The following is a 55021-nucleotide window of genomic DNA, read 5'->3' as shown; positions in this document are numbered from 1 at the left end:
TCCTGGTGGCTGCGCCGCCATGCTGGGACGGAAGAGCGGCGTTATCACCATGGCTGCAGTTGCGGACGGGGACAACCGGACGGTCTGCGGAGTCCGGACCTGCGGCATCCGTCGCACGGACTGGATGCATACCTTCGCACGACGTCGGCAACGGGCCGCTGCATGGTCATCACGGAGTACGGCGACACCCGGCTCATCGAGGTCGGCCGAGTGGCGAGCGTCCTCGCCCCGGTCGATCGGCAGGGTATGTACGTGCCCTGCACTCCCGCGAGCCTGTCCACGCCCATGGCCAAGTCCCACCGCTGGAGGCCCAACGAGTGCCTGCTGCGCCGTGCGCGTGGTGGACCTGGCTGGTCGAGTGAACGACCCGCCGTGACGCACCCGACCACAGCGGAAAAGGGTAGGCGTCCAGGAACGGACTCCCGCGAGAAAGGATCGTGCCGTGCGCCGAGCACTGATCGTCGTCGATGTACAGAAGGACTTCTGTGAGGGCGGCAGCATCCCGGTGAAGGGCGGCGCCGACCGGGCGCGCGCCATCGCCGACCTGGTCCGCGGCTCGGCCGACGATGGCTACGCGCACATCGTCGCCACCCGGGACCACCACATCGATCCGGGCAGCCACTTCTCCGACCACCCGGACTTCCAGAGCTCCTTCCCCGTGCACTGCGTCGTCGGCAGCGAGGGCGGGGACTTCCACCCCAACTTCGCGCCGACCGCCGGCTCCGGGGCTGTCGACGAGGTCTTCTACAAGGGTGCGCACTCAGCCTCGAAGAGCGGCTTCGAGGGCTCGGCCGAGGACGGCACGTCCCTGGCCGACTGGCTTCGCACGCGCGACGTCAGCGACCTCGACGTCGTCGGCATCGCCACCGACCACTGCGTGAAGGCCACCGCGCTGGACGGCGCGAAGGCCGGCTTCGCCGTGCGCGTCCTGCTCGACTACACCGCCGGCGTCGCCGCCGACACCACCGCCGACGCCATCGACGAACTGCGGCAGGCGGGCGTCGTGTTGACCGGCGAACCCGTCGTCCTCGCCTGATCCCCTTCAAGGCCGTGGCCAAGCAAGGCTTCCGCACCCTCCGCGTAGGCGGCCTCCAACGGGAACCCGGGCAGGAAACGGCTCGCAGGGCACCGCACGGAAGGCGGCCTCGACCAACCCGAACTACACCAAGACGGACAGCTGCGGCACCCAGATCAGCGCCGCCTCCCACCCCACGATCGTCGCGTTGATGCTCGAACAGCCCGCCCCGCAGCCCGCCAGACTATCTTCGAGGCCGGGGCGGGTACCGGCGTCAACGCCGCCTCCATGGGCCACCTCGTCGGCCCGGAAGGGCGCGTGGTGACCATGGACGCGGACGAGGACCTCGTCGACGGCGCCGCAAGCACCTCGCCGACGCAGGCGTCACCGACGTCGAGGTCATCGTCGGCTACGGCGCCCTCGGCCACCCCGACAGCGCGCCGTACGACCGAGTGATCTCCACGGTGAGCAGCAGCGAGATGCCCACCGGCCGGCTCCAGCAGATCAAGCCGATGGGAAGGATCGTCCTGCCGCTTCGCCTGCGCGGGACGGCGAGCCGGGTCATCGCCTTCGAGCGCGGCGACGCCGGCTGGGTGGCGGTCGACGACCAGGCCCGCCGTCTTCATACCGCTGCGCGGCAGCATGGACGACGCCCGCCGCACCGTCCACCTCACCCGCGAGGGCGACGTCAGCCTCCAGGTCCGCAAGGACTTGCACGACGCGGTCGACGCCGAGCTGCCGGCCGGCGTCCTCGACAGCGGACACCACGAAACCTGGACCGGCGTGACCATCCCGGTCGGCACCACCTACGAGTACCAGGGCCTCTGGCTGGCCCTCATCCTCCGGAACTCCCTTCTGCGGTGAGCGTCGCTGGCAACGCCAGCGAGCGCGGCGCGAACCCGGTGTTCGGCTGGGGCGCTCCATAGCCACCGTGGACGCCGGCTCACTCGCCTACCTCGTCGCCGAGCAGATCCGTGTCCGGAATACCGGCTTCCGCGACCGGACCCTGCGCATCGAACTCCCCGACGCCCCCGCCACTGCGGATTCGGCTGCCGGCCGCTTCGCCCTGGACTGCCCCAACCACCCGATCACCGTCGCCTGGGAGTAATCCGCGTGCACCCGACCGATCCCGGTCGCGTCAGCGACAGTCGCCCCTGGAGGGGCGTGACCCGAGAGCGCTTTCAGCTGTTCGATCTCGCGGCCAACCGCTGCAGGGCGTGCGAGAACGTGACGGCTTCGACGCGGCGATCGCGTGTGCGGCGTGCGGCTACCGGATCGATGTCTACATTGAAGTAGACGAATTAGGGGCCCCTTAGTAAGGTGCACCTTGCTTCTCGCCGGCCGAGGTCTACAGGTCGGCCTCGCCGCTGTCGTACGCTCTCGGAGTCTCCATGCCTGTCAGACCTCGTTCCACTTCCGCTGCGATCGTCACTCTGGCGGTCGTTGGCATTGCCCTGACTGGCTGTTCGAAGAAGTCGGACTCCCCCACAGGTCCGGGTGCCGTGGGAATCAACGCCACCGACACCGCCTGCGAGGTCTCGAAGACCAGCTTCCCGGCCGGCCACGTCGTCCTCGACATCACCAACAAGGGCTCGAAGACCACCGAGGTCTACGTCTACGCCGCGGGCGACAAGATCGTCACCGAGCGCGAGAACATCGGCCCCGGCACCAAGGCGACCATCAACGCCGAGATCAAGGCCGGCTCCTACGAGATCGCCTGCAAGCCGGGCATGGTCGGCGACGGCATCCGCCAGAAGATCACCGTGACCGGCGACGCCTCCGCCGCGGCCGCCCCGGCCGACCCGCGCCTGACCGCCGCCGTCGACGCCTACCGCAAGTACGCGCAGGAGCAGGCCGACCTGACCATCCCGGCCGTCGAGGCGTTCGCCGCCGCGATCAAGGCCGGCGACGTCGAGAAGGCCAAGTCGCTCTACGCCCCGTCCCGCACCGGCTGGGAGCGCACCGAGCCGGTCGCCGAGAGCTTCGGCGACATCGACCCCAAGACCGACACCCGCGAGGACGGCCTGGAGGCCGGCCAGGAGTGGACCGGCTGGCACAAGCTGGAGAAGTCGCTCTTCGCCGACGCCAAGATCGGTGACGACGAGAAGAAGCTGGCCGACCAGCTGGTCACCGACCTCAAGGACTGGCAGAAGAAGATCCCCGAGGCCGAGATCACCGCGACCAGCATGGCCAACGGCGCCAAGGAGCTGCTGGACGAGGTCGCCACCGGCAAGATCACCGGTGAGGAGGACCGCTACAGCCACACCGACCTCGCCGACTTCGCCGCCAACGTCGAGGGTGCGAGGAAGGCGTACGAGCTGCTGAAGCCGGTCGCCTCCGAGAAGGACGCCGAGCTGGCCAAGACGCTGGACTCGGAGTTCGCCGCCACCGAGGCGCTGCTCGCCAAGTACAAGCAGGCCGACGGTACCTACACCTCCTACGACAAGGTCGCCGACGCCGAGCGCAAGACCTTCTCCGACGCGGTGAACGCGCTGGGCGAGCCGCTGTCCAAGCTGGCCGCCGCCGTCGGCGCCTGACCGGCATCCGCACGTCTGCGGCGGCTTCGCACCCCAGCCGCCGCAGACCCTGGCCCGGCCGTCCAGGCGTACGGCTGGTGTGCAGGAGCGAGTCCCTGCTTCGGCGGTGGGCCGGGTCGCCCGGCAGGTGGCCCGGCGCCTGGTGATGCTCGTCGTCCTGCTTGCCGGCGTCTTCGCCGCCATCGAGCTCCTGCCGGGCGACGCGGCCGGTGCCACCTCGGACCGGGGCGTCACCTCCGCCGACCTCGCCGCCCGCCGCACCGCCCTCGGACTCGACCGCCCGGTCACCGAGCGATTCCTGGACTGGATGACCGGCCTGCCCACCGGCGACCTCGGCACCACCGCACGCGGTCAGCATGTCACCGACGTCCTCGCCGGCCCCTTCCCCAACACCCTCCTGCTCGGCACCCTCGCACTCGCCCTCAGCACCGTCGGCGCGCTCGCCCTCGGGAGCTGGGCCACCCTGCGCCCAGGCGGGCGCACCGACCGGGCCATCGACGCCCTGTCCACCGCCGCGTTCGCCCCGCCGGAGTTCGTCGTCTCCGTCGCCCTCCTACTGCTGCTGTCCCAGTGGACCGGTTGGCTGCCCGCCGTCACCCTCACCGGCCCCGACGGCAGACCCGAGTCGTGGACGATGATCGTCCTGCCACTGTTGTCCCTGGCGATCCCCCAGATCGGCTGGAACACCCGCATCGTGCGCGGCGCACTCGCCGACCAGGCCGCCCTGCCACACGTCCAGGCCGCGATCCTCGACGGCCTGCCGCGCCGACGCATCCTCAGCCACCACATGCTCCCCGGCGCCCTGCCAGCGATCGCGGTCGGCATCGCGACCTCCGCCGGCATGCTCCTGGGCGGCGCCGTCGTCGTCGAGACCCTCTTCAACTACCCCGGCATCGGCGCCATCCTGGCCGGAGCCATCACCGACCGCGACACCCCCCTCGTCGCCGGAGTCGTGGCAGCGGCCGGCGCCGCCATCAGCCTGCTCCTGCTGATCGCCGACCTCGTCCGCACCACCACCCTCGGAGAAGAACGCCGATGACCGCTGACGCCCCAACAGCAGCGGAACCCGCACCCGCCACCCGCCGCAAGGGACGCGTACTCCTCCGAGCCGCTCCCGCACTCGCGCTCGTCGTCCTCGCGATGGCCGGTCCCCTCCTCGCTCCCCACCCCATCGACGCGCCCGTCACCTTCCCCTACGCCGAACCCGGCGACGGCGCGGCACTCGGCGGCGACCAGCTCGGCCGCGACGTCCTCAGCCGCCTGCTGACGGGCGGTGCACCCCTGATCGCCACGGCTCTGGCCATCGCCGTCGTCGTCACCGCGGCTGCCACCGCGATCGGCATACTCGCCGCACTGCGCCCCGCAATCGGGCGGTGGATCGAACGAACCGCCGACCTGACGATCCTCCTGCCCTCCGTCCTCGCCATCATGCTCATCGCCCTGGCCTGGCCTGCCGGCGGACGCCTCGCCGTCGCGACTGCGGCCACCCTCCTCGGCATCCCCTACGCCGTACGGATCGTTACCGCGGCAGCCGCCCCCATCGCCACCACCGGCTACATCGAAGCCGCAGCCGCGGGCGGCGAACGGCTGTGGCACCTGATGGTTCACGAGGTCCTGCCCAACCTGCGCTCCACGATCCTCACCCTGTTCGGCCTGCGCTTCGTCGAAGGCGTCTACATCGTCTCCGTCGCCGCCTTCCTCCAGCTCGGCCCCCAACCCCCCGAAGCCGACTGGGCGTTGATGATCCGCGAGAACGCCGCCGGCATCACCCTCAACCCGTGGGCCGTCGGCGCGCCGTGCCTGGCCATCGGCCTGCTCGCGATCAGCGTCAACCTTGCCGCCGAAGCCCTCGCCCCCGCACGGCCCACCCCGGAGACCCCGCTGTGAGCACCACCGTCCCCGCCGCCCGCGCCGCCGCACTGTCCATCACCCTCCGGGACGCCCCGCTGCTCACCGGAGCCAGCCTCACCCTCGTACCAGGTCGCGTCACCGCCATCACGGGACCGTCCGGCGCCGGCAAGACCACACTTCTGCGCGCCCTCGCCGGCGCCCTGCCCCCAGGCGCCCGCGTCTCCTCGGGGAGCATCGAGGTCCTCGGCCGCGACATCCTGGCCCTCCCGCCCGAGGAGCTCCGCCGCCTTCGCCGTCACAGGCTCGCCTTCGTCGGCCAGGACCCCGGCTCCGGTCTGAACCCCCGCATGCGCGTCGAACGGCTCATCGCCGAGACCGCCGCCGACCGCCGCAAGACCTCGGTTGCAGACCTCCTCCGCGCGGTCCGCCTGTCCGTCGGCGAAGGCCTCGAACGTCGCCGCCCCGCAGGTCTGTCCGGCGGCCAGCAGCGGCGCGTCGCCCTCGCCCGCGCTCTCGCCCGCCGCCCCGAGATCCTCCTCCTCGACGAACCCACCGCCGGTCTCGACCCCGCCCTGCGCGACGACATCGCCGACCTCCTGCGCGACATCGCCGAGGTCGACGGCGTCGCCATCGCCCTCACCAGCCACGACCCTGACTTCGTCGCCCGCTGCGCCGACGACGCCGTCGCCCTGTGGCCCGACCAACCGGCCACAGACCCGGCAGCCACCGCTCCCGGTCCGCCCGTGCCGGCTGCGCGCGTTCACATCCGCGCCACCACGTCGTCGCCCGTCGTCGAGGTGAAGGCACTCAATGCCGGCATCGGCGCAGGCCGCGCCCGCCACCGTGTCCTCGCCGACCTCGACCTCGACCTGACGCCCGGCACACTCACCGGGATCACCGGCCCGTCCGGATGCGGCAAGACCACCCTCCTGCGCACCCTGGCCGGCCTCCACCGGCCCGAGTCCGGGAGCATCACCCTCCATGGCGAACCCCTCGCCCCCTCCTACCGGCGTCGGACCCGCGACCAGCGCCGTCGCATCCAACTCGTCCCCCAGAACCCGCTCGGCGCCCTCAACCCCGCCCACACCGTCGCCGCCACCCTCACCCGGCCGCTGAAGGTGCACTTCGCCCTTCCCGCCGCACAGTGCGAGAGGCGCGTCGCCGAGCTGCTCACGGCTGTCGGCCTGCCCCCGCACTACGCGACCCGCCGTCCCCACGAACTCTCCGGCGGCCAGCGCCAGCGCGTCTCCCTCGCCCGCGCCCTGGCCGCCGAACCCGACGTCCTGCTCTGCGACGAGGTCACCTCCGCCCTCGACACCGACACCGCCGCCGCGCTCATGTGCCTCCTCGAAGACCTGCGCAGCAGCCGCAGCCTGGCAGTCGTCCTCGTCAGCCACGATCTTCCCCTCGTCAGCGGCCACGCCGACCACGTCCTGCCCCTCGCCGGCCCCCATCCGGCACCGCTCGCAGCGCAGGACGTGGCGAACAGCGTCCGCTGACTCGACGCCAACGAGCCCCTCCCGACTACGCAACACCGCACACGACAGGGGGTGCCGCATCCGCTGCCGCCGGCGCTACCGGGCGTGGCGCCGTGCTCGTGGGAGCCGGGTGCGTCTCCGCCACGGGCCGGCCGGTCAGTCCTGGGCGAGCCAGACCAGCCGATTGCGGTGACGGGCGGCGGTTTCGCGGACGAGCTTGGCGCAGCGTTCACGGCTTCGCCGTTGCTGTGCGTGCTGCTCGCCAACCCGGTCCTCCACGTCGATGTCGAGGTCGCCGTACTCGGCGTAGAACAACAGCACGCGCGGATGCCGGTGACGAGGGCTTCGAGGAGGTCTCGCGCGGGACGCCGGGGTTCCAGCGGAGTTGAGGGGCAGGCCGACATCGGTGAGGCCGGGATCGGCGTGGTCACCCTGGGCACGGATCGCTACCTCCGGGCTATTGCGGTGCCGCATCCACCTTGACCCGAAGGGTCTGGGCGGCGTACTCGACGTGCTCGTGCAGCACGTAGGCCAGGGCCACGCCGAACAGGGCCGCGACCGCGACCGTAGCCAGCAGGGCTGCGGCAGCGCGCGCCCTGCGGCCCGTCGGGCGGGCGGGCTCGGGGGCCAGGAGCGCCTGGACGCGCTGGGGTACCGGGCCGGAGCTCACGGACAGCAGCGGGCTCGCGCCCGGGCGTGCGGACGGTGATCCGGCCAGTGCCGCCCGGGCGATGGCGGTCGCGGCGGTGCGCCGGTCGGCGACCGCGCCCGCGGCCTGCTCGTCGGCCCATCGTTCCAAGTGGTAGTCGAGGCCGGGCCGCAGCCGGCCCAATGCCGGGTGGACTGCGGCGGCGAGGTCGGCGGCGGCCGACAGCAGGTGGTGGCGCCCGCGTAGGTGGGCGCGCTCGTGGGCGAGGAGGACCGCGCGCTCCGCCGGGCTCAGCACGCTGAGCATGCCGGCCGAGACGACGACGCGGCCGGCGCGCCCGTGGTGTCCGGGCAAGGCGAAGGCCTCCGCGTCCCGGCCCGCGACCACCAGCAGATCGCCGTCGCTCGTCGCGTCGCCGGTCAGCGCCCAGGCTCGGGCCAGAAGCACGCGCTGCCTTCGCCACCGCAGCGCCAGCCGTACGGCCTGGACGGTCAGCAGTACCCCGGCGGCACTGGACACCGGCACCACGGCCGGCCACCGGGCGACGACGTGGGACAGCGGCAGGTGCTCCAGGCCCGCAAGGAAGGGGACGTGGAACAGACCCGCGAGTGCCGCGATCGTGCCGATCGCCAGGAGGACGGCCGAGCCCGCGAGCGTGAGCGAGGCCGCGCGCGGAGGAAGCAGCACGGCCAGGTGACGGGCGGCCGGAACGGCCGCCCAGGGAAGCAGCACGGCCAGGGCGCCGAGCACGAGGATCAGGCTCATGCGTCGTCCTCGGGCTCGGGTCCGTCGGAGTCCGCCGTGCGCGAAGCCTCGTCCGTCGCGGTCCGGGTGTCGAGGAGCAGACGGCGCAGGATGTCCTCGTCGTCCACGGAGAGGGAGGAGACGAACCGCTTGAGTACCAGGTCGCGCTGGGGCTCCTTCTCCAGCTCCCGGCGCATCCGCCCGGCTGCCAGGCCGGCGGCGTCCTCCACGGGGGCGTAGGCGAAGGAACGCCCCGGGCGGGTGCGGGTCAGCGTCCCCTTCTCGTGCAGGCGGGCGAGGATGGTCGCCACCGTGGTGCGCGCCAGCCCCTGGTCCAGCGCCGTCTTGACCTGCTGGGCGGTCAGCGGCTCCCCGGCCGCCCACAGGACGGCCAGAACGTCCGCGACCAGCTCGCCGTGCGGACGCCTGGCGTCCCGACCGTCCCTCACCATCGTTCTCCCTGTCCCGAAGCACCCGGCGGGCACGCTCCGGACGCCGGTCGTCGTCGGCGGCCACGACCCGCCCACGCCGGTATGACGAGGAGGAGGACAGCCTGTTCTGCTCAGGTGTGCCTCATCCAACTCTACGGTGCGGTAGTTCCGGGCTGCCGGGCGCCTGGTCATCGTCGGGCAGGGGGCGCGGAGCGGCCCACCGCAGGGTGCGGTCGAGAAGTAGTGCGCCGACGGCCAGCCAGGCCGTACCGAGGAGCCAGCCGCCGAGCACGTCGAGGGGCCAGTGGACGCCCAGGTAAACGCGACTGACGCCGATCGCGGCCGCGAACACGGCCGCGCACGCCACCACCCATCGCACCAGGCCCGGGCGAGCACGGGCCACCGCCAGCGCGATCAGCCCCGCGCACACCGCCGAGGTGAACGTGTGCCCGGAGGGGAAGGAGAACCCCGACGCGGAGACCGCCCGGTAGACACCCGACGGGCGAGGGCGGCCGAACCCGTGCATCAGGCCCTGGCGTACAAGCTGCCCGAGGCCCAGCCACACGAGCGGCGCCAGCACCACCACGACGGTGCGTCGCCGTTCCCACGGCCGGGGCACCGCACCGAGGAGCACCGCACCGGCCGCGAGCGCCAGGACGTACGGGGCGACGCCGGTGCCGAACCAGGTCACCACGACGGCCGTCTCCCGGGCCCACGGCGGGCGGTGGGCGGCACTGCGGGCGAGCGTCCGCGTCTCGAACCCGAACGGCGCCCACCCGCGGGTCGCCAGCACGACGGCGAGCACGACGAACAGGCCGGCCATCACCGCGGCCGTGGTGTGTGAGCGGCGCGGGCTCATGCGGTGGTCCACCACCGCAGCGGCCCCCGGCCGAGTCGTTCGACCACGGTGCCGGCGCGCGCGGCAAGCAGGCCGAGGGCCAGGCCCGTGGCGGAGCCGACCACGGCTCCGAGCACCACGTCATGGGGGTAGTGCACACCGGCCACCACGCGCGAGGCGCCCATGGCCACGGCCAGGACCGCGGCCATGGCGCCGATGCGCCGGTCCACCAGCCACAGCACGGCGGCGCCCGCGAAGACGATGACGGTGTGGTTGCTCGGCAGCGCCCAGTCCCCGGTGCCGGGGCAGGCCTCCGGCGTCGGTGCGGCGGGCAGGACCTGGCAGGGGCGGGGCTCCCGCAGCACCCCCTTGAGCAGCGTGTCGGCCGCGAACGCCACGACCACGCACAGCGGTGCGGCCAGGGCCCGTGCCATGGCGGTGCCGTCGCCGCGCCGGGCCCGCCACCACCCCGCGAGCATCAGGACGGCCAGCAGGCCGAGGCCGTAGGCGGAGAATGCCGCGATCGTCCCGCGGACCGGTGCGGGAAGGTGCTGGGCCCAGTGGTCGACGCTCAGGTAGAGGTCGCCGTCGACCTGACGGCCGTCGAGGGCGAGCACGCTGAGGCCGGCCGTCACCGGGTGCCCGTCTGTCGGCGCGAACGCAGCAGCTCCAGTACGAGCGGCAGCAGGGACACCACGACCACGACGGCGACGATCGGCAGCAGGTAGTGGTCGACGTTCGGCACGGAGGAGCCGAGCGCGTACCCGGCGAGGACCAGCCCGAAGGTCCACACCAGGCCGCCGATGACCTGCCAGAGCGTGAACGTGCGGGCGCTGACGCCGAGCGCGCCGGCCAGCGGGTTGAGGACGGTGCGCACCACGGGCACGAAGCGCGCCAGGACGACGGCCTTGGCATGCCCGTAGCGCTGCAGGATCTCCTCGGCCCTCGCCGCCCCTTCGTGGAGGCGCTTGCTGCGGGATCGGGTGAGCAGGGTCCGGCCGCCGCGGCGGCCGAGCAGGTAGCCGACCTGGGCACCGGCGAGGGCGCCGACGGCGGAGGCGGCGAGCACCTGGGCGAGGTCCAGGTGCGGGCCGCTGTGGGCACCGGTGGTGCACAGCAGGCCCGCCGTGAACAGCAGGGAGTCACCGGGCAGGAAGAATCCGACCAGCAGGCCGGTCTCCGCGAACAGGACCACAGCGATCCCCAGCGCGCCGAACGCGCCGAGCAGTGATCCCGCGTCCAGCGGGTTGACGGCCAGAAGGCTCGACGACAGGTTCAACATGTGCTGCGCCCTTCCTCGGGGAACGGGTTCGGTCGGATGGTCGCGGTCGCGTCGGTCAGTGCCCGGGGCTGCGCCGCTCGGTGGTCCCCAGCCACGCCACGGCCACGACGATGACGACGGCGAGTACGAGGCTGACCGGACCGGTGCCGAGGTCCAGGCCGCCGCGCTCACGGTTGACCCGTAGTCGGATGTGGTCTCGCCCATTCCGGTGGTGAGGATCTTGACGACCCAGAACACCGCCGTGACCTGCGGGACCTTGCTCCAGGCGGGCCCTGCGGACAGGTTCTGGCGTCGGTTGGTCCGCTGGGGGGTTGTCGTGGCGCCCAAGACGACGGCGCTCCCTTCCGTGATGCGCGGCCGTGGCCGGGCCGGCGAGACGAGTGGGTCAGCCGCCCAGGACGGTATTGCCGGTGATCGTGGCGTTGGCGCCGTCCACCGTCACCAGGTGCCGTACGCCGTCCGGACCGACGACCACGGCCTGCCAGGCGCGGTTGCCGCCCTGTTCGGTGGCCGGGGTCAGCGACTCCACCTTCCCGCCCGGTACCGCCGACGAGGCCTTGATCACCGCGTCGGCCGCGTCGGTCGACGGCAGCGGAGCCGGTACCCCGTACGAGTCCTGACCCTGCTCCGCGTGGCCGCCCCGGTGGTGCGCACCACGCTCGTGACCGCCCCGGCCGTCGGGCCGCTCCTGCTCACCCGCAAGCTTGCGGTGGCCGTGGTCCTCACCTTCGTGGTGGAGCGCCACCGCTGCCGCGCCACCGCCCAGCACGACCACCGCCGCACCGACTGCGACCCAGCGCCCGGTCCGCCCGCGCACCCATCGTCCGGCGCGCCCCAAACCCGTATGCGTTCTACCTGAAGCCTTCTGCGACTGCTCCCCGGCTTCCATGGGCTCGCTCACGGTACCCACCCCTGTCCTCAACGGGCCCGGGGCCTTCCCCGGGCGATACCGCCAGCATGTCCGAGCGTTGCTGAAGATCGGCTGAAGGTCTGAAGGCGCCTTCAGCTTTCCGTCGGCGGGACCTGCCACCCTGGTGGGTATGCGCGTACTGGTGGTGGAGGACGAACGGCGGCTGGCCTTCACAGTTCAGCTCGGACTGGCCGCGGAAGGCTTCTCCGTCGATCTGGCCCACGATGGGCTGACCGGCCTGGCCAAGGCCATGGACCACGACTACGACGTGATCGTGCTCGACATCATGCTTCCCGGCCTCAACGGCTATCGGGTGTGCTCCCGTCTGCGAGCAGCCGGCAGCGACGTCGGCATCCTCATGCTCACGGCCAAGGACGGCGAGTGGGACGAGGCCGAGGCGCTGGACACCGGCGCCGACGACTTCCTGTCGAAGCCGTTCTCCTTCGTCGTCCTCGTCGCACGCCTCAAGGCGCTCGCCCGTCGCATCGGCAGTCGCGCACCCCGGCGCACGGTCCTGGGTGACCTCGTCGTCGACTCCGCAGCCCGGACCTGTACCCGGGGTGGTACCGCCATCGCGCTCACTCCTCGCGAGTTCGCCGTGCTGGACCACCTCGCGCGCCGGGCCGGAGAAGCCGTTTCCAAGCGGGAGATCCTGGACGCGGTCTGGGACAGCGCCCTCGACAGCGACCCGAACACCGTCGAGGTCCACGTCAGCGCCCTCCGCCGCAAGATCGACGCGCCCTTCGGACGGGCAGCAGTGCAGACCGTCCGTGGAGCCGGCTACCGCCTGGCGGCCGACGGCGGCTGACGAAGCCGCCGGCCAGGCCACGGCCGGACAGGACCTCCGTGTGACGGCACTCCGAAGGAGACAGAGATCAAAGTCGGGCGCTTGGCAGGCGGGTGCGGAACGTGGTTCCGGCCGGTGTGTCCTGGACGGTGACCGTGCCCCCGTGGATGGTGGCGATGTCGCGGGCGATGGGCAGGCCCAGACCTGTGCCCCCGTCGTCACGACTGCGGGCTTCGTCGAGGCGGGTGAACCGTTCGAAGATCCGCTCCCGGTCGGCAGGATCGATCGGGGTGCCGTCGTTGGCCACGTCGAGGATCGCGTGCCCGGTAGTGACATCCCCGGACAGCCGGACGGCGACGCGGTGCCGCGCGTGGCGTTGGGCGTTGTCGAGGAGGTTGGTCAGTAGCCGTCCGAGCCACAGGGGGTTGCCGGTGACGGTGATCCCGTCCGAGGTGTGCAACACGACGGGGTGGGGCTGCGGACCGCGGCCGTCGACGGTGGTGCGGACGAGTTCGGCGAGGTCGACCGGCTCGTGCGGGCGGTCGCTGCCGGTGGCGTCGAGACGGGCGAGGAGCAGCAGGTCGGTGGCGAGGGACTGTAGGCGTTCGGTGTCCTCCAGTGCTCCCGCGACGAGGCCGGCGCGCACCTGGGGGTCGGGGTGGGTGAGGGCGATCTCCAGCTGGGCTCGCAGGCCGGTGAGGGGGCTGCGCAGTTCGTGGGAGGCGTCGGCGATGAAGCGGCGTTGGCGGGCGCCGGCGGTCTCCAGACGGTCGAGCATGGCGTTCATCGTGCCCGCGAGGCGGGCGATCTCGTCGTCGCTGCGCGGCTCCGGTACGCGCCGGTCGAGGTCGCGGTCCCCGATGGCGGCGACCTCGGCGCGGATCGCCTCCACCGGGCGCAGGGCGCGGCCCGTTGCGCGCCAGGTGAGCGTGGCGACGGTGACCAGCAGGACGGCGCTGAGGGCGGCCAGTGCGGCGGTGGTGAGGTCCTCTGCGGTGTCGGCCGTCCGAAGGGACGCGCCGACGTGGATGGTGACGGGACCGTTGGGGGTGTCGGCGGTGAGGGTGGTGACGCGTTGGTGATGCTCGTCGCCGAGGGCGCGGAGGTCGTAGGTGGTGTGGCCGTCCTCGATTCCCGCGGGGGCGAGGGCCGGGTGTCCGGTGAGGTTCTGGCTGGCGGCGACGACCTTGCCGGTCGAGTCGGTGACCTGGATGAAGTCGGTGCCGTGGTCGAGTGGCACGGGCGTCGTCAGGCGGCCGCCGGTGGCGAGCCGGGCGATGGCTTGGGCCTGCTCACGGGCGCCCGTCTCAACGGTGCGCTCCAGGTTGGCGTGCAGCAGCAGGAGGACGGCGGCGGACGCGGCGAGCAGGACGACGGCGACGCTGGCGCAGGCGGCGAGGGTGGTACGGGTACGGACGGAACGCGGCGCGAGGCGCTCGATCAGGGGGGCGATGCGCGGGTGCCGGGCGAGGCGGTTCAGTGCGGCACCGGTGCGACGGCGGAGTGCTCGCGGAGAGGCGGGGCGGGTCCGGTCAGCCACGGTCGGCCACCACATGGAAGCCGACGCCGCGGGCAGCCCGCACCGCTGCACGCGCGGACGGCGTGCCGATCCATCGGCACACCGCGCTGGCGTGGACTCCCACACCCGGCGAGGCGTCAGCGCGGACGTGTCCGAGGATCCCGCGTGTGGAGACGCCTCCACCGGCACGGCGGGCACGGGGATCGCACACGGAGGGCTCTTGCGGCGCGCGAGGGGTGGTGGTGCCGGCCCCGGCGCGGGCGCTCGGTAGCGTGAAGGCCGGCCTCTCTTCGCTCTCCACCAGTTCTCGCATACCCCCAGGGTGGCAGGTCCCCGGGCCAGGCAGCTAAAGGTGCCTGCAGGTCTTCAGCCTTCCTTCAGCAACGCCCGGGGCCGCCGCGCCGCACCAGGTCCACACCGATCACGGTGCCCGCCCCGCGGTGGGCCGCGATGCGAGTGCACATGTCCCCGATCGGGCCGAGGCCGAGCACCGCCACGCTGCCGCCGCGCGGTACCTCCGCGTACTCGACCGCCTGCCAGGTGGTGGGCAGCACGTCCGAGAGCAGCACGTACGGGTCGTCCGGCGGACTCGAAGACGTGCTCCACGTAGCGCCATGTGTCCGCGCTGTTCTTGAGCTTCCGCGTGTCCGTTCCGTCGAGCTCAAAGCCGTAGGGCAGCCTGCCGAGCCACTTCCCGCATTTCGTTGCGTGGCCTTGGTGGCGCTCAGGTTGAAGCTCAGACGCTGCGAGAACTCTCGCGCTTGCTCAGCCCGGTCGATGATCCACCGCCGGTCGCGCTCAATCGAGCTGTCCAGGCCTTCGTAGTCGAAGATGACCCTGGCCTTGCCGAGGATGGGCACGATCTCGTCCGCCCCCTTGCGAGTGAAGCGGTCCAGGAATGCGCACCACAGGATCGGCACGTCTCCGGCCAGCACGGCGGCCACAGCCTTGTCGAACTCGGGCAGCTTCACGTCCGACCAAGCCGACAGGTTGTCCACCCAGACTTCCCGGACCCGCTTCCCGTTCTTGGCCGCCCATGCCCGGCCCAGTTCCTCCTGGGTCTGCACGGACAGAAGATCGCGCGGGTCCTCCGTGCGGATCCTCTTGGACTTGCGCAGGTAGAGGTCAACCTCTTCCATGTCGGGCATCGGGACTGTGCGGTGCATCGGTCGAGTCTCCCATGTCGAACAAACCGGCAGGTCAAGAGGCATGCTCAGATGTCCACTCGACTGACCAGTACGACCTGGGCGTGGAGTACACGGGCTACGTCGAGCCCGGCGGCTACGAGCAGGTGGTGTTCCGCGGCGACCGGGCCACGCGGGAGTTCATCGCCTTCTGGCTCGCCGGCGGGCGGGTGCTGGCCGGGATGAACGTGAACGTCTGGGACGTCACCGACCCCATCCGCGAACTGGTCCGGTCCGGGCGGACGGTGGACCCGCAGGCCCTCGCCGACCCGGACGTTCCGCTCACCGACCTCTGACGGGTGGCCGCTCGCCCGACCGCCCGGCCGGTCAGTCCGTGACCAGGGCCAGGACGAAGCCGTCGTACCCCTTCTCCCCCACCGTCTGCACGGCGGTCGCGGTCAACCTCGGGTGCGCGCCGATCAGTTCGGTGAAGCGGCGGACGCCCTGCACCCGCGGGTCGGTGCTCCGTTCGTCGGTGACCGCGCCGTCGCGCACCACGTTGTCGCCGATGATCAGACTGCCGGGCCGGGTGAGCCGCAGCGCCCACTCCAGGTACGCGGGGTTGCCGGGCTTGTCGGCGTCGATGAAGACGAGGTCGAACGGCTCGGCGCCCTCGGCCTCCAGCTGCGGCAGGGTGTCCAGGGCCGGGCCGGTGCGCACCTCCACGACGTCGGCCAGCCCGGCGCGTTCGAGGTTGTCCGTGGCGACGGCGGCGCAGCGCTCGTCCGCCTCCAGGGTCACCAGGCGTCCGCCCTCGGGCAGCGCCCGGGCCAGCCAGATGGTGCTGTAGCCGCCGAGGGTGCCGATCTCCAGGATCCGGCGGGCGCCGTGCACCCGGGCGAGCAGGGACAGCAGCTTGCCCTGGTTGGGCGCGACCTGGTGCGGCGGCAGGCCGGCCGCCTCGCTGGTGGCGACGGCGGCCAGCAGGGCGGCGTCCTCCTCGACCAGCAGGCCGTTGAAGTAGCCGTCGACGGCGGTCCAGGTCTGCTGCGGGTCCGGGCGGCGGGTCTCTGCGGACACGATCGGGTTCCTTTCCGAGACTTACTGGGTTCCGATAGGGAACCTACCCGATGTCCCGCCGATCCCGCACACCGCCCCCGGGCCGGCCGCCGCTGCCCGGCCGGACGCCGGCCCGGCCAGGTCCGGCGCACGACGGCGAGGGCCCGCCCCGGGGTGGTGCGCCCGGGGCGGGCCCTCGCGGTGAGCTGCGGTCAGCTGTGGCGAGCTGTGGTGAGCTGCGCCGAGCCGGTGTCAGGAGAGCGGCGGGAAGGCCTCCGTGTCCGGCTTCAGCACCTGGCCGGGCGCGGGCACCGCCTGGTCGACCAGGTAGGAGGTGACCAGCTTGCCCAGCGCCGCGCTGCGGCCGACGGCGCAGTGCTCGACCACGTCGACGGTGACCAGCACGGCACTGCCGAGCTGGCGCTGCATCCGCTCGGCGAACTTGTACTGGGTGGCCGGGTCGTAGAGGTTGCCGATCACCATGACCGGGTTGGCGGTGCGGCGGTTCCACGGGCCGGAGTAGCGCTCGGCGTCACGCGCGGGGGCCGGCCAGCTGGCACAGGCCGGCGCGTCGAAGGCCTGGTAGCGGCCGAAGGTCGGCGACTCCTTCTCCCAGGCGCGGGCCAGGTTGGCGAACACCCGCGGGTTGGACGGGTACGGCTTGTCCTGGCAGTTGACGCCGTAGTAGGAGTCGTCGGCGCTGTACGGGGTCTCCGGCAGAGCCTCGCGCAGGGCGGACGGCACGGTCACGGCCAGCGCCTTGGCGTCGTCGCTGACGGCCTTCGGGGCGACCAGCGACGGGGCGCCCTGCTGCGCGATCGCGTCGTCCAGCGCCTGCAGCGACTTGGCCAGCGGGGCCTGCCGGCTCTGCGCGTAGAGGGCGTTGGCGACCTGACTGGTGAAGCTGGAGAGCGTCACCGTGGTGCCGTCCGCCAGGGTGACCGGGGAGGTGCGCAGGTGGTCGCGGAGCGCATCGAACCTGGCCCGGGTGTCACCCTCGCCGAAGGCGCAGCGCGGGGCGCCGGCCGCCTTGCAGCGCTTGAGGAACTCGTCCAGGGCGAGCTCGAAGCCGGCGGCGCGCTGCCGGTCGTACTCCAGGCCGTTGTGCAGCCGCAGGTTGGGGTCGACGTTGCCGTCGATGATCACCGCGCGGACCTTGTCCGGGTACATGCCGGCGTAGGTGGCGCCGATCAGGGTGCCGTAGGAGAAGCCGGCGTAGCTGAGCTGCTTGTCGCCGACGGCCCGTCGCATCCGGTCGAGGTCGCGGACGACGTTCTCGGTGGACATGTGCTCGATGAGCGGGCCGGCGTTGCGGGAGCAGGCGTCGGTGTAGTCCTCGGTGGCGTCGAGCGTGGCGTCGACCTCCGCCTTGGTGACGGGCACGCCGACCTGCCGGTCGAAGACGGCGGCGGCCTCCTCGTCGGTGGTGAAGCACTTGAGCGGGTTGCTGCGGGCGACACCGCGCGGGTCGAAGCCGACCAGGTCGAAGCGGTCCTGGACGTCCTTGCCGAAGCGGGTGGTGGTCGCCCAGAGGTAGCCGCTGCCGCCCGGGCCGCCGGGGTTGAGGAACAGCGAGCCGATCCGCTTGGCCGGGTCGGCGGCGCGGCGGCGCATCATCGCGATGCCGATCTTCTCGCCGGACGGGTGGTCGTAGTCCAGCGGCACCGGATAGACGGCGCAGTCGTAGATCCCCGGGTCCGGCTTGGTCGGGTCGGGGTTGCACGGCGTCCAGGCGACCGGCTCGACGCGGGCCTCGGCGGCCGAAGCGACCGCGCCGGGATCGGGCGCGGCGGACGCCGCGGCGGCGGTGCCGGCGACGAGGGCGAACGCGCTGGCGATCGCCAACGCCGCAGTGGACATGCGTGACACGCGGGACACGAAACCTCCTCCGGTTCTGCAAACCCGGCCAGCCTGGCAGTGCTCGTTCCGGAGGGGAAGAGCATCAGCAGCGGCGAATTCTGGCGCGTGGAGGCCGGTGTCCCGTCATTTTCGCTGCTCAACCTATGAATTGACGGTCTTTTTGCATTGGGTGACGATCCATCGCCATCTTGTCGGCGGCTCCGCCGTGGCGGACCCCCGCCACGGGCGGGGGTCTTCGAGGAGCGTCGGCGGATTTCAGGCCCGCGCCGCCGCTCCCGCCACCACTTCCGCGGTCGCTCCCACCGCCACCTCCGCCGCCGGCACCGCCTGTGCCGCGTCCGGCCGGTCGCGCTCCGCCCAACGCACCGCGGGCCCCATCGCACAGCCGGCCGCCAGGAAGATCCCGCCCAGCAGCAACCACCCGGGCGCACCCCACTCCAGCAGCAGGGTGGTGAGCAGCAACGGTCCGACGGTGCGCGCGACCGCCACGCCCGAGCCGAAGAACCCCTGGTACTGGCCGGTCTGGTGGGCGGGGGCCAGGTCGAAGCCGATCTGCCAGGAGCCGGCGGACTGCTTCATCTCACCCACCAGCTGCAGCGTCGCCGCGGCCACCATCAGCACGGCCGTCGCCCAGAGCGGAACGTCCGCCGCGGTCAGGGCGAACACCGCGCACGAGGCGAGCAGGAAGGCGCCGGCGTCGCGGACGGCGCGGGAGGCGGAACGCAGCCCGGTGACGCCGCGCGCCGTGCGGACCTGGAACGCCATCACGCCGGCGGTGTTGAGGACGAACAGGGCCGGTCCCAGCCAGCCGAGGCGCTCCGCCCGGGCCGCGATCCAGAGCGGGATCACCAGGCTGAGCAGCGGCATCCGCAGCAGCAGCACGGTGTTGACCAGGGTGACGACGGCGTAGCGCCGGTCCGAGAGCACGGCGAGCTTCCGCTCGGCCCGCGGTCCGCCGCCGGCCGGCCGCGGTTCGGCGGGCGCCGGGGCGGGGGCGGGGAGCCGGAGCAGCATCAGCCCGCTCACCACGAAGCCCACCGCCGTGACGGCGAAGGCGACCAGGTACCCCGCGCGGCTGCCGCTGCTCAGGACGACGCCGCCGAGCGCTGCACCGAGGGCGAGGCCCGCGTTGAGCGTCGACTGCAGCCGGGCCAGCAGCGCCGTCCGCTCCGCCCGCGGGACCAGGCCGGCGATCAGCGCCTGCCGGGCGGCGGTCAGGCCGGACTGCGCGGTGGCGTACAGGCTGACGGCGAGCAGGAACGGCCAGAAGGAGCGGATCGCCAGGAAGGAGGCGACCACCGTGCCGGTGGTCAGGGCGAGCAGGACGGCGGTGCCGCGCGGTCCGCGCCGGTCGGCCAGGTGGCCCAGCGGGACGCCGGCCACCGAGCCGATCGCCCAGGCGATAGCGAGGCCGACACCCAGCCGGGTGGGGGACATGCCGATCACGCGGGTGAAGTACAGCGCGGAGCAGGTGTAGTAGGCGCCGTCACCGATGGAGCCGATCAACTGGGCGACGGCCAGCGTGCGTTGCGGACCTGCGGGCGGGATGGGACGTACGGGCGACACTGGACTCCTCGATGCCGCGGCCCCCGGGGCCGACAGTTCCTCACGGGAACATTCCTCACTGGTTCCTGACTGGCAGGTTCGATCATAGGAGAGCAGTGGACCACCGGACAGGTCCAGCCAAAGCCCGAGATCATGGGCCACTTCGGCAAGTCCGACGGCCCGCGCGAGCGGGGTCCGGCGGCTGGCGCGAGCGGTGTCCGGCGGCCGGCGCGAGCGGGGTCCGGCGGCCCGCAGGAGCAGCGCCCGCAGGCCCTGCGCAAGCGTGCCCGACCGGCGCCCGCCGCACGGTCGGGCGCGGCCCGAACTGTCGTCCGCACGCGGACGGGCCGCCACCCGGACGGCGGTGGCGCAGGCACCCGGGCCCGCCCCGTGCCGTCCGTGTCCGCCCCATCCGGCCCGCCGGAGGTCCGGTCCGGCCCGAAGTGACGGTGTTGACCGGCCCCTTGCCCGCTCCTATGCTCATCCGCGTTCGCGATCCGGCACCGGGGCCGGGGCCGCCCCCCGGCCCGCCCGGCCGGAGCCGTCACCGGCTCGAAGGACTCCTCCCATCAGCACCCCCGTCGCACCCACCGACGCCCCCAGCCGCGCGGCCACGGCCGGCACGCCGCAGACCCCCTCCACTCCGGGCGCCCCCGCCTCCTCCGGCAGCGGATCCGCCGCACCGGAGTCACCGCGCCCCGGCCGGCGCCGCTTCCTGACGTACCTGCTGGCCGCGCCCACCCTCACCGTCGCCGCCCGGGCCGGCCTGGACGCCGCCGCGCCCGCCTCCGCCCGAGCCGCCGTCCCCGCCGCCACCGGCCGCACCGCCGCCGAACGGGCTTCCTCTCCACCGCAGTTGCTGGGACTGCCCGGCATCCCCGATGTCATCGACCTCGGCGACGCACTGATCCTGGCCGGCCTGCCGACCTCGCACCTGCTGGTGCTGGAGGTGACCTCCGACGGCCGCGCCGCACTGCACGTGCCGCGCCTGGAGGTCGGCCAGGGCCTCACCACCGCGATCGCCGTGCTGGTCGCCGACGAGCTCGACGCCCGGCTCGCCGACGTCGACGTCCCGCTCTCCGACGGCCGCCCGGACCTGCTCTTCAACCAGCTCACCGGCGCCTCCAACTCGGTCCGCTCGCTGTACGACCCGGTCCGGGCCGCGGCCGCCGCCGCCCGTGCCCGGCTGGTCACCGCCGCCGCCCGCCGCTGGTCGCTGCCCGCGGACAGCCTGCGCACCGCCGACTCCGCCGTCCTCGCCCCCGACGGCCGCCGGGCCAGCTACGGCGAACTCGCCGCGGACGCCGCCAAGGTGGCCGTCCCGGCCGTCCCCGCCACCCCCAAGTCCCCCGACCAGCAGCGTCTGGTGGGCCGGCCGACCGGCCGGATCGACGCCCGCGACATCGTCACCGGCAAGGCCAAGTACGCCGGCGACCTCACCGTCCCCGGCGCCGTGCCCTGCGTGGTCGCCCGCCCCACCACCCTCAACGGCACCCTCAAGTCGCTGGACGCGTCCGTCGCCCGCGCCATGCCCGGCGTCCTCGGTGTGGTCCGGATCCCCACCGGCGTCGCCGTGCTCGCCGAGACCTTCGACCAGGCGCTCAAGGCCCGCGACGCCCTGCTCACCACCTGGAACCCGGGCCCGGTCGCCGCCCTGTCCACCGCCGACATCAAGGCGAGGCTGCGCGCCGCGCACGCGCCGTTCCTCATCCCGCCGCTGCTCACCCAGTACGTGGACGCGGAGTTCGACTTCGCCTTCGTCAACCACGCGCCGATGGAGGTGCTGACGGCCGTCGCCGACGTGCGCCCCGGCCGCGCCGAACTCTGGTTCGCCGCGCAGACCCCGATCGTCGCCCAGCAGACCATCGCCGCCGAACTCGGCCTGCCGCAGGACGCCGTCACCGTCCACGTGGTGCGCGGCGGCGGCTCGTTCGGCCGCCGGCTCTTCTTCGACGCCGCCCTGGAGGCCGCCCAGGTCTCCCGGGCGGCCGGCCGCCCGGTCAAGCTGATGTGGACCCGCAACGACGACATGCGCCACGGCCGGATGCGCCCCGCCAGCCACCACCGGATCCGCGCCACCCACGCCCTCGGCCAGGTGCTCACCTACGAGCACCGGGCCGCGACGGTGGCCACCGACTTCCGGCACGGCCTCGGCGAGGCGCTCACCGCCGCCGGCTTCAACCTCTCGGTCGCCGGGCTCAGCCTCGCCCAGGCCTTCTTCCTCCTCAGCGAGAAGAACCCCTACGACGTCGGCATCCCGACCCAGCTGCTGGCCGAGGTGCCGCTGGAGGTGCCCACCGGCAGCTGGCGCTCGGTCTACTCCGGCACCGTCCGGGTCGCCGACGAGATCATGATGGACGAACTCGCCCGCCGCCTCGGCCAGGACCCGGTCGCCTTCCGCCGGGCCCGCCTGCGCGGCGCCGCCGCCCGGGCCGTGCTCGACAAGGCCGCCGAGGCGGGCCGTTGGGGCCGCCCGATGCCCCCCGGCCAGGCCCAGGGCATCGGCTACCACGACGAGCACGGCAGCCGGGTCGCCTACCTGGTCGAGCTGGACGCCACCGACCCGAAGCAGCCGCGAGTCACCCGCGCGGTGGTCGCCGCCGACGTCGGCCGGGTGGTCAACCCCCGGGGCCTGGAAGCCCAGTTGACCGGCGCACTGATCGACGGCATCTCGGTCGTGCTGCAGGCCGGCATCCACATCGACCACGGCGCCGTCCGTGAGGGCAGCTACGCCGACTTCCGCTACGCCCGGCAGCGGCAGAGCCCGCCGTCGGTCGAGATCCACCTGCTGCCGCCGACCGGATCACCGGGAGGTGCAGGGGAGTTGGGCGTCCCGGCCGCCTCCGCCGCGGTCGCCAACGCCTACGCCCGCGCGACCGGCACCAGCCCGCGCTCCTTCCCGATCGACTTCTGAAGGGCCCCGACCTCCCCATGCCCAGCCACACCTTCGTCCTCAACGGGCAGCCGGTCACCGTCGAGGCCCCGGACGACATGCCCCTGCTCTGGGTCCTGCGCGACAAGCTCGGCGTCACCGGCCCCAAGTACGGCTGCGGGGTGGGCGTCTGCCGCGCCTGCACCAGCCACCTGGACGGCGCGGAGTTCCAGCCCTGCACGGTGGCGGTCAAGGACTGCGCCGGCCGGCAGGTCACCACCATCGAGGGCCTCGCCGACGGCGACACCCTGCACCCCGTCCAGGAGGCCTGGCTCGCCTGTGACGTCGCCCAGTGCGGCTTCTGCCAGCCGGGCCAGATCATGACCGCGGTCGCCCTGCTCCGCCGCAACCCGGCCCCGACCGACGCCGATATCGACCAGATCCAGAACATCTGCCGCTGTGGCACCTACCCCCGGATCCGCGAGGCCATCAAGCAGGCGGCCACCCGGACGGCGTAGGACGCACCGTCCGGGGCGCCGGGCGGGGCCGCCCCGGGCCTCCGGGTGGCGCGCCCCGCTCCGGCCGTCGGGCGGCCGGAGCGGGGCGGGCCGTCGAGTCCGACTCCCGCCAGGACCGCGACCGGTGGACCGGCTCCGCGTGCGGGCCGGGCCCGGTCGGGTGTCGGCCGCGGGCCGGGCCCGGTCGGGTGTCGGCCGCGGGCCGGTGAGCGGGTGTCAGCCGGCCGCCTTGCGGAGCTTCTCCAACTGGCGCGCGACCACCTCCTGCGGCACCTTCACCGCCGGGCCGCCCTTGCCACCGCCCGACAGACTGCCCGGGGCGAACACGGCGACCACCGCCCCCTGGCGGACGACCGTCACCTCCTGCGTGTTGCCGCCGTAGGCCAGGGTGTAGGAGACCGCCTCGTCCCCGAGGGCGGGCACCGGCAGCGCCGCGACCGTGGCCGGCCTGGGGACGCCGCCCTCGTAGTGGGTACAGCTCTTCAACGCGGTCTTCAGCGCCGACAGCACCTGCTTCGCACCGTCGCCGTCGAAGCCGTTGAGGAGGATGCCGACGCCGGCGCCGGGGCTGCCCGCGTCGGCCGACATCACGCTGCCGGCGGCCTTGGCCGAGGCCGCCGGCCTGATCTTCCCGGTACGGATGTTCTCCACCGGCTGGCAGTCCTGCGGGGTGGTGGGGAGCGGCTCGCTCTTGCCGGTCTCGGCGGGCCACTCCATCGCGGTGTAGCCGGGCAGGTCGCCGGTGGCGAGGACGGCGGCCTTGAGCTGCGCCGCGTCGAGCACCCTCGCGGGCGCGGGCGGTTGCGCGCCGGCGGGCGGTTGCGCGCCGGCGGGCGCGGCCGACGCAGATCCGGGAGCAGCGGCCGCAGCCGTCGCCGGCGGGCTGCCTGCGGCCGCCTTGCCGTCGGCCGTCCCCGAGCTCCCGCACGCCGTGGCCATCAGGGCCGCCGACAAGCCGAGCGCCAGCCGGACCACGCGGTTGCCTCGCATCAGTTCTCTCCGTCCAGGTCACATAGTGCCGCCGACCACCAGGGGGCCGGTCGGCGACATCCGGGCGAGGACATGCTGGCAAAGGGGCGGACGACATTCAGCCAATCAGTCTGATTGGCCAATGAACTGATGCATTGTCACAAGAATGTCCGATTTCGGCGCCGCTGATGGCAAGCCCGTTCGATCTCGGCGCCCCGCGCCGACGCGCCCGGTCGGGCGCCGAGCGGGCGCCGCGTGAGCCCCGGGGCGAGCCCCGACGAAGGACCTCCTACCACTTGCCCTGCGGGTCCCGACCGAAGAACGCGGCCAGCCGGTCGTAGAGCGGAGCGTCCTCGGCGACGGCCACCTCCGGACCGAAGGCGTGGTTCTCCTCCTCGCTCCCCCGGAACTCCGGGCGCAGCGCGGCCCGGGCCCAGGCCAGCGAGGCCCGGGCCGCCTCGTGGTCCAGGCCCTCGGTGGACTGGCCGGTGGCGTGCGCGAGGTCCCAGCCGTGGACGGCGAACTCGGCGATCTGCTGGTCCAGTGGGAAGCGGGCCGGCACCTCGGCACCGCCCGGCAGCTCGATCACCCCGTCCAGGTCACCCGCGCCGCGCCAGGCGGCGACCAGCTCCTCGGCACCGGCCTCGAAGACGTGCAGCCAGTCGTCCTCGATCCGCTCGAAGGACAGCGACCAGTCCGGGTTGCCGCCGTTCGCCCGGACGGTGAACTGGCGCAGATCGAAGACGAGGTGGCTGATGAGGTCGCCGACGTCCCAGGACCGGCACGGCGTGGGGTGGCCGGCCAGCTCGGTGCCGACGCCGTCGATCAGACCGGCGGTCTGCGCGAGGGCCCGGGCGAGCAGCTCGATCGGGTCGGAGCTCGGGTTCCCGCTTCCGGTCATGGGAGGCGCCTCTCGGTGGTTCGGTCAGGTGAGCGGACCGGCCGATCGTAAACGGGCGCACCGACAACCGGCCCGGCGCAACACCGCGCCGGGCCGGTCGAGTCATCCGCCCTTCGGCCGGGTGACGCACGCGTCGTTCGACCGGTCGCGCGCCGGCCGGTCGCGTCTCCCCACTCGGGGCGCGTGCCGGCCGGTCGCGCACCCCGCGCGGGTCGCGCGCCGGCCCGGGTGCCCGGGCCGGCGCGGTGGTGCGCCCGCGGCAGCCGGGTCAGGCCACGACGCCGCCGTCCACGGCGATCTCGGCACCCGTGATGTACCGGCCGTCCTCACCCGCGAGGTGGGCGACGGTCGCGGCGACGTCCGCGGCGGAGCCGAACTCCCCGAGGGCGGTCAGCCCGCGCTGGAAGTCGGCTCCGGGGCCGTCCGCCGGGTTCATGTCGGTGTCGATCGGCCCCGGGTGGATCACGTTGACGGTGATGCCGCGCGGGCCGAGCTCGCGGGCCAGCCCCTTGGTGAGCCCGACCGTCGCGGCCTTGCTCGCCGCGTACAGCGTGGCGCCGGCGAAGGCGACGCGGTTCGCGAGGCAGCTGCCGATGGTGATGATGCGGCCGCCCTCGCCGAGGTGGGCCACGGCGGCCTGGGCGAAGAGGTACGGGGCCCGGACGTTGACCTCCAGCACCCGGTCCACGTCCTCCAGCGCCACGTCCTCGATCGGGCCGACCGCACCGACGCCGGCGTTGTTCACCAGGATGTCGAGCCGACCGAAGCGCTCGGCCACGGCCGCCACCACGTTGCGGACCTCCTGCGGGTCGGCGCTGTCCGCGCGGACCGCCCAGCCGCGCCGGCCCATCGCCGTGATCTTCTGCGCGATCTCCTCGGCCCGCTCGGCGCTGCCCAGGTAGGTCACCACGACATCGGCGCCGTCCTCGGCGAGCCGCAGCGCCGTCGCCGCGCCCATCCCCCGGCTGCCGCCGGTCACCAGGGCCACCTTGCCGTCGAGCTTCGCGAGCTTGGTCATCGTCATATCGTTCGAACTCCTCGTCTCGTTCTCGGACATGACTCGATCCTCGGCCTTGGCGCCCCGCGGATCCGGCGGTATTCGGACATCGAGTTCAACGTTCAACAATCCGGTGAGCACCCTCCTCCCCACCGGTCACCGGACGGCAGTACGAGCCCATCGCCGGCCGTCCGAGACGACGTCAGCACCGGGCGCGCGGCGCTCGACCCGTCCGGCCACCGCGCCGAAGCCGGATCGACGCGGGCGGCGAAGCGGCCCTCCGCGGGCGAGCCCGCGACGCGCAGGGCACGCGACACGCAGAGCCCGCCGGGTGCGCAGAGCCCGCCGGGTGCGCCGGAGCGGCCACCCCCTCCGGGAGGGGCGGCCGCTCGGTGCGGGCGGGCGAGCCGTCAGAGGCTCAGGGCCTGGCCCGGGAAGATGAGGTCGGGGTCGGCGCCGATCGTCCTGGTGTTCTTGGCGTACAGGGTGGCGGTGTCCGTGCCGAACTTGGCCGCGATGTCGCTCAGGGTGTCACCGCTCTTGACGGTGTAGCTGCCGGCCGACGGGGCGTTGGTGCCCGGGCCGGCGGGCTTCGCCTTGGCCGCGTCCTGCGGCTTGGCCGGCCGGGAGTCGAACTTCTGCGGCGCCGGCTTCTGGGCGGGCTTGGCCGGCTGCGGCGCGGCCTTCTGCGGCACCGACTTCTGGGCGGGCTTGGCCGGCTGCGGCGCGGCCTTCTGCGGGGCCGGCTGCTGGGCGGGCTTGGCCGCCGGGGCCGAGGTGTCGACGGCGGCCGGGGCGCCGCCCTTGCTCAGGCCGGCCTTCTTCGAGCAGACGGGCCAGGCGCCCGGGCCCTGCGAGGCCAGGACCTTCTCGGCGACCGAGATCTGCTGCGCCCTGGTCGCCTGGTTGGCCTGCGGCGCGTACGCGGTGCCGCCGTACGCGGCCCAGGTGGACGGGGTGAACTGCAGTCCGCCGTAGAAGCCGTTGCCGGTGCTGATGCTCCAGTTGCCCCCGCTCTCGCACTGGGCGACGGCGTCCCAGGCCGAGGTGGGCGCGGCGGAGGCCGAGGTGGCCGTGACGAGGCCGGCCACCGGAAGGGCCGCGACGGCCCCTCCGACCAGCGCGAGTCGGGCACGGCTGCGGCGCTTCCCGGCGGTGGTGTCGGTGGTGTTGGTGGTGGTGGCAGCGGCGTTCTCGTGACGGAGATCCACGAAAGTCCTCTCGGCAAACCCCGGGCAGGCAGGCGGAACCAGACCCTCGGCAGGGCCTGTCGCGCTCACCTCGCTCGATGGGCGGCCACGCACGTGTCCGACGTGCCGTGCCGCCCCGGCCACCCCCGCTCGCCGACGGCCTGTTGGAGCCGGCCACGTCGGTAGGCACCGCCCTCGCGCCGGGGGTCAGTCGGCGGGCTGTGCATCGGGGGTGAACCCGGGTGGTGCTCGTTGCACCGCCAATGAAGCTAAGGGCCCTCCCGGCACGGCTTCAAGCAGTTCTTAGAGGTCCCAGGTCAGTTGACCGTTACCGGCGGTACGGATCATGAAACCCCATCCGAAATGGATGGGTTTGACCGTACTTTCAAGATCAAATGGTCAATTTCCGTGCCCTCGCTCACATCTGTCCATTCGTCGGATCCACCAATCCGTCAACCCAGAGCGAGCGAGATGTGACGACCCGTCACCAATTTCATCGGAGTTCCCGGTTCCGCGCGACCGCGAAGTGACCTGCGCCACATCGGTGACTCACCGTGTCCATGCCGTGCGCACTGCGTAGTACACCACCAGTCCGTATCCGACGCAGTAGGTGACCCGGCGCACCCGCGGCGAGAGCCGCGCCCCGAGCGAAACGCCCACCGCCGCGAGCAGTTGTTGCCACGTCAGCGAGGCGGCCAGGACGCCCGCCACGAAGGCGGCCCCGGTCGCGGCGCCGTACGAGCCACCGGACAGGGCGCCGCCGCCGCCGCCCGTGACCAGGGCGGCGAAGTAGAGCGCGGTGGTCGGGTTCACGGCCGTCAGGGCCGCGAACCGCAGGAAGACCCGGCCGGGCCCGGCGGGGGCCACGACGGCCGCCCCGGCGTCCCTCGGACCCGCCGGCGGGTCCGCCGCCGGCTCGCGGCGCAGCCCCAGCAGTCCCCGGACCGCCACCAGCACCAGCACCACCGCCGCAGCGGCCCGAGCCCACCCCTCCCACCCCGAGAGAATCGATGCGAGCCGCGAACCGAGCGCGGTGGCGAGCGCCGCGTAGGCCATGTCGACGAAAGCCACCGCACACGCCGCACTCACCGCCGCCGCGCGCCCGCGCCGCCCCTCCTCCAGCAGCAGCACCCCGACCGCCCCCAGCGGCACCGCCACGCCCAACCCCGCTCCGACGCCCGCCAGCGCCGCCGTGCCCATCCCGTTCACCATGGGCGCCACGGTCGCGCACCGGCCACGGGAAGCACGGCCTGATTCCGGCCCACACCGCGATAATCGCGGTATGGACGACCTCGACAGAGAAATCCTCGGCGAACTGCGCGCGGATGCGCGGATCTCCTACCGCGACCTCGGGGCCCGGGTGGGCCTGAGCGCCAACGCGGCCGCCGACCGCGTCCGCCGGCTGCTCCGCACCGGCGTGATCCGCGGCTTCACTACGCTGGTCGACCCGCGCGCCGACGCCACCCGACCGGGCCTGACCGTCTTCATCGACGTCCGGCTGCGCCCGGACGTGGACAGCGATGACTTCGAGGCGCTCGCCCTGCGGCTGCCCGGCGTCACCGAGACCGCCCACGTCACGGGCGAGTACGACTACGTGCTGCGGGCCCGGGTCACCGACGCCGCCGGGCTCGACCAACTGCTGCGCCGGCTCAAGCACGAGGCGGGCGTCGCCCACTCCAACACCCGCATCGCCCTGCGGATCGCCTCGCGCTGAGCCGTCGGCGAGGACCGAAGGCCGGAGCCGGGGCCGGAGCTACGGCCGGAGCCGGGCCGGAGCCGGGGCCCCTCACACCCCGCCGCCCAGCCCGGCGTCCCGCGCCAGCAGCGCCGCCTGCACCCGGTTCTCACAGCCGAGCTTGGCCAGGATCCGGCTCACGTACGTCTTCACCGTCGCCTCACTCATGTGGATCCGGGCTCCGGCGTCCGCGTTGGACAGCCCCTCGCCCAGCAGCGCCAGGACCTCCAGCTCCCGCTCGGTCAGCACCTCCAGCCGCCGCCGGGCCGCCGCACCGCGCGCCACGGCCGGGCCGCTGCGGCCGCCGGCCAGCGAGTCCACGATGTGCCGGGTGGCGGCGGGCGAGAGGAAGGCGTTCCCGGTGGCCGCCGCCCGGACGGCCTGGATCAGCTCCGCCGGCGCGGTGTCCTTGAGCAGGAAGCCGGCGCCGCCCTCGGTCACGGCGCGCAGGACGTTGTCGCGCTCCCCGAAGGTGGTGAGGATCAGGGCCCGCGCGCCGGGGACCGCCCGGCGCAGTTCGCCGAGCGCGGTGAGGCCGTCCATCACCGGCATCTGGATGTCCAGCAGGACGACGTCCACCCGGTGCGCCAGTGCGAGGTCCACGGCCTGCCGGCCGTCGGCGGCCTCGGCGACCACGTCGATGTCGTCGGCGGAGGACAGGATCATCCTGATCCCGGCCCGGATGAGTGGCTCGTCGTCGGCGACGAGGACTCGGATCACGGCTGGTCATCCCCCTCGGTGGTGCGGATCGCACTGCTCGGCACCATCCTCACATCTCCCGGATCGCCGCCTCGCCCGCCCTCCCCGCACCACCCCGCACCACCCCGGCGACGCTCCGGCGTCCATGAACCAGAGCCCCGAAACCGCCTTGAGGCCGCATCGACCGGTGATCGACAATCAGCCACCGCAGTACTCGGAAGTCCGACCTCGAAGGAGTCCTCCCATGATGCTCGACCGTGACCCCGTGTACGGCGAAGTGGACCTCAGGGCGTCGGCAGAAGAGCTGAGCCGGCTGGCCGACGCCGTCGCTCAGGGCGCCGGGCTGCTCGCGGCCACGGGCGCGCCGAACGGCGACGCCCTCGCGGGGGTGGAGGTCAGGACGACCTCAGGCCCCGGAGTGCTCCTCCAGTACGACTCCGAGCGGCATCTGCTCGTGATCAGCGGTGACGCCGCCGCGCGAGCGGTGCTCGCGGAGAACCTGCGCGGCATGGCCTGCGCCGAGGACGGAGGCCATCTCCACGTCGAGTACTTCCCGGATCACTTCTACCTCGCCGAGGGCTCGCTGCCGCTGGTGGTCAACAGCCCCCATGGCGGCATGCCGAGGCGCTGAGTGCGGAGCCACCGCGGTCGGCGTTCGAGGCGCGACGACCGCAGCCGGCCCCCGTCCGGTGACGCCCTGGGTCACTCGGTCGGGAAGTGCTGCTTCTCCACCAGGACGCCGTCCTTGAAGCAGAACCGGATCACGCTGTCGTCACCCCAGTTCCCGTTCGATTCGGCGGCGATGAAGTGGCGGCAGTGGGAACCGGCGGGCGGGGTCGGGCCGAGGCGCTCGTAGTCCTTGGTGAAGAAGCCGTTCCCCGAGGGCAGCCGGTGCAGGACGTCGGCCTCTGCGCTCCCGACCTCGATGGAGTCGTAGAGCGAGCCCTTCACACTCGACTCGTCGAAGGCCTGGATGAAGGCGATCGCCCCCCAGACCAGCAGGCCCAGCACGGTGAGCACGACGAGCACCCCGCCCACCGCGCAGCCGATCGCGGGACTGCGCCGACGCTGCTCCCCCGAGCCACCGCCCACGGGCGGCAGCCCGTCCACTATCCAGTCCTCGACGCCGACCGCCCCACCCGCGGCTGCCGGGCCGGCGCCCGACCCGTCGCCGGCGCCGCCCGACCCGTCGTACGGCAGCAGGGCGGCGAGCCGGAAGCCCGCCTCCGCGGTCGGCCCGGCGTGCACCATGCCGCCGACCAGCCGGGCCCGCTCGCGCAGGCCGGTCAGCCCCTGGCCGCCGCTGACCACCGCCGTGCCGCCGCCCACCCGCGCGCCGACCGGCTCGGGCGCGGGCGGGTTGGCGACCTCCACCACCAGGGCGTCCGGCTCGTAGCGCAGGGCGACGGTGATCGGGGCGCCGGGCGCGTGCTTGTGCGCATTGGTGAGCGCCTCCTGGACGATCCGGTACGCGGCCTGGCCGACGCTGGCGGTCAGCTCACGCCGCTCACCGTCCTGGCCGAGGGCCACGTCCGTGCCGGCCGCGCGGGAGGACTCGACCAGCTCCGCGATCCCCTCCACGCCACCGCGGCCCGCACAGCCGAGCCCCGGGCCGGGGCCCTGCGCGGTCGGCACGGCGGTGGACTCGTCGTGCAGCACGCCGACCACGTCGCGCAGCTCCCGCATCGCGGCGACGGCCGCCAGCCGCAGCACGCCGACCGCCTCCCGCTGCCGGTCGGTGAGAGTGCGGTCGACTTCGAGCGCGCCGGAGTGGACGGAGATCAGGGCGAGCTGGTGGCCGAGGCTGTCGTGCATGTCCTGGGCGATCCGGTGCCGCTCGCGCAGCCGGGCCTGGTGGGCCACCATGGCGCGCTCGCGCAGCAGTTGCTCGTTGCGCTCGCGCAGCGCGTCCGTCAGCGCCCGGCGCTGCGCCCGGTAGCGGCCCCAGAGTCCGGGCAGCACCGCGAGCAGCAGGTAGGCGCCCAGCGAGAGCCCGGCCAGCGCCTTGAGCGGCACCGAGCCGGCGTCCTTGACGATGCCGGTGCCGGCGATCAGCAGGAATCCGGCGGTGAACGAGCCGATCAGCACGCCGACCCGCTTGATCCGGGCACCGGCCGACCAGCCGGCGCAGACCAGCAGCGGCAGCGGTCCGGCGCCCGCACCGGCCACCGCCGCGGTCAGCACCAGGACGGTCGAGGGCAGGCCGCGCCGGAGCAGGAAGAGCAGCGCGACGACGGGCCCGAAGGCCAGGTAGTACTCGGTCCTGCCGGCGTAGTCCAGGAGCGTCGCGAGGGCGCCCAGCACCAACGCGCAGCCGACCTCGCGCACCACCAGCCCGATCCGCCAGGGACCGGGGAGTGCCGTCCGTACCGCCTTCGACCAGGCCCTTACCAGTGCATCCACCCGTCGAGGCTAGCGAAGCGGTCAGCCCGGGCGCCTCCACCCTTCGTCGCGACCGACCCCCGACGAAAGTCGCGTGCAGGATCGCCCGGGCCCGGTCCGGCGGCGTCGTCCCTCTCCCGCCTCCCGCCGCGCCCGCGCGGACGCGTGATCCGGTCGATCCGGCCGACACCGTGCCGCGGTCTGACCACTTCCTGTCGACCGGCCCCGGAGGAGAATCCTCCGCTCGTTGGTGGACGCAGGATTGAACCCGTCGGGCCCGACACCGAGCACATCCCTGGAACAACTTCCTTTGACAACAAGGAGAATCAACCCATGCGCAAGCCCTGGGCCCTTCGCGCCGCCACCCTCACCGCCGGTGCAGGCGCCGCCCTCGCCCTGACCGTCGGCTCCGCCGGTGCCGCCACCGCGCCGACCACCGTCAAGCTCGGCGACACCGGCCCGGCCGTCACCTGCATCCAGCAGGCGCTGAACTACTCGATCAGTTCCGGCCTCGCGGTCAGCGGCAGCTACGACCAGGCCACCGCCGACGCCGTCGCCAAGTTCCAGCCGCTGAACCACGTGTTCATCAAGAACAGCCAGCTGCCGGCGACCGGCATCGTCGACGCCGCCACCGGGGACAAGCTCTACCAGACCGTGTGGTACGACTTCATGCTCGTCAACCCCGGGGACAACACCGGCCGGAGGGCCTGGATCAGCGGCAGCTGCCCCACCCTGATCCCCCGCCTCCCCCGCTGACCGGCGGATCGCCCGTAGGTCCGCAAGCCATCCCCGCATCCCGCGGGGAGGGCTCGATGCGTCCGCCCCCGGCGAGGAGTCGCGTCCCCCACACGTTCACAAGTTGTCAACTTGCGGTCAAGCAGCCCCGGAAGAGAACCCTCCGCTCGTTGGTGGACGCAGGATTGAACCCGTCGGGCCCGACACCGAGCACAACCTTGAGACGACTCACGAGGAGAATCTACTTATGCGCAAGCCCTGGGCCCTTCGCGCCGCCACCCTCACCGCCGGTGCAGGCGCCGCCCTCGCCCTGACCGTCGGCTCCGCCGGCGCCGCCACCGCGCCGACCACCGTCAAGCTCGGCGACACCGGCCCGGCCGTCACCTGCATCCAGCAGGCGCTGAACTACTCGTTCAATTCGGGCCTGGCGGTCAGCGGCAGCTACGACCAGGCCACCGCCGACGCCGTCGCCAAGTTCCAGCCGCTCCGCTACGACGACCTCAACCAGCTGCCGGCGACCGGCATCGTCGACGCCGCCACCGGGAACAAGCTCTACTGGACCGTGTGGTACGACTTCATGCTCCTCAACCGAGGGGACAACACCGCTCGGAGGGACTGGCTCGTCAGCAGCTGCCCCACCCTGATCCCCCGCCTCCCCCGCTGACCGGCGGATCGCCCGTAGGTCCGTGAGCCCTCCCCGCACCCCGCGGGGAGGGCTCGATGCGTCCGCCCCGTGCAAGGACCGTTCCGCATGTCTTCACAAGTCGTCAACTTGTGGTCAGTCGGCCCCGGAAGAGACCCCTCCGCCTGTTTGTGGACGCAGGATTGAACCCGTCGGGCCCGACACCGAGCACATCCCTGGAACAACTTCCTTTGACAACAAGGAGAATCAACCCATGCGCAAGCCCTGGGCTCTTCGCGCCGCCACCCTCACCGCCGGTGCAGGCGCCGCCCTCGCCCTGACCGTCGGCTCCGCCGGCGCCGCGACCGTGCCGACCACCGTCAAGCTGGGCGACACCGGCCCGGCCGTCACCTGCATCCAGCAGGGTCTCAACCTCGAGATCAGTGCCGGCCTCACGGTCAGCGGCACCTACGACCAGGCCACCGCCAACGCCGTCGCCAAGTTCCAGTCGCTCCGGCTCTTCGGCCAGAACCCGCTGCCGCAGACCGGCGTGTTCGACTCCGCCACCGGCGGCAGGCTCTACCAGGTCACGTTCTTCGACGCCGGCGTGGTGAACCCCGGGGACTACGACGGCAGGGTCAAGTGGCTCTTCACCGACAAGTGCCCCGAGAAGATCCCTCACTGACCCTCGGCCCGGTCCGGAACGCCGGATGAGGCCGTGACGGCGTGACGCCGTCACGGCACCGCAGCACGGGGGCCGGGTTCGCGGTGTGCGCACACCGCGAACCCGGCCCGCCTCAGGACCGCCGGTCCCCCGGGATCCGCCCGTACGCCGTGAGCATCAGCGCGACGTCGTCCACCCGCTCCGTGGAACCCACCTCGCGCAGCAGCCGCTCCGCCATCCGGTCCAGCTCCCCGTCCGCCGGATCGCCCTCCGCCGCGCGCGCCACGAGCTCCCCGAGCGCGAGCCGCAGCCGGTCCACGCCCTGGTCGATCGCGATCGACGGGTCCTCGACCAGCCCGTCCGTGTAGAGGGCGAGCAACGATCCGCGGGCCAGCTTCAGGTCGCTGACCGGGTACTCGGCCAGGTGGTCGATGCCGAGCAGCGGCCCGCCCTCCACGTACAACGCCTCGGTGGTGCCGTCGGGGTGGCGCACCACCGGCGGCAGGTGACCGGCGCGGGCGACCAGGGCGCTGCCGTCGCCCGGGGTGAGCCGGATCAGGCAGCAGCTGGCGAGCAGGCCCGGGTCGAGGTCGAGCAGCAGCAGGTTGGTGCGCACCAGGACCTCGTCCGGCGCGTGCCCGCTGGTGGCGAAGGCGCGGACGGCGCTGCGCAGCTGGCCCATGGTGGCGGCGGCGCCGACGCTGTGGCCCTCGACGTCGCCGATGACCAGGGTGAGGTCGCGACCGGTGACGATGGCGTCGTACCAGTCGCCGCCGATCTCCATGCCCTGGGTGCCGGGCAGGTAGCGGGCGGCGATCCGGACGTCCTCCAGGACGGGCAGCCGGTGCGGCAGCAGGGCCTGCTGCAGGCCGCGGGCGAGGGTGAACTCGGCGTCGTAGAGCCGGGCGCGCTCCAGCGCCTGGGCGATGAACCCGCCGAGGCCGGTGAGCAGGCCGCGCTCCTCCACGGTGAACGCGCGGGGCTCGTCGAAGCCGATGATGCAGCTGCCGACCGGGTGCCCGGAGGCGATCAGCGGCAGGAAGGCCCAGGCGCCCATCTCGTCGAGGGCGATCCCGGGGTAGGCGGCGGCGAGGGCGCGGACGTCCTCGAAGAAGATCGGCGCTCCGGTACTGAGCGTCTCGGCGCCGGGCACCCGGGCACCGGTCGGGGTGCCCTCGAAGCGGTCCAGGAACCCGTCGGGGTAGCCGCTCTGCGAGATCAGGTGCAGCCGCTTGTCGCGGACGGCGTAGATGGCGAGCTCCTGGCCGCCGAAGGCCGGCAGGATCTGGTCCTCGACGGCGCGGCAGACCTCGCGGACGGTGACGGCCTCGCTGAGCGCGCTGGCGAGCTGCAGCAGGTGGTACATGCCGCCCACGTCGGGGCGGGCGCCGAGGTCGGGCTCGGGCTCGGTCGGCTTGCCGGCGCGGCCGGGCGGCGGCTCGGCGGCGACCACCCGGCCGGTGACGCCGTGCGCGTCCGGGTAGAGCGAGAAGGCGAACCAGTCGTCCGGCGGGCGGGCCGCCAGGAAGGCGGTGGGCTGCTGGGAGAGCATGGCGGCCCGGTAGCGGTTCTCGTAGACCGGGTCGGACAGCCAGGGCAGCGCCTCCCAGGGGTGGTGGCCGACCAGGTCCTCCCGGCGGGCGTGCAGCAGCAGCTCGACGCTGCGGTTGGCGTAGGTGATCCGGCCGTCGGGGTCGAGCGAGAAGACGCCGTCGTGCAGCCGCTCGACCGCGGCCGCGGCGGCGGTGCCGGTGCGGGTGTCCAGGACGGCGCCGACGAGGTGGGCGCGCCCGTCGGGAACGCCCTCGGGGACGCGGGCCCAGAGCTCGACGGGGTAGGGGTGGCCGTCGCGGTCCAGCACCCGGACCCGGGCGGCCAGCATCCGGCCGCGGTCGAGCGCGGCCCGGGCGGCGGCGCGGAACTCGGGCAGGTCGCCGGGGGCGATCCGGGTGGTCAGGCTGGCCGCCCGGCCGTCGAACTCGGCGGGATCGAGGCCGAGGATCTCGCAGAACTGGTCGTCGGCGGAGATCGCCCCGGTGGCCACGTTCCAGTCGAAGAGCCCGACCCGGGTGGTGGGCGGCCCCGGGGGCGCCAGCTCGACCACCGCGGTGTCGCCGTTGGGCTCGACCGGGTACCCGGCCTCCTCCAGCTCCGCCAGTCCGGCGGCCAGCCGGTCGGCCACCTTCCGCAGGTGCAGCCGGGCCTCCTCCGGCACCCCCTCGTCGGAGGAGGGCCAGAGTGCGCTCACCACCCCGTACCGTTCCTCGCCCGCGCGGACCGGCACGCAGGCGGACGCGTAGTCGTACGGCAGGCCGACGGCCAGCTGCGGGAAGCGCCGCATGGTGTCCTCGGTGTCGGACAGCGTGACCGTCCGCCCGGTGCGGTAGCACACCGCCACCGGCATCGGGCCGACGGCGGCGATCCGGCGGAACGCGCTCATCAGCGAGAGCGGCACGCCCGCGATGGTGCAGAGCACCAGCGAGCGGCGGTCGCGCGAGCGCAGGTAGACCAGGGCGCCGTAGGCACCGGTGCTTTCGAGCGCGTTGCGGACGGCCGTGGCGAGCAGGGCGTCCCGCTCGTGGGCAGCCCGGGCGGCGGCGTCGCTCTGCCGCGGACGGCGCGGGTCGGGACGCGTCGCCCGGGCACTAGCGGTCGGCTGCGGACCGGACCGGTCCGCCGGCACACCCTGGCGCATCCTCTCTTGCTACGCCGGGGTCAAGGGACTGTCAAGACGAGCCCCGGCCGCCCCGGGGTGCCCACCGGCCCCGGCTGCGCCAGCATGGTGGGCATGCCGCCCACCCCCGGCCCCACCACGGTGGTCAACCTCAAGGGCCACCGCGACGACCCGGACTACTCCGACGTGGTGTACGTCGGCCGCGCCATGCACCGCGGCGGCTGGCACCTGGCCGAGTCCCCGCTGCACTCCCCGTGGCGGCCCGGCCCGGACCTCACCCGCGAGGAGATGCTCGTCCGCTACCGCGCGTACCTGCTCGACCGCCCCGAGCTGCTCACCCTCGTCCCCGGGCTGCGCGGCCACCGCCTGGGCTGCTGGTGCGTGCCCCTCCCCTGCCACGCCGACGTCCTCGCCGACCTCGCCGACCACCCCCCGCAGGGGGCGTAACCGCAGGCCGTCCGGGGACTCGTCCGGGGCGCCGTCCGGGGAGTCGTCCCGGGCCGGCGGCCCCGGGCGCCTGCGAACGACCGGTCGCCGCTCGGATATCCTCCCTCGGAACGTGCAGCACAGCGGCTGCCCAGGGGGAATCGAGTACGGAGATGCAGCACCCGGCGTCCGGGCGGAGCGACGCGGCCGAGGCCGCCTCCTGGCAGTGGGACGGCGACGCCGAGGGAGCGCCGGAGGCGCCGGCCGACGTGATCGGCGGTGGCCGCGGGGACGACGGGGCTCCGTGGCTCGGCCGGCGGCGGCTGCTGCTGGGCGGGGCCGGGCTCCTCGCGGCCGGCGCGGCGGCCTGGGCGTTCGGCCGCTCGGGCGGCGACGCCCCCGATCCGGCGCCGAAGCCGCAGCCGACCCGGCTCAGCGGTCCGGCGCCGCTCTGGACGTACCGCGGGCCCGAGGGGATGACGCCCGAGCGGCTCGGCGACCGCCCCGCGCGCCCGCTGTTCCTCTCCCGCTCCGGCCTGCAGGTGCTCGACCCCGCCACCGGCTCGGTGCTGCGCACGCTGGCCGTCGACGCGCCCCGGTCCGACTGGCCGAGCGACACCGACCTGCCCGGGCTGCGGGTGGTCGTCTCCGGCGACCGCCTGTTCACCGCCTCGCCGGGCCACCTGGACTCCCGCCACCTCACCGAGCCGGCCGCCGAGTGGAGCCTGCCGCTGACCGAGGAGCTGGGCACCAGCGCGACCCTGTTCGGCACCGACGGCGACATCGTCTTCGGCCGGGCCGAATCCCGGCCCTTCACGGGGGCCGGCAACCTGTTCGCCGTGCGCTACCCGGACCGGGCGGTGCTCTGGTCCCGGGCCTCGACCGGCAGCGAACGGCCGTTCTCCCCGGCCACCCCGGCCGGCGGCCGAATCCCCCTCCTGGACACCTCGGCCGGCGGCGGCCGGCTCGTCCTGATGGAGACGGCCACCGGCCGGCGGCTGTGGGAGGTGCCCACGGAGGTCGGCCTGGGCTGGGCGGTGGCCGACGAGCAGCACGTCTACGTCCCGCGGCACCCCGGCGGGATCCGGGCACTGCGGGTGGCCGACGGGACGCCGCACTGGTCGGTCGAGCCCGAGCCCGCCGATGCGAGCCGCTGCCTGCCGCCGGTGACCTCCGGCGGCACCGTCTTCGTCCCGCGCGACACCGGTCTGGTGACCGCCCACTCCCTCGCCACCGGAGAGCGGATCTGGGGGGTCACGCTGCCGTTCCGGCTGGACCGGCGCAGCCGACCGCTGGTGGCGGGCGGGCTCCTCCTCGTCCCCGGCCCGGCCGCCGCGGGCGTCCGCGCGCTCGACGCCGCCACCGGGGAGGAGCGGTGGACGTTCCGCGACTCGGGCCCGGGCGTGGACGTCTGGTCGCTCGCCGCCGACGACCACCGGCTCTACGCCGGCCACGACGACGTGCTGCACGCCCTCCCGTTCGCCTGAGCGGCCCTGATCCGGCTCTCGTACGGCACTGAGCGGCTCCGAGCCGCTCGAACGCGCCTGGCCGCGCCTGGCCGCGCCTGGCCGCTCGCACCGGACCGCACCTCGACGGATCGCCCCCCGCAGCCCCGCACCGGCCGGGGGCCGGGCAGGATGGGCGGGTGCAGGTACACCCGATCTCGCCCGACCGGCTGGCCGAGCTGCTCGCCGACCGCATCACCGCCCTGCCCGGAGCGGACGGCCCGTGGCAGCGCGTGGCCGTGGACGGCGCCGCCGCCGCCCGGCCCGGGGCGCTCGCGGACGCACTGGTGGAGCCGCTGCGGCTGCGCGGTCGCCCCGCGCTGCGGGTGTCGGCCGCGGACTTCCTCCGCCCGGCCTCGGTCCGGTTGGAGTACGGCAAGCAGGACGCGGACGCCTTCCACGACCTCTGGCTCGACGACGGCGCCCTGCTCCGCGAAGTCCTCGCCCCGCTGGACCCCGGCGGCACCGGCCGCGTCCTGCCGTCCCTGCGCGACCCGGTGACCGACCGCTCGACCCGCGCGCCCTACCTCGAACTGCCGCCGGGCGGCGTGCTGTTGCTGGACGGCGCGCTGCTGCTCGGGCGCTGGCTGCCGTTCGAGCTGACCGTCCACCTGGCGCTCACCCCGGCCGCGCTGGCCCGCCGCACGGCGCCGCAGGAGCAGTGGACGCTCCCCGCCTTCGCCCGCTACGAGGCCGAGACCGGCCCGGCCGAGGCGGCCGACGTCACCGTCCGGGTCGACGACCCCCGCCACCCGGCCCTGGTCGAGGAGCCTTAGGGTCCGCCCTGCCCCGCCGCCGTCCCGCCGGTGGACGCCCCCGGGCGGGCCCGCTCAGCGCGTCGGGCGGCGGGCGCCCGCGCCGGGCCGGGCCGCCTCGGGTGCCGGGCCGCGCTGGCAGTACGGGCACCAGAAGGCCACCCGCTCCTGCGGCGGCATGCCCTGACTTGCCGTCAGCACCAGCGTGCCGCAGCGCGGGCACGGCCGCCCCGCCCGCCCGTACACCCAGTGCCGGTAGCCGCGCCGGGTGTCGCCGGTGGTGATGTGGCCCTCGCGCAGCCGGTTGGCGTCGAGCAACTGTCGCGCCCGCTCCACCAGCCGGTCCGCGCGCGGCAGTTCGCCCACCGCGGTCCATGGCGTGACGCCGGCCAGGAAGCAGAGCTCGTTGGCGTAGACGTTGCCGATGCCGGCCAGGTTGCGCTGGTCGAGCAGCGCCTCGGCGACCGGCCGGCCCGGGTGGGCGAGCAGTCTGCGCACGGCCTCCGCCGGATCCCAGTCGGGGCCGAGCAGGTCCGGCCCGAGGTGGCCGACCGCGCGCTCCTCGTCCGCGGTGCGCAGAAGTTCGACGACGGGCAGCCGGTAGCCGACCGCCGTCCCGGCCTCGGTGGCGAGGACGGCGCGGATCTGCCAGGCGGGACCGCCCGCCCACCGCTCACCGGGGCGGTAGACCTCCCAGCGGCCGTCCATCCGCAGATGGGTGTGGAGGGTGAGACCGCCCTCCAACCGGGTGAGCAGGTGCTTGCCGCGCGGGGTGACCTCCAGGACCCGGCGGCCGGCGAGGCCGGCGGTGGCGTGGGCGGGCACCCGCAGATCGGCGGTGGTCAGCACCCGGCCGGCGAGGGCCTCGTGCAGCCGGGCCGCCGCGCGGAAGACGGAGTCACCTTCAGGCATGCCTCCATCCTGCCCCCGCACGGCCGATCCACAAGACAGGCCTAGCCCTCGCGGACCACGACGACCGGGCAGGGCGCGTGCTCGGTGAGGTGGCGGCTGACCGACCCGAGCAGCGCACCGGTGAACCCGCCGAGGCCCCGACTGCCGACCACGACGAGCACGGCGCCCTTCGCGGCCTCCAGCAGGGCCTTGGCGGCGTTGCCCGGCATCACGGCCTCGGTGATCGGCACGCCGGCGTCGTCCCCGGCCACCCGCCGGACCGTGGCGGAGAGCGCCTGCCCGGCCAGCTCCTCGGGGTTGAGCCCCTCGGGCGGGGGCGTGCCGAGCCCGCTCCAGCCGTAGAACGCCGGGTACTCCCAGGCCGCGATGGCGTGGACGGTGCCGCCGGTCAGCTTGGCGTAGTCGACGGCCCAGCGCAGCGCCTGCTCCGAGGCGGGTGAGCTGTCCACGCCGACGACGATCCGGGGGTGCGCACTGTTGGCCATGCCGCTGCTCCTTGCTCGGTTTGCCCGGCCCCGGCTCCCCGACCGGGTGGGCGGCCGGCCCGCTCGGCCCAGGGAAGCCCGAAGGCCGACTCGACGCCCCAAACATAGATCAATACGAACATTCACCCGCAGACTGGCACGCCGGTGGCCGGACCGGCCGCGGAATTGGTACTGGCGGGTGCACGGGTCCCATCACCCGCGCACCCGCCAGCGTTTCGCGGACGGCGCTCCGCCGGCCGCCTCACGGACCCCGCCGGACGCGGCAGGGAGGCCCGGGAGACGGCCCGTCGGCCGTCAGGCCCGGTAGGCGGCCCAGGAGTTGGCCATCCTGGCGACCTGACCGGCGGTGAACTGCGTCATGCAGGAGTCGTACGTGTAGTCCATGAAGTTGTGGATCGGGTCGACCCCGGTGGCGGTGCAGGTGTCCCGGCCGGTGGGGCACTGGAAGGCGGCGCTCTTCTCGGCCGGGGTGTCGGAGACGTAGTCGCCCTGGCCGCTGCAGCCGCCCTGGAAGGTGTGGTAGAGCCCGAGCCAGTGGCCGACCTCGTGGGTGGCGGTGTCGCCCTCGTTGTAGTTGGCGGCCGAGCCGCCGGGGAACGAGGAGTCGAGGATGACCACGCCGTCGTCGGACGGGTTCGAGCGGTACGAACTCGGGAAGGTCGCCCAGCCGAGCAGCGACTGGCCGAGCTTGGCGGTGTAGAGGTTGAGGGCGTTGGAGCCGCCCTTGCGCAGCGAGGTCTTCATCGACTTCTCGGCCGAGGAGCCCGGGGTGATGCCGTTGTACCAGGTCGCGTTGTCGGTGTAGTCGGTCGCGACCAGCTGGAACTGGAACTGGCTGGGGGTGTTGCCGGCCCCCTGGCCGCTGTAGGCGGCGTTCAGGACCGAGATCTGCTTGGCGATCGTGGTCGCGCTGAGCTTGCCGGTCGACCCGGAGTGGACGACGTGCACGTACACCGGGATGGTGGTGGTGGCGGCCAGCGTGCCGGGGGCGAGCAGTGCACTGCCCTGGGCGGAGTTGGCCAGCTTGGTGAGCCGGGCCTGCAGGTCCACGTCCATGGCCTTGGCCTGGACGTCGGAGACGGCGTTGGGCTCCTGGCTCGTGGCGCTGCCGGCGGGCTTGCGGGCGGCCGCGTCCTGGCTCGCGCCGCTCTCGCCGCCGACGCACTGGGCCGCGGAGGGGGCCTGGGCGGCGGCGGTGGAGAACGCGGACGGCGCGGCGAACTGGCCGAGGCCGAGGGCGGCGACGAGGGCGGCGGCGCTGAGGAATCTGCGGGGGACACGCGAGGGGACGCGGGCAGAACGACGCATCTGCGCTCCTGAAAGGGAGTTGTGGGGGGTGGCAGCCGTTGGGGGGCCGCCGGATCCTAAGGCTACGCAGGGCCGCGTGTACGCGTCAGTTCTCTTTCGGCCTGAAAGTTCTGACGACAAATCGGACGGGGCCCGGAAGCCCGATCGATCGACGCCGGTCTCAGGTGGAGCATTTCCGGTGCCCAACGATGGGGTGACGCCCCCGGGTTGTCCGAAAGTTGACTTGCCGTCCGCCCGACGGGGCTCCGGAGAGGTACCCCGGACGGGTCGGCGGACGGCCCCGCACCGCCTCGCCGAGACTACGACGCCACGAAGACGATCTCCCGCAGGGCGCGCGCACCGGCCCGGTCGAGTACCACGGCCGACGCACACCCGGCGGGCGGCTCCCCCGTCCCCGCCAGCCTGCGGCGCAGCCGCCCGGCGGCCTTCCGGTGCCGGGCGAACGCGTACGCCGAGACCCCCTGACCGCGGGCGCGCTGGCCTTCGCGGGCCTCACCGACCGTGGCGTCCAGCAGGATCAGGTGCACCCGCCGCCCCTGCCGCGCGGCCGCACGGGTCAGCCAGAGCCGCACCCAGGGCAGCGCGCCGCAGTCGTGCACCGCGAGCGGCCCGCCGTCCAGCACCGCACGGCGCAGCCTTCGGTAGTGCGCGACGCGGACCAGCGGCCGGTAGACGAAGTACGGCAGCCGGGCGGGCAGCCGCTTCGCGAACTCCTCCCGCACCTGCTGGGAGTCGACCAGCCCGGCCCGGATGCACCGGCGCATCAGGGTGCTCTTGCCGCTGCCGGGCAGCCCGGAGACGACCAGCAGGTCGTCGGCGCGGTAGTGCAGGGCGGCCGGCGCGTCGGCGGGGCCGTCGGCGGCGTCGGCACCGCCCCGGGCCGCCCGGCGCAGGTCGTGCAGGCCGCGCGGGCGCAGCACGGGCCCGGCCGTGCACTCCCCGGCCGGGCACTCGCCGGCCCGGCCCACGGCTCTCGGCACGGGCGCCTCGGTCCCGGACACCTCGACCTCTACCACCGGCACTCCCCCTGACTCCCCGGCCTCCGCCTCGCAAGGAGCCTTCCCTGCTCAAGAGAGAGTAAAGACTAGTGCTCAGGCCGGTCCGGCCGAGGCTCTTCACCGACCGCCCACAAGACCGCACCCCCGCCCACCCGGGGTGGCGGGCGGGCGGGGGCCGGGTCCCGGGGCCTCGGCGGGCGCGCGGCGCCGCCGGAGCGGTCAGCCCAGCTGCGGCGCGACGCGGGAGGCGATCAGATCCAGGTGGTCGAGGTCGTCCAGGTCCAGGATCTGCAGGTAGACCCGCTCGGTGCCGACCTCGGCGTAGCGGCCGATCTTCTCCACCACCTCGTCCGGGGTGCCGGCCAGCCCGTTCGCCTTCAGCTCGTCCACCTCGCGGCCGATCGCAGCCGCCCGGCGGGCCACCTCGGCGTCGTCGCGGCCCACGCAGGCGACCAGGGCGTTGGAGTACACCAGGTCGTCCGCCCGGCGGCCGGCCCGCTCGACGGCGGCCCGGACCCGGCCGAACTGGGCGGCGCTCCCCTCGATCGAGGTGAACGGCAGGTTGAACTCGTCGGCGAAGCGGGCGGCCAGCGCCGGCGTCCTGGTCGGCCCGGTACCGCCGACCAGGACGGGGATCTTCTCCTGGGCCGGCTTGGGCAGCGCCGGCGAGTCGGTCAGCCGGTAGTACTCACCCTCGAAGTCGAAGGTGTCGCCGAGCTTGGTGCCCCAGAGCCCGGTGATGATCGCCAGCTGCTCCTCCAGCCGGCCGAACTTCTCCTTGGGGAAGGGGACGCCGTAGGCGGTGTGCTCCTCCTCGTACCAGCCGGCGCCGAGGCCGAACTCGACCCGGCCCCCGCTCATCGCGTCGACCTGGGCGACCTGGATGGCGAGCACCCCGGGGAGCCGGAAGGTGGCGGCGGTCATCAGGGTGCCGAGACGGATGGTGCTGGTCTCGCGGGCGAGCCCGGCCAGGGTGATCCAGGCGTCGGTGGGGCCGGGCAGGCCGCTCACGCCGCCCATCTTCAGGTAGTGGTCGGAGCGGAAGAAGGCGCTGAAGGCGCCCAGCTCCTCGGCGGTGCGGGCGACGGTGAGCAGCGTGTCGTAGCTCGCGCCCTGCTGGGGTTCGGTGAAGATTCGAAGATCCATAAGGGCCATTCTGGTACAGAGCACCCCGTACGCCGGGGCGATCCGCCGATCCCGCCGCACCGGCGTCGGACCGCCGCCGGACCGCCGCCGGCCGGACCCGCCCGTCTCCCCGGGGTGGCCAAGGTCTCAACACCGATCCGCCGCGGGCTGCCGTGCCGGGCGGGCCGGTCGCCTACCGTGGACGGATGTTCGCCACGCCCGACGAGTTCCGCCGGCGCTCCGCCCAGCAGCCGGCGGGGTGCCCCCTGCCCTGGATCGCCGCCGCCTTCGGCCCGCGGCTCGCCGGGCCTGCCGTCGAGCCCGGCTTCGTCGCGGCGGTCGACCAGCACGCCACGGCCGTGCGCGAGCTGCTCTACGCCCAGGGGCCCGAGCTGCTCCCCCGCCGCCTGGACCGCACCGAGCTGTCGGACTACGCGCTCGGCCTGCTGGACGCGCTCTCCGAGAGCGGCCGACTGGACCGGGCCGCGTACGACTACGCGGTGCACCGGCTCACCGCGGTCTGCTGGCTGGCGCGCGAGCACGGCCTGCTCGCTCCCTGAGCCGTCCGCACCCCTGAGCCGTCCGCACCCCTTGGCCGTCCGCCCCTCTCTTGGCCGTCCGCCCCGCTGAGCCGTCCGGGCCCCCTGCGCGCCGTCCCCCGGCGCCGCCTCCGCGGGCTTCCTTGTCGCTTCCTGATCGCCCCCTGGCCATCTCCTGACCGTCACCGGAACCACCCGGGCGCAGCCGGGGCGCCGGCGCGTACAGTGGCGGTCCACGGACGGAGAGCAGGGCGGGGCGGTAGCGGATGAGCAGGGACGGCGACACGGCGCACACGGTCGGAACCGGCCGCGAGGCCGGCACGGGCGGGCACCGCGCCCTGGTCTGGCGCGAGCTGCCGGAGCGGCCGGCGGCCGCCGTCCTCGTGCTGCACGGCGGCGAGGAGCACAGCCTCTCCCGGCCGGGCCCGATCAACCTGCCGGGCCTGCGGATGCAGGGGTTCGTCCGCGCGCTGCGCCGCGAGACGGCCGGGGCCGGCGTGGCGATCGGCACCGTCCGCTACCGCCACCGCGGCTGGAACGGCGAGCGCGCCGACGCAGGGCGGGACACCCGCGCCGCCCTCGGCGACCTCGCCGAGGAGCTGGGCCGGGTGCCCACCGTCCTGGTCGGCCACTCGATGGGCGGCCGCGCCGCGCTGTACGCGGCCGGCCACCCGAACGTGACCGGGGTCATCGCCCTGGCACCGTGGTGCCCGGCCGAGGACGCCTGCGACCAGCTCGCCGACCGGGACGTCCTGATGCTGCACGGCGACCGCGACCGGGTGACACCCCCGGCCGAGACGCTCGCCTTCGCCGCCCGCAGCCGCGCCGCCGGGGCCCGGGTATGCGGCTACACGGTGACCGGCAGCGGCCATGCGCTGCTCCAGCGGATCGGCGACTGGCACCGCGCCACCGCCCGCCTCGGCGCCGGCCTGCTCGGCCTGCGCGACCTCCCCGCCGAGACCGCCGCCGCCCTCGCCCTGCCCGCCGGCTCCGCCGACGCGCTCGCCCTCCCCCTCCCGCCCCAGCCCCGCACCCCGGCTCCCCGGCCCACGCCCACGGCCCTGCCCACCGACGCCTGACCGGGGGGCCACCGGCACCTGACCGCGGGCCACCGGCACCTGACCGGGGCCGCCTCGGAGGCCACTACCAGGGCACGACGTTCCCCCGGTGGTCGACGAAGTGGAGGCCGGGCTTCCCGCGGTGGCGTTCGATCGTCTCCGCGACCCCGGGGACGCTCTCCTCCACGCTCAGCTCGGCCTCGGGGCCGCCGAGTTCGGTGCGCACCCAGCCCGGGTCCATCAGCAGCAGCGTCCGGGTGTCCGCGGCGTGGCGGGCGGCGTGGCAGCGCATCAGCTGGTTCAGCGCGGACTTGCTGGCCCGGTAGAGGTCCTGTCCGCCGTCGGTGTTCAGGGTGATGCTGCCCTGGTCGGAGGACATCACGCCGATGGTCCCGGCCGGTGCGACCAGCGGGCCGAGGACGTCCACGACGCGCATCGGGCTGAGCGCGTTGGTCACCATGACCTCGGTGAACATGTCCGTCGGGACCTCGCCGATCGGCAGGTCGCCGCGGGTGACGGCGGCGTTGACGAAGAGCAGGTCGAGGGTGCGCCCGGCGAGCCGGTCGCGCAGCGCCGCGGTCTGCTCCGGATCGGTCATCTCCAGGTGCTCGACGGTCAGCCGTCCTCCGGAGGTGTCGGCCAGGTCGTGGAGGCCGGTGCGTGTGCCGCCGCGCACCGTGCCGATGACGTCCCAGCCGCGGCGGAGGAGCTCGGCGGCGAGCCCGAGGCCCAGGGTCCGGGAGGCGCCGATGACGAGGGCGGTCTTGCGAGTGTCGGTCATGATCCGAGTCTCCGGGCCGTCCGACCGGGCGTCCAATGCCCTTCCGGGCGCATTGATACCGTGGGGGCATGGATCTGGACCTGCGCAAACTCCGCTACTTCACCGCGGTGGCCGAGCACGGGCAATTCGGCCGGGCGGCCCAGGAGTTGTTCATCACCCAACCGGTCCTCAGCCGCCAGATCCGGGCTTTCGAGCAGGAGTTGGGCTGCGCGCTGTTCACCCGGACCACGCGCAGCGTCGAACTCACCACGGCCGGGCGGCAGTTGTACGAGGAGGCGCGGCGGATCGCCGGCGTGGTGGACACCGCCCTGCGGCGCGTCCAGGAGGCCGCGCGGGGCGAGCAGCGGCTGGTCGTCGCCTTCTCGCCCGGCCTGCACGTGTCGGTGGCGGTCCGGGCGTTCACCGCCCGCCGCCCGGAGGTCGCGGTCGACGTCCTCCCGCTGCGCTGGTGGGAGCAGGACGCGCCGCTGCGCGACGGCCGCGCACACGTGGGCTTCCTGCGGCGCCCCTTCGACGACGCGGGGCTGCGCACCGTCCCCATCGGGCGGGAGAGCAAGGTCGCGTGCCTGCCCGTGACGCATCCGCTGGCCGATCGCCCCGCCCTCACCACGGCCGATCTCGACGGCGAGCCGATCCTCGACTCCCGGACGCGGCGCACCTCCTCGCTGGAGGAGAAGTTCGAGCTCATCGCCTCCGGGCAGGGCATCGCGCTGGTCCCGGCGAGCGTCTCCGGCTCGTACTCCCGCTCCGACCTGCGCTACCTGCCCGTCACCGACTTCCCGCCCGTCGAGACCTGCCTGGCGGTGCCGGAGCGCGACTGCGCGGACCCGGTACCGGAGTTCCTGGCCGTCGCCACCGGCGCGCTGCGCCGCGCCGCGGCCACTCCCCCGGTCTCCGCCTGACCGCGCCCGGCCGGGTGCGGTCGACGGTCAGGCCCCGCCGGGCGTCCTGGGGAGCGCACGGTGGGCGAACCAGGCCTCGCGCGCCTGGGCGCGGGTGCCGGCCGGGTTCCGGCGGTGCCAGGCGGCGGTGAAGCGGTTGAACTCGAACTGCTCCGCGATCTCGCGCGGCCGGGCCGCGTCCGGGCGGGTGGCGTGCCAGTGGGCCACCGCGTCCGCCAGGGTCCGGCCGGGGCTCCGGGCGATGAACTCGCGCATGAAGGCGTCGAAGTGGAAGCCGGGGCCGATCTCCTCGACGAAGTACCCCCGCAGGACCTGGCTGCACCGCTGGCCGGGCGGGATCACGGTGCCGCCGTCGACGGGCCCGGCCAACTGCGCGGCCGCCGGTCGGCGGCGGGCCGGGGCGGCCGGCAGCGGCCGGCCGTCCAGCGCCGCCGCGAGCCGGGTGGTGAGCGCCGCCTTGCCGCCGGAGCGCGCGACGCCCATCGTCCGGGCGAGACCGGTGAGCTCGTCCAGCGTCCAGTACCAGCGCTGCAGCTCGGCCCCGGTGAGACCGGCCGTCAGCGGCGGTCTCGACTCGGCGACGGTCGCACCGGCGTTCCCGTTCTCGTTCATGACCGCCATTCTGCCGGGCCCGGCCCGGGGCGGACCGCGGTGGGTGCGGCCGGCCGGACCGGGGCGCCGGGGTCACCGGGCCCAGGGCAGGACCCGGGTGCCCTCGGCCCCGGGGACGGAGGCCACGCCGTCGGCGCGCATGGCGACGTGGGCCTCGGCGGCCTCCGGGGCGTGGATCCGGCGGATCACGTGCGGCGGGAGGACGAAGGTCTGACCGGCCGCGACCCGCTCGGTGCGGGCGTCGCAGGTGACTTCGAGAACGCCCGCGGTGACGGTCCAGACCTGTTCCCGGTCGATGACGTGCTCCGGGCCGGTCTGCCCGGCCGCCATCTCGACGGTCCAGGTGCTCAGTTCGGCGCTGCCGCGGCTGGGGGCGGCGAGGCCGGTCATGCGGGCGTTGGGCGACTCGGTGACGTTGTCGGCGTTGGGGGTGATGACGCGCAAGGCGGGCTCCTGTGGCTGAGATCGGTGGACCGGATCAGGTAGGGCACTTCGAGAGACGGACGGTGTGCAGGGCACCGGCGGGACCGCTGCTACGCGGGCGACTTCGCATACGTGAGGACGACGGTGCCGCCCTCGAAGGTGCGGGTGCCGGTGAGGGCGAGGTTGCGCGGGGCGAAGCCGGTGCGGAAGAGCGGGATGCCGCTGCCGGCGAGGACCGGGTACTGCTTGACGACCAGTTCGTCGATCTCGGGCAGCAGCTGACCGGCGAGGTCGGCCCCACCGCAGAGCCAGATGCCCAGACCCTCCTCCTGCTTGAGCTTGCGCACCACGGCGAGCGGGTCGTCGGCGACGACCTCCACCGCCCGGTCCGGGCTCGTGGTGAGGCTGCGGGAGAACACGATCTGCCGCAGGTGGGCGTACGGGCTGGTCTGGCCGATCGCGAGGCCCGGGTCGTAGGTGCCGCGACCCATCAGGACGGTGTCGAAGCGGGCGTTGGGAGCCTCGGCGATCCCGAAGGCGGCACGGGCCGCGGTGGGCATGGTCTCCGGCCACTCGGTGAGCAGGTACGGGAGGAAGTCCTCGGTGAGCTGTTCGAGGAGGAAGTCGAAGTCCCCGCCCGGCCCGGCGATGAAGCCGTCGACCGTGGCGGCGATGAAGTAGGTGAGCTTGCGCATACAGGATCCGTTCCACGAGACGAACTTTGCGACGAGCAGAACTTTACGCAGTTCCACTATCAGACGTCAAGAGTAATTTTACGATGAGCATAAGTTTGAGGGACGGCATCCGTGCGGGAACGCCGCGGGCGGCGGGACCGGCGGTTGCCGGCCCCGCCGCCCGGGCGGGGGGTGTCGATGGTCAGCGGCGCAGCGGGCCCTCGCAGGTGTAGTCGGAGGTGCCGGCCTTGCCGTTGGTCCAGATGTCGACCTTGCCGAAGGTGCAGTTCATGTCGTTGAGGTTGTTGGCCCCGGCGACGTCCCGGGTGCGGGTGAGGATGAAGTAGTCGACGGTGTCGCCCATGTTGCGGAACACCTCGTCCGGGTCGGTGGAGTCGGCGAGGTTGGCGGTGATCCGGCCGCTGCAGACGAAGCGGGCCGGCTTGCCGGTCGGGTCGCCGGTGTCCTTGCAGTCGGGGGTGGACCAGGTGGCCTTGGCGAAGGCGGCCTGGACGGCGGCGGGGGTGGCGAGGTTGAGCCGGTCGTTGGGGACGAAGGAGGTGGACGGCACGTAGAGGCTGTCGACGTTGCGGATCTGCTCGTCGAGGAAGGCGTTGTACTCGGCCTGGAGGTCCGCGTCGGCGCCGACCCGGTTGCGCCAGGCGTCGAAGCCGGCCGGGTCGTCGGCGCGCAGGTGCCCGTACATCTCGCGGAGCAGGGTCGGGTGCTCGATCCAGAGGAACTCGAAGAAGGTCCCGGCGTAGTTGTAGAAGTGGAAGGCCGGGGTGTCCTGGTAGGTGCGGTGGATGAGCTGGTCGACCGTCAGCCGCGGGATGCCCTTGGCCTCGTCGGCGGCGAGCTTGCGCACCAGGGACTTGCGCACCAGGATGCCGTCCTCGCGGGTGGAGCCGTCGAAGAACTCGGCGGTGCCCTCGTCCATCGCCGTGGTCTTGTCGTTGGCGTACCAGCGCGGCTCGTTGAAGTAGCCGGGCACGGCCCAGCGGCCGTTCAGGTAGTGCACGTACTCGTGCCGGAACAGCTCCTCCAGCGTGAGCTGGGAGTCCTGCGGGACGCGGCGCTGGTACGTGTAGAAGGTGGCGCCGCGCTCGATGTAGACGCCGCCGTTGGCGGTGGAGTAGCCGGTGAGGACGGGGTGGTAGACCTCGTAGTCGGCGCGCGAGGCGTACAGGTGGATGTGCAGGGTGGGGTTGGGGTCGCCGGCGAGCGGCTGGTCGGTGCCCAGAACGCGGAAGAACTGGCTCTTGACCTGCTTGCTCGCGTAGTACATCTGGTCGACGGTGGCCTTGTCGAGGGCGGTGCGGACCTCGATGGCGCCGTTGTCGTAGGTGTAGGTGTTGGGGAAGACGCGCGCCTCCAACTGGCTGATGCAGACGCCGTACTGCTCGCACACGCCGTAGTAGGCGGCCCAGCCGATCAGCTTCGCCCACGGGTCGGACCACTCGCCGAAGGCGGCCTTGGTCGCGTCCAGGACGGCGCCCGTGTCGGCGACGACGTCGGCGCGCAGGGCGGCTATCTGGCCGAAGCGGCCGTACTCGGCCATGGCGTCGCGGGCGACCCAGGCGTTCTTGGTGCCCTTGAGGTGGCCGTAGGAGGAGAAGGCGCGGAAGGTGGCGCGGTACTGCGGGTCGGCGGCGACGGCCGCCATGAACGCCTGGTCCTGGTTGTAGATGCCCAGGTAGTTGAGGTTGAGCGCCTGGAGCGCGGCCTTGCCCCACTCGGTGTTGTCCGCGACGGCGGTGCCGGGGGCGAGCACGGCGAGGATCTGCCGGGCGAGGTCGAGGTTGCGCTGGCGCAGGCCCGTGCTGCCGGCGGTGATGGCGGCCTCGCGCAGGGTCCGCGCCGCGAGGTCGGTGCGGTCGAAGGCGTGCGGGCTGGTGCGGTAGGCGTCCAGGGCGTGCTGGACGGCGCCGCCGGTGGCCGGGTCGGTGATGTCGATCTCGGCGTGGTTGAAGTCGTGGTAGGCGGTGGCGTGCAGGAACGTCCACAGTTCGTACAGGTGGGAGGCGCCGGTGCCGTCGTCGCCGGCGGCGAGGGCGGTCGCCCGGTCGGCGACGGCCTGCACGTGGGCGTCGTCCATGGTGACGGCGAAGCGGGCGTCCCAGGTCCACAGGAAGGACTTGAGGCAGCCGTCGGCCGTGACGGCGGGGTCGGTGAGGAAGTCGGCCAGCTGCGCCGGGGCGAGGCCGGTCATGCCGTCGAGGGTGCACGGGACGCCGGCCGCGGTGACCGGGGCGGGCGCCGCGGCGGGCGCGCCGGTGGCCTGGTCGGCGGTCGGGGCGGGGGCGCCCACGTGGTCGGGCAGCAGTCCGGGGATCAGCGAGTCGCCGAGCGAGCCGCCGCCCGGTGCGGGCGCGGCGGTGCCGGCCTTGGGCGCGGAGTCCCCGAGGTGGTCCACCTCGTCGTAGGCGGTGGTCTGCGGCGCGTCCTGGGCCGGCGCGGCCTGGGCCGGCGCGGCCTGGGCCGACGTGTTCTGGGACGCCGCGGCCGGAGCGGCGGCCGGAGCGGCGGCCGGCGTGAGGGCCTGGGCGCTCTGCAGGGCGGGCAGCGTCAGGGCGGCTGCCAGGGTGGCGGCCAGCAGGACTCGGCGCGCGGTACGGCGAGTTGACACCGGTTCTCCTGAAAGTGGGGGCGGAGGGAGTGGTGCAGGACGGTCGGCGGCGGCCGTGGCCCGCCGACCCGGGAAGGGCCACCGAGGGGTGGCCGGTGGGGGTGTTCGTCATCGCTGGCGGTGCGAGCGGTAACATAGCAATGTGAAATTGCACCAACAAGGGCTTGCGCACGGCCGTCTTTTGGGGCCGCGTCAGGTCCGTCTACGATGGCCGGGAAGACCGTCCACGGCGCGTGGCCGGAACGGCAGCGACGAGACGGGGAGCGAACCGGGAGTGCGACGGCTGGGGGATCTGGAAGCGCAGATCATGGACCGCCTGTGGAGCTGGGGCCGGCCCGCGACCGTGCGCGAGCTCGTCGAGGACCTCAACCGGGAACGCCCCCTCGCGTACACCACGGTGATGACCGTGGCCGACACGCTCCACGGCAAGGGCGTGCTCCGCCGGGAGAAGCAGCGCCGGGCCTGGCTCTACGAGCCGACCCGCAGCCGGGAGTCGTACACCGCCGCGCTCATGCAGGACGCCCTCGGCTCCAGCACCGACCGCTCCAGCGCCCTGGCCCACTTCGTGGAGCAGATCGCCCCGGAGGAGCAGGAGGCACTCCGCCAGGCGCTGCGGGCGCTCACCAGCGGCGACCCGGAGTGATCGGCTCCCTCGTCCTCACCGGGTACGCCGCCGTCCTCGCATTCGCCGTCCCTCCCCTGCTCGCCCGGGCCCGGTGGCCGCTGCGCGCCCCGCGCACGGCGATCCTGCTCTGGCAGGTGCTGATGGCGGCCTTCATCGTCACCGTCGCACTCGCCTGGTACCACGTCACCTCGTCCGGGCGGCACCTGCACGGGCTGCTCGGAGCGGCCGAGCAGTGGCTTGGCGAGCCGCACGCCGCCGGCGGCCCGGAAGGGCTCGGACTGCTGGTGCCGGTCGGCCTCACCGCACTCTGGCCGGCGGCCTGGTTCACGGCGGTCACCGTCTCCGCCCGCCGCCGGCGGCGCCGCCACGCCCGACTGCTCGACCTGGTCGGCCGGCCCGCGCCCGAGCTGGGCGCCGTCGTCCTGGACCACGACCGCCCGGCCGCCTACTGCCTGCCCGGCCGGCCCGCCCGGGTGGTCCTGACCAGCGCCGCCCTCGACACCCTGACCAGCGCGCAGCTGCAGGCCGTCCTGGCCCACGAACGGGCCCACCTGACCGACCGCCACCACATCGCGATGGCCGCCGCCGAGGCCTTCGGCCGCGCCTACCGCATCCTGCCGCTGGCCCGCGCCGCCCGCGAACGGACCGCCGAGCTGGTCGAGATGGCCTGCGACGACCGTGCGCTGCGCACCTCCTCGGCGCGGGCGCTCGCGGACGCGATGTGCGAGGTGGCGACGGGCGCCACCCCGCAGTCGGCCTTCGCGGCCGACGGCGCGGCCGTGCTGGTCCGGCTGCGGCGGCTGCTGCGCCCGAGCGCCCCGCTCCATCCGGCCGCGCGCTGCGCCGTCCTGCTACTCGGCGTGGCCGCCGCGGCGCTCCCCTACTTCCTGACCTGCGGGCCCGTGCTCGGCTGAGCCGGCGCACCGGCTAGACCAGCAGGACGTGGTCGCCCTCGGTGATCCGGCCGGGGGCGAGCACCTGGGCGTGCACGCCCGCGCAGGGGTGCGGGCCCATCCCCGGCAGCGGCTCCAGCCGGTTGTGCCGGGCCGGCACCCGCAGCGCCTCCGGGTCCCGGGGCAGCGGCCCGTGGGCGAGGGTGGGGACGGCGCAGCGCGGGGTGGGGACGGTGATCCGCAGGCGCAGCCGCGGTCCGACGGCCAGCTCCCGGCCGATCCAGGCGTTCTCGACGAAGCCGCTTCCGGCGGTGCGGATCACCAGGTTCGGCCGGTAGCGCCGCAGGTCCACCGGGCCGTTCGGGCTCAGCTCGCCGATCCGGTCGACGGTGGCCGTGGTCAGCAGGTGCAGGGGCGAGTGGTCGAAGAAGGTGCCGGCGGGCAACCGGATGGCGTGCAGCGGGACTTCGGCGTCCGGGCCGCCGCGCAGCACCTCGTCGGGCTCGGCCCGGTCCAGGGTGGCCTCCGCCGGGGGTTCGGCGACGAGCGCGACCGGGCGGCCGACCGCCGCCGACAGGCCCTCGGGCCCGAGCTCGGTACCGTCCGCGTCGGTGATCCGCACGCCGTCGGCGGTGGTCGCCGCCGTGAGGGAGAGCAGGTTGCGCCACAGGCGCGGGTTCTTGGCGCTGGCCACCCTGCCGGTGTGCGGGTCGAGCAGCGCGTGTCGTCGGTCGCCGTCGATGCCGCGGTCGGTGACGTCGGCGGCGGGCAGGCGCTCACCGAGCATCGACTTCACGGGGTAGCGCCACAGTTCCCCGACCGTGCCGACGGGGATGGCCGTGTCCTTCAAGAGGGTCCTGCCTTTCGAGGGACCTTGCGTGGAGGCCCTTGCGTGGAGGGACTTGTGCGGAGGCCCTTGCGTGGAGGGACTTGTGCGGAGGGACCGTGTGCGGACGCCCCGGGCCCCACTCCGCAGACCCTACGCGGGGTAGAGGAGGTCGATCAGCTCGTTCGCCTGTTCGGGGTTGAGCCGCGGATCGCACAGGGTCTGGTAGCGGTCGGTCAGCGACGCCTCGGTCCGGACGTTCCCGCCGAGGCACTCGGTGACGTCGGTCGCGGCCGTCTCCAGGTGCAGGCCCCCGGCGTGCCGGCCGCGGCGTTCGAGGACGCGGCGGAAGGCGGCGGCCTCCTCCGCGATCGCCCGCAGGTGCCGGGTCTTGAGGCCGCCGGCCGCGCGCACGGTGTTGCCGTGCATCGGGTCGGTCGTCCACACCACGGGGTGGCCGGCCCGCCGGACGGCGTCGACGAGGTCCGGCATCACCCGGTCGACCTCGGCGCGGCCGAACCGCAGGATGAGGGTGAGCCGGCCGGGGGTGCGTTCGGGGTCGAGCCGCCGGCAGAGCGCGAGGACGTCGGCCGGGCTCGCGGTCGGTCCGACCTTGCAGGCGACCGGATTGCGGACCGCGGCGAGCAGCTCGACGTGCGCCGCGTCGGGCTGTCTGGTCCGCTCCCCGACCCAGGGCAGGTGGGTCGAGGCGAGGTACTCGCCGCCGCCGGGGGCGGGGCGCACCAGCGGGCCCTCGTAGTCGACGACCAGCGCCTCGTGGCTGGCCCAGGGCCCGGCCGCGGGCCGGCCGGCGTCCGTCCCGGCCCGTTCGCGCCGGATCCGGCGCAGCTGCTCGCACACCCGTGCACCGGCCCGGTGGGCGAGCAGCATCCGCCGGGGGTCGTGCCGGCGGGCCTCCGGGGTGGGCTCCTCGGAGTTGACCAGGTGTCCCCGGAAA

General features: G+C 73.9%; 54 protein-coding genes and 3 pseudogenes (1 of these 57 running past the window's edge). 25 read left to right on the top strand and 32 right to left on the bottom strand.

What is annotated here, in order from left to right:
- Positions 1-442 precede the first annotated feature (442 nt).
- The 8 genes and pseudogenes from RMN57_RS33600 to RMN57_RS33570 all read left to right on the top strand — a co-directional run bounded on the left by RMN57_RS33600 (position 443) and on the right by RMN57_RS33570 (position 6902).
- Positions 443-1036, top strand: coding sequence for an isochorismatase family protein (locus tag RMN57_RS33600; RefSeq protein WP_313767065.1), 594 nt, complete (start codon positions 443-445; stop codon positions 1034-1036).
- A 141-nt stretch (positions 1037-1177) separates the two neighbouring features.
- Positions 1178-1611: pseudogene (locus RMN57_RS37150) on the top strand (methyltransferase domain-containing protein); the annotation flags it as partial.
- A 46-nt stretch (positions 1612-1657) separates the two neighbouring features.
- Positions 1658-1879, top strand: a complete 222-nt coding sequence (locus tag RMN57_RS33595; protein WP_313767064.1) for a hypothetical protein — start codon at positions 1658-1660, stop codon at positions 1877-1879.
- A gap of 67 nt (positions 1880-1946) precedes the next feature.
- Positions 1947-2123: a hypothetical protein gene (locus tag RMN57_RS33590; protein WP_313767063.1), complete on the top strand. Its 177-nt coding sequence runs from the start codon at positions 1947-1949 to the stop codon at positions 2121-2123.
- Between the two features lie 283 nt (positions 2124-2406).
- Entirely contained in the window at positions 2407-3552 is a 1146-nt protein-coding gene (efeO, locus tag RMN57_RS33585) for an iron uptake system protein EfeO (RefSeq protein WP_313767062.1), read from the top strand.
- Between the two features lie 79 nt (positions 3553-3631).
- The gene (locus RMN57_RS33580; protein WP_313767061.1) at positions 3632-4591 is read left to right on the top strand and encodes an ABC transporter permease; all 960 of its coding nucleotides are present in this window, start codon (positions 3632-3634) and stop codon (positions 4589-4591) included.
- On the top strand, positions 4588-5439 hold the full coding sequence (locus RMN57_RS33575; RefSeq protein WP_313767060.1) for an ABC transporter permease subunit: 852 nt from the start codon (positions 4588-4590) through the stop codon (positions 5437-5439). Before RMN57_RS33580 ends, RMN57_RS33575 begins: the two co-directional genes overlap by 4 nt.
- Positions 5436-6902 carry an ATP-binding cassette domain-containing protein gene (locus RMN57_RS33570; RefSeq protein ID WP_313767059.1) on the top strand — a complete coding sequence of 489 codons (1467 nt, stop codon included), beginning with the start codon at positions 5436-5438 and terminating at the stop codon, positions 6900-6902. The genes RMN57_RS33575 and RMN57_RS33570 overlap by 4 nt, the downstream gene beginning before the upstream one ends.
- Positions 6903-7037: 135 nt before the next feature.
- On the opposite strand, the gene RMN57_RS33565 is transcribed toward RMN57_RS33570, so the two are convergent.
- From RMN57_RS33565 to RMN57_RS33535, 7 genes are all read right to left on the bottom strand, one after another.
- A complete protein-coding gene (locus tag RMN57_RS33565; RefSeq protein WP_313767058.1) occupies positions 7038-7202 on the bottom strand; it encodes a hypothetical protein in 165 nt (54 codons plus the stop codon).
- Between the two features lie 136 nt (positions 7203-7338).
- On the bottom strand, positions 7339-8295 hold the full coding sequence (locus RMN57_RS33560) for a M48 family metalloprotease (RefSeq protein ID WP_313767057.1): 957 nt from the start codon (positions 8293-8295) through the stop codon (positions 7339-7341).
- Positions 8292-8726, bottom strand: coding sequence for a BlaI/MecI/CopY family transcriptional regulator (locus tag RMN57_RS33555; RefSeq protein WP_313767056.1), 435 nt, complete (start codon positions 8724-8726; stop codon positions 8292-8294). The genes RMN57_RS33560 and RMN57_RS33555 overlap by 4 nt, the downstream gene beginning before the upstream one ends.
- Positions 8727-8847: 121 nt before the next feature.
- Positions 8848-9564 (bottom strand): phosphatase PAP2 family protein, encoded by a 717-nt coding sequence (locus RMN57_RS33550; protein WP_313767055.1) that lies wholly within the window; start codon positions 9562-9564, stop codon positions 8848-8850.
- Positions 9561-10178 (bottom strand): phosphatase PAP2 family protein, encoded by a 618-nt coding sequence (locus RMN57_RS33545; RefSeq protein WP_313767054.1) that lies wholly within the window; start codon positions 10176-10178, stop codon positions 9561-9563. Before RMN57_RS33545 ends, RMN57_RS33550 begins: the two co-directional genes overlap by 4 nt.
- Entirely contained in the window at positions 10175-10825 is a 651-nt protein-coding gene (locus tag RMN57_RS33540) for a DedA family protein (RefSeq protein ID WP_313767053.1), read from the bottom strand. Before RMN57_RS33540 ends, RMN57_RS33545 begins: the two co-directional genes overlap by 4 nt.
- 385 nt (positions 10826-11210) lie before the next feature.
- A complete protein-coding gene (locus RMN57_RS33535; protein WP_313767052.1) occupies positions 11211-11642 on the bottom strand; it encodes a hypothetical protein in 432 nt (143 codons plus the stop codon).
- Between the two features lie 223 nt (positions 11643-11865).
- On the opposite strand from RMN57_RS33535, the gene RMN57_RS33530 reads away from it, so the two are divergent.
- The gene (locus tag RMN57_RS33530; protein ID WP_313767051.1) at positions 11866-12543 is read left to right on the top strand and encodes a response regulator transcription factor; all 678 of its coding nucleotides are present in this window, start codon (positions 11866-11868) and stop codon (positions 12541-12543) included.
- Between the two features lie 67 nt (positions 12544-12610).
- Here the strand turns inward: RMN57_RS33530 and RMN57_RS33525 are convergent, their stop codons facing one another.
- Positions 12611-14062 (bottom strand): ATP-binding protein, encoded by a 1452-nt coding sequence (locus tag RMN57_RS33525; RefSeq protein WP_313767050.1) that lies wholly within the window; start codon positions 14060-14062, stop codon positions 12611-12613.
- Between the two features lie 383 nt (positions 14063-14445).
- A pseudogene (locus tag RMN57_RS33520) lies at positions 14446-14628 on the bottom strand (glutathione-dependent formaldehyde dehydrogenase); the annotation flags it as partial.
- A 641-nt stretch (positions 14629-15269) separates the two neighbouring features.
- On the opposite strand from RMN57_RS33520, the pseudogene RMN57_RS33510 reads away from it, so the two are divergent.
- Positions 15270-15521 (top strand): annotated as a pseudogene (locus RMN57_RS33510) (oxidoreductase C-terminal domain-containing protein); the annotation flags it as partial.
- A gap of 31 nt (positions 15522-15552) precedes the next feature.
- On the opposite strand, the gene RMN57_RS33505 reads toward RMN57_RS33510, so the two are convergent.
- From RMN57_RS33505 to RMN57_RS33495, 3 genes are all read right to left on the bottom strand, one after another.
- Positions 15553-16245 (bottom strand): O-methyltransferase, encoded by a 693-nt coding sequence (locus RMN57_RS33505; RefSeq protein ID WP_313767049.1) that lies wholly within the window; start codon positions 16243-16245, stop codon positions 15553-15555.
- Between the two features lie 231 nt (positions 16246-16476).
- Positions 16477-18069, bottom strand: a complete 1593-nt coding sequence (locus RMN57_RS33500) for an alpha/beta hydrolase (RefSeq protein WP_313767048.1) — start codon at positions 18067-18069, stop codon at positions 16477-16479.
- Between the two features lie 270 nt (positions 18070-18339).
- The gene (locus RMN57_RS33495; RefSeq protein ID WP_313767047.1) at positions 18340-19650 is read right to left on the bottom strand and encodes an MFS transporter; all 1311 of its coding nucleotides are present in this window, start codon (positions 19648-19650) and stop codon (positions 18340-18342) included.
- Between the two features lie 835 nt (positions 19651-20485).
- Here RMN57_RS33495 and RMN57_RS33490 point away from each other — a divergent pair.
- Positions 20486-22543 (top strand): molybdopterin cofactor-binding domain-containing protein, encoded by a 2058-nt coding sequence (locus RMN57_RS33490; RefSeq protein WP_313767046.1) that lies wholly within the window; start codon positions 20486-20488, stop codon positions 22541-22543.
- Positions 22544-22560: 17 nt separating this feature from the next.
- Positions 22561-23019 (top strand): 2Fe-2S iron-sulfur cluster-binding protein, encoded by a 459-nt coding sequence (locus RMN57_RS33485; protein WP_313767045.1) that lies wholly within the window; start codon positions 22561-22563, stop codon positions 23017-23019.
- Positions 23020-23235: 216 nt separating this feature from the next.
- Here RMN57_RS33485 and RMN57_RS33480 read toward each other — a convergent pair whose 3' ends face one another.
- The 5 genes from RMN57_RS33480 to RMN57_RS33460 all read right to left on the bottom strand — a co-directional run bounded on the left by RMN57_RS33480 (position 23236) and on the right by RMN57_RS33460 (position 28288).
- Positions 23236-24009 (bottom strand): hypothetical protein, encoded by a 774-nt coding sequence (locus tag RMN57_RS33480; protein ID WP_313767044.1) that lies wholly within the window; start codon positions 24007-24009, stop codon positions 23236-23238.
- Positions 24010-24277: 268 nt separating this feature from the next.
- On the bottom strand, positions 24278-24889 hold the full coding sequence (locus RMN57_RS33475; protein ID WP_313767043.1) for a TIGR03086 family metal-binding protein: 612 nt from the start codon (positions 24887-24889) through the stop codon (positions 24278-24280).
- A gap of 268 nt (positions 24890-25157) precedes the next feature.
- A complete protein-coding gene (locus RMN57_RS33470; RefSeq protein ID WP_396327973.1) occupies positions 25158-25913 on the bottom strand; it encodes an SDR family NAD(P)-dependent oxidoreductase in 756 nt (251 codons plus the stop codon).
- A gap of 383 nt (positions 25914-26296) precedes the next feature.
- The gene (locus RMN57_RS33465; protein ID WP_313767042.1) at positions 26297-27097 is read right to left on the bottom strand and encodes a transglycosylase family protein; all 801 of its coding nucleotides are present in this window, start codon (positions 27095-27097) and stop codon (positions 26297-26299) included.
- Between the two features lie 528 nt (positions 27098-27625).
- A complete protein-coding gene (locus RMN57_RS33460) occupies positions 27626-28288 on the bottom strand; it encodes a lysine transporter LysE (RefSeq protein ID WP_313767041.1) in 663 nt (220 codons plus the stop codon).
- Between the two features lie 70 nt (positions 28289-28358).
- On the opposite strand from RMN57_RS33460, the gene RMN57_RS33455 reads away from it, so the two are divergent.
- The gene (locus RMN57_RS33455) at positions 28359-28790 is read left to right on the top strand and encodes an Lrp/AsnC family transcriptional regulator (RefSeq protein ID WP_313767040.1); all 432 of its coding nucleotides are present in this window, start codon (positions 28359-28361) and stop codon (positions 28788-28790) included.
- Between the two features lie 72 nt (positions 28791-28862).
- Here the strand turns inward: RMN57_RS33455 and RMN57_RS33450 are convergent, their stop codons facing one another.
- The gene (locus RMN57_RS33450) at positions 28863-29531 is read right to left on the bottom strand and encodes a response regulator transcription factor (protein WP_313767039.1); all 669 of its coding nucleotides are present in this window, start codon (positions 29529-29531) and stop codon (positions 28863-28865) included.
- Between the two features lie 223 nt (positions 29532-29754).
- Here RMN57_RS33450 and RMN57_RS33445 point away from each other — a divergent pair, with 223 nt between their 5' ends.
- Positions 29755-30141 (top strand): hypothetical protein, encoded by a 387-nt coding sequence (locus RMN57_RS33445; RefSeq protein WP_313767038.1) that lies wholly within the window; start codon positions 29755-29757, stop codon positions 30139-30141.
- Positions 30142-30212: 71 nt separating this feature from the next.
- Here RMN57_RS33445 and RMN57_RS33440 read toward each other — a convergent pair whose 3' ends face one another.
- A complete protein-coding gene (locus RMN57_RS33440) occupies positions 30213-31913 on the bottom strand; it encodes a histidine kinase (RefSeq protein WP_313767037.1) in 1701 nt (566 codons plus the stop codon).
- A gap of 312 nt (positions 31914-32225) precedes the next feature.
- Here RMN57_RS33440 and RMN57_RS33435 point away from each other — a divergent pair, with 312 nt between their 5' ends.
- The 3 genes from RMN57_RS33435 to RMN57_RS33425 all read left to right on the top strand — a co-directional run bounded on the left by RMN57_RS33435 (position 32226) and on the right by RMN57_RS33425 (position 33934).
- A complete protein-coding gene (locus tag RMN57_RS33435) occupies positions 32226-32648 on the top strand; it encodes a peptidoglycan-binding domain-containing protein (protein WP_313767036.1) in 423 nt (140 codons plus the stop codon).
- Between the two features lie 226 nt (positions 32649-32874).
- A complete protein-coding gene (locus tag RMN57_RS33430; RefSeq protein WP_313767035.1) occupies positions 32875-33291 on the top strand; it encodes a peptidoglycan-binding domain-containing protein in 417 nt (138 codons plus the stop codon).
- Between the two features lie 232 nt (positions 33292-33523).
- Positions 33524-33934, top strand: a complete 411-nt coding sequence (locus RMN57_RS33425; RefSeq protein ID WP_313767034.1) for a peptidoglycan-binding domain-containing protein — start codon at positions 33524-33526, stop codon at positions 33932-33934.
- Between the two features lie 112 nt (positions 33935-34046).
- Here the strand turns inward: RMN57_RS33425 and RMN57_RS33420 are convergent, their stop codons facing one another.
- Positions 34047-36608: a SpoIIE family protein phosphatase gene (locus tag RMN57_RS33420; RefSeq protein ID WP_313767033.1), complete on the bottom strand. Its 2562-nt coding sequence runs from the start codon at positions 36606-36608 to the stop codon at positions 34047-34049.
- Between the two features lie 93 nt (positions 36609-36701).
- Here RMN57_RS33420 and RMN57_RS33415 point away from each other — a divergent pair, with 93 nt between their 5' ends.
- The 3 genes from RMN57_RS33415 (at position 36702) to RMN57_RS33405 (ending at position 39294) form a co-directional block, all read left to right on the top strand.
- Positions 36702-37034, top strand: a complete 333-nt coding sequence (locus RMN57_RS33415; RefSeq protein ID WP_313767032.1) for a DUF4326 domain-containing protein — start codon at positions 36702-36704, stop codon at positions 37032-37034.
- Positions 37035-37186: 152 nt separating this feature from the next.
- Positions 37187-38500, top strand: coding sequence for a PQQ-binding-like beta-propeller repeat protein (locus tag RMN57_RS33410; RefSeq protein ID WP_313767031.1), 1314 nt, complete (start codon positions 37187-37189; stop codon positions 38498-38500).
- A gap of 158 nt (positions 38501-38658) precedes the next feature.
- Complete coding sequence (locus RMN57_RS33405; protein WP_313767030.1) at positions 38659-39294, top strand: uridine kinase; 636 nt, start codon at positions 38659-38661, stop codon at positions 39292-39294.
- 54 nt (positions 39295-39348) lie between these two features.
- Here RMN57_RS33405 and RMN57_RS33400 read toward each other — a convergent pair whose 3' ends face one another.
- From RMN57_RS33400 to RMN57_RS33380, 5 genes are all read right to left on the bottom strand, one after another.
- Entirely contained in the window at positions 39349-40185 is an 837-nt protein-coding gene (locus RMN57_RS33400; protein ID WP_313767029.1) for a DNA-formamidopyrimidine glycosylase family protein, read from the bottom strand.
- A 41-nt stretch (positions 40186-40226) separates the two neighbouring features.
- Entirely contained in the window at positions 40227-40670 is a 444-nt protein-coding gene (locus RMN57_RS33395; protein WP_313767028.1) for a universal stress protein, read from the bottom strand.
- 294 nt (positions 40671-40964) lie between these two features.
- A complete protein-coding gene (locus RMN57_RS33390; RefSeq protein ID WP_313767027.1) occupies positions 40965-41978 on the bottom strand; it encodes a zinc metalloprotease in 1014 nt (337 codons plus the stop codon).
- A gap of 299 nt (positions 41979-42277) precedes the next feature.
- On the bottom strand, positions 42278-43000 hold the full coding sequence (locus RMN57_RS33385; RefSeq protein ID WP_313767026.1) for an AAA family ATPase: 723 nt from the start codon (positions 42998-43000) through the stop codon (positions 42278-42280).
- A 195-nt stretch (positions 43001-43195) separates the two neighbouring features.
- The gene (locus tag RMN57_RS33380) at positions 43196-44122 is read right to left on the bottom strand and encodes an LLM class F420-dependent oxidoreductase (protein ID WP_313767025.1); all 927 of its coding nucleotides are present in this window, start codon (positions 44120-44122) and stop codon (positions 43196-43198) included.
- Positions 44123-44307: 185 nt separating this feature from the next.
- Between RMN57_RS33380 and RMN57_RS33375 the strand changes: the two genes are divergently transcribed.
- Both RMN57_RS33375 and RMN57_RS33370 read left to right on the top strand, forming a co-directional pair.
- A complete protein-coding gene (locus RMN57_RS33375) occupies positions 44308-44661 on the top strand; it encodes a DUF6401 family natural product biosynthesis protein (RefSeq protein WP_313767024.1) in 354 nt (117 codons plus the stop codon).
- A gap of 245 nt (positions 44662-44906) precedes the next feature.
- Positions 44907-45719, top strand: coding sequence for a serine aminopeptidase domain-containing protein (locus tag RMN57_RS33370; protein ID WP_313767023.1), 813 nt, complete (start codon positions 44907-44909; stop codon positions 45717-45719).
- Between the two features lie 64 nt (positions 45720-45783).
- Here RMN57_RS33370 and RMN57_RS33365 read toward each other — a convergent pair whose 3' ends face one another.
- Complete coding sequence (locus RMN57_RS33365) at positions 45784-46479, bottom strand: SDR family NAD(P)-dependent oxidoreductase (protein WP_313767022.1); 696 nt, start codon at positions 46477-46479, stop codon at positions 45784-45786.
- A gap of 68 nt (positions 46480-46547) precedes the next feature.
- On the opposite strand from RMN57_RS33365, the gene RMN57_RS33360 reads away from it, so the two are divergent.
- Positions 46548-47381, top strand: coding sequence for a LysR family transcriptional regulator (locus tag RMN57_RS33360; protein ID WP_313767021.1), 834 nt, complete (start codon positions 46548-46550; stop codon positions 47379-47381).
- A gap of 27 nt (positions 47382-47408) precedes the next feature.
- On the opposite strand, the gene RMN57_RS33355 is transcribed toward RMN57_RS33360, so the two are convergent.
- The 4 genes from RMN57_RS33355 to RMN57_RS33340 all read right to left on the bottom strand — a co-directional run bounded on the left by RMN57_RS33355 (position 47409) and on the right by RMN57_RS33340 (position 51719).
- Positions 47409-47993 (bottom strand): DUF6434 domain-containing protein, encoded by a 585-nt coding sequence (locus RMN57_RS33355; RefSeq protein WP_313767020.1) that lies wholly within the window; start codon positions 47991-47993, stop codon positions 47409-47411.
- A gap of 72 nt (positions 47994-48065) precedes the next feature.
- On the bottom strand, positions 48066-48437 hold the full coding sequence (locus tag RMN57_RS33350; RefSeq protein ID WP_313767019.1) for a cupin domain-containing protein: 372 nt from the start codon (positions 48435-48437) through the stop codon (positions 48066-48068).
- Between the two features lie 89 nt (positions 48438-48526).
- Positions 48527-49111, bottom strand: coding sequence for a dihydrofolate reductase family protein (locus RMN57_RS33345; protein WP_313767018.1), 585 nt, complete (start codon positions 49109-49111; stop codon positions 48527-48529).
- A gap of 181 nt (positions 49112-49292) precedes the next feature.
- Positions 49293-51719, bottom strand: a complete 2427-nt coding sequence (locus RMN57_RS33340) for a collagenase (protein WP_313767017.1) — start codon at positions 51717-51719, stop codon at positions 49293-49295.
- A 274-nt stretch (positions 51720-51993) separates the two neighbouring features.
- On the opposite strand from RMN57_RS33340, the gene RMN57_RS33335 reads away from it, so the two are divergent.
- Complete coding sequence (locus RMN57_RS33335; protein ID WP_238864766.1) at positions 51994-52362, top strand: BlaI/MecI/CopY family transcriptional regulator; 369 nt, start codon at positions 51994-51996, stop codon at positions 52360-52362.
- Positions 52359-53258, top strand: coding sequence for a M56 family metallopeptidase (locus RMN57_RS33330; protein ID WP_313767016.1), 900 nt, complete (start codon positions 52359-52361; stop codon positions 53256-53258). The genes RMN57_RS33335 and RMN57_RS33330 overlap by 4 nt, the downstream gene beginning before the upstream one ends.
- A 13-nt stretch (positions 53259-53271) precedes the next feature.
- Here the strand turns inward: RMN57_RS33330 and RMN57_RS33325 are convergent, their stop codons facing one another.
- Complete coding sequence (locus tag RMN57_RS33325; protein WP_313767015.1) at positions 53272-54087, bottom strand: MOSC domain-containing protein; 816 nt, start codon at positions 54085-54087, stop codon at positions 53272-53274.
- A gap of 129 nt (positions 54088-54216) precedes the next feature.
- On the bottom strand, positions 54217-55021 hold the 3' portion of the coding sequence (locus tag RMN57_RS33320; protein WP_313767014.1) for a 3-deoxy-7-phosphoheptulonate synthase. It continues 422 nt past the right edge of the window; only the last 805 of its 1227 coding nucleotides appear in the window; the start codon falls outside the window, past its right edge; it ends in the stop codon at positions 54217-54219.

The organism is Kitasatospora sp. CM 4170 (assembly GCF_032110285.1).
Classification (GTDB): domain Bacteria; phylum Actinomycetota; class Actinomycetes; order Streptomycetales; family Streptomycetaceae; genus Kitasatospora; species Kitasatospora aburaviensis.
Note: the sequence above shows the minus strand (reverse complement) of the source record. Positions and strands in the feature narration are given on the sequence as shown.

Bases quoted from the DNA above. Each gene is read 5' to 3' on its own strand.
- RMN57_RS33595 (WP_313767064.1), top strand. From the start codon at position 1,658: ATGGACGACGCCCGCCGCACCGTCCACCTCACCCGCGAGGGCGACGTC.
- efeO (WP_313767062.1), top strand. From the start codon at position 2,407: ATGCCTGTCAGACCTCGTTCCACTTCCGCTGCGATCGTCACTCTGGCG.
- RMN57_RS33575 (WP_313767060.1), top strand. From the start codon at position 4,588: ATGACCGCTGACGCCCCAACAGCAGCGGAACCCGCACCCGCCACCCGC.
- RMN57_RS33560 (WP_313767057.1), bottom strand. From the start codon at position 8,295: ATGAGCCTGATCCTCGTGCTCGGCGCCCTGGCCGTGCTGCTTCCCTGG.
- RMN57_RS33555 (WP_313767056.1), bottom strand. From the start codon at position 8,726: ATGGTGAGGGACGGTCGGGACGCCAGGCGTCCGCACGGCGAGCTGGTC.
- RMN57_RS33550 (WP_313767055.1), bottom strand. From the start codon at position 9,564: ATGAGCCCGCGCCGCTCACACACCACGGCCGCGGTGATGGCCGGCCTG.
- RMN57_RS33540 (WP_313767053.1), bottom strand. From the start codon at position 10,825: ATGTTGAACCTGTCGTCGAGCCTTCTGGCCGTCAACCCGCTGGACGCG.
- RMN57_RS33530 (WP_313767051.1), top strand. From the start codon at position 11,866: ATGCGCGTACTGGTGGTGGAGGACGAACGGCGGCTGGCCTTCACAGTT.
- RMN57_RS33485 (WP_313767045.1), top strand. From the start codon at position 22,561: ATGCCCAGCCACACCTTCGTCCTCAACGGGCAGCCGGTCACCGTCGAG.
- RMN57_RS33480 (WP_313767044.1), bottom strand. From the start codon at position 24,009: ATGCGAGGCAACCGCGTGGTCCGGCTGGCGCTCGGCTTGTCGGCGGCC.
- RMN57_RS33475 (WP_313767043.1), bottom strand. From the start codon at position 24,889: ATGACCGGAAGCGGGAACCCGAGCTCCGACCCGATCGAGCTGCTCGCC.
- RMN57_RS33470 (WP_396327973.1), bottom strand. From the start codon at position 25,913: ATGACGATGACCAAGCTCGCGAAGCTCGACGGCAAGGTGGCCCTGGTG.
- RMN57_RS33460 (WP_313767041.1), bottom strand. From the start codon at position 28,288: ATGGTGAACGGGATGGGCACGGCGGCGCTGGCGGGCGTCGGAGCGGGG.
- RMN57_RS33455 (WP_313767040.1), top strand. From the start codon at position 28,359: ATGGACGACCTCGACAGAGAAATCCTCGGCGAACTGCGCGCGGATGCG.
- RMN57_RS33445 (WP_313767038.1), top strand. From the start codon at position 29,755: ATGATGCTCGACCGTGACCCCGTGTACGGCGAAGTGGACCTCAGGGCG.
- RMN57_RS33435 (WP_313767036.1), top strand. From the start codon at position 32,226: ATGCGCAAGCCCTGGGCCCTTCGCGCCGCCACCCTCACCGCCGGTGCA.
- RMN57_RS33430 (WP_313767035.1), top strand. From the start codon at position 32,875: ATGCGCAAGCCCTGGGCCCTTCGCGCCGCCACCCTCACCGCCGGTGCA.
- RMN57_RS33425 (WP_313767034.1), top strand. From the start codon at position 33,524: ATGCGCAAGCCCTGGGCTCTTCGCGCCGCCACCCTCACCGCCGGTGCA.
- RMN57_RS33420 (WP_313767033.1), bottom strand. From the start codon at position 36,608: ATGCGCCAGGGTGTGCCGGCGGACCGGTCCGGTCCGCAGCCGACCGCT.
- RMN57_RS33415 (WP_313767032.1), top strand. From the start codon at position 36,702: ATGCCGCCCACCCCCGGCCCCACCACGGTGGTCAACCTCAAGGGCCAC.
- RMN57_RS33410 (WP_313767031.1), top strand. From the start codon at position 37,187: ATGCAGCACCCGGCGTCCGGGCGGAGCGACGCGGCCGAGGCCGCCTCC.
- RMN57_RS33400 (WP_313767029.1), bottom strand. From the start codon at position 40,185: ATGCCTGAAGGTGACTCCGTCTTCCGCGCGGCGGCCCGGCTGCACGAG.
- RMN57_RS33395 (WP_313767028.1), bottom strand. From the start codon at position 40,670: ATGGCCAACAGTGCGCACCCCCGGATCGTCGTCGGCGTGGACAGCTCA.
- RMN57_RS33390 (WP_313767027.1), bottom strand. From the start codon at position 41,978: ATGCGTCGTTCTGCCCGCGTCCCCTCGCGTGTCCCCCGCAGATTCCTC.
- RMN57_RS33380 (WP_313767025.1), bottom strand. From the start codon at position 44,122: ATGGATCTTCGAATCTTCACCGAACCCCAGCAGGGCGCGAGCTACGAC.
- RMN57_RS33375 (WP_313767024.1), top strand. From the start codon at position 44,308: ATGTTCGCCACGCCCGACGAGTTCCGCCGGCGCTCCGCCCAGCAGCCG.
- RMN57_RS33370 (WP_313767023.1), top strand. From the start codon at position 44,907: ATGAGCAGGGACGGCGACACGGCGCACACGGTCGGAACCGGCCGCGAG.
- RMN57_RS33365 (WP_313767022.1), bottom strand. From the start codon at position 46,479: ATGACCGACACTCGCAAGACCGCCCTCGTCATCGGCGCCTCCCGGACC.
- RMN57_RS33360 (WP_313767021.1), top strand. From the start codon at position 46,548: ATGGATCTGGACCTGCGCAAACTCCGCTACTTCACCGCGGTGGCCGAG.
- RMN57_RS33355 (WP_313767020.1), bottom strand. From the start codon at position 47,993: ATGAACGAGAACGGGAACGCCGGTGCGACCGTCGCCGAGTCGAGACCG.
- RMN57_RS33345 (WP_313767018.1), bottom strand. From the start codon at position 49,111: ATGCGCAAGCTCACCTACTTCATCGCCGCCACGGTCGACGGCTTCATC.